This window comes from Streptomyces sulfonofaciens, from assembly GCF_014656295.1.
GTDB lineage: Bacteria > Actinomycetota > Actinomycetes > Streptomycetales > Streptomycetaceae > Streptomyces > Streptomyces sulfonofaciens.
Window position 1 is genome coordinate 57,672 of sequence record NZ_BNCD01000009.1, and the last position, 57,671, is coordinate 115,342.

At 73.6% G+C, this 57,671-nt stretch carries 39 protein-coding genes, 1 tRNA gene and 1 pseudogene (2 of these 41 cut by a window edge); 13 read left to right on the forward strand and 28 right to left on the reverse strand.

The window, feature by feature from the left end:
• Both IE313_RS16395 and IE313_RS16400 read right to left on the reverse strand, forming a co-directional pair.
• A protein-coding gene (locus IE313_RS16395; RefSeq protein WP_189932787.1) for an ATP-binding protein crosses the window boundary here: on the reverse strand, positions 1 to 200 show its 5' end (the start). It extends 442 nt beyond the left edge of the window; only the first 200 of its 642 coding nucleotides appear in the window; it begins with the start codon at positions 198 to 200; the stop codon falls past the left edge of the window.
• 238 nt (positions 201 to 438) lie between these two features.
• Positions 439 to 807, reverse strand: coding sequence for an STAS domain-containing protein (locus IE313_RS16400; RefSeq protein WP_189932789.1), 369 nt, complete (start codon positions 805 to 807; stop codon positions 439 to 441).
• A gap of 236 nt (positions 808 to 1,043) precedes the next feature.
• On the opposite strand from IE313_RS16400, the gene IE313_RS16405 reads away from it, so the two are divergent.
• Entirely contained in the window at positions 1,044 to 1,973 is a 930-nt protein-coding gene (locus IE313_RS16405) for an RNA polymerase sigma factor SigF (RefSeq protein ID WP_189932791.1), read from the forward strand.
• Positions 1,974 to 2,091: 118 nt separating this feature from the next.
• Here the strand turns inward: IE313_RS16405 and hutI are convergent, their stop codons facing one another.
• The 4 genes from hutI to hutU all read right to left on the reverse strand — a co-directional run bounded on the left by hutI (position 2,092) and on the right by hutU (position 8,052).
• Positions 2,092 to 3,405 carry an imidazolonepropionase gene (gene hutI, locus IE313_RS16410; protein WP_189932793.1) on the reverse strand — a complete coding sequence of 438 codons (1,314 nt, stop codon included), beginning with the start codon at positions 3,403 to 3,405 and terminating at the stop codon, positions 2,092 to 2,094.
• 62 nt (positions 3,406 to 3,467) lie between these two features.
• The gene (locus tag IE313_RS16415) at positions 3,468 to 4,811 is read right to left on the reverse strand and encodes a formimidoylglutamate deiminase (RefSeq protein WP_189933109.1); all 1,344 of its coding nucleotides are present in this window, start codon (positions 4,809 to 4,811) and stop codon (positions 3,468 to 3,470) included.
• A 62-nt stretch (positions 4,812 to 4,873) separates the two neighbouring features.
• Positions 4,874 to 6,175, reverse strand: a complete 1,302-nt coding sequence (locus tag IE313_RS16420) for an allantoate amidohydrolase (protein ID WP_189933111.1) — start codon at positions 6,173 to 6,175, stop codon at positions 4,874 to 4,876.
• Between the two features lie 218 nt (positions 6,176 to 6,393).
• A complete protein-coding gene (gene hutU / locus IE313_RS16425) occupies positions 6,394 to 8,052 on the reverse strand; it encodes a urocanate hydratase (protein ID WP_189932795.1) in 1,659 nt (552 codons plus the stop codon).
• Positions 8,053 to 8,648: 596 nt separating this feature from the next.
• Here hutU and IE313_RS16430 point away from each other — a divergent pair.
• Together IE313_RS16430 and IE313_RS16435 are read left to right on the forward strand one after the other, a co-directional pair.
• On the forward strand, positions 8,649 to 10,079 hold the full coding sequence (locus IE313_RS16430) for a type III PLP-dependent enzyme domain-containing protein (RefSeq protein ID WP_189933113.1): 1,431 nt from the start codon (positions 8,649 to 8,651) through the stop codon (positions 10,077 to 10,079).
• A gap of 140 nt (positions 10,080 to 10,219) precedes the next feature.
• Positions 10,220 to 11,581, forward strand: a complete 1,362-nt coding sequence (locus IE313_RS16435) for an APC family permease (RefSeq protein WP_189932797.1) — start codon at positions 10,220 to 10,222, stop codon at positions 11,579 to 11,581.
• A 63-nt stretch (positions 11,582 to 11,644) separates the two neighbouring features.
• Here the strand turns inward: IE313_RS16435 and IE313_RS16440 are convergent, their stop codons facing one another.
• Positions 11,645 to 12,214, reverse strand: a complete 570-nt coding sequence (locus tag IE313_RS16440; RefSeq protein WP_189932799.1) for a hypothetical protein — start codon at positions 12,212 to 12,214, stop codon at positions 11,645 to 11,647.
• Between the two features lie 393 nt (positions 12,215 to 12,607).
• Complete coding sequence (locus tag IE313_RS16445; RefSeq protein ID WP_189933115.1) at positions 12,608 to 13,441, reverse strand: MurR/RpiR family transcriptional regulator; 834 nt, start codon at positions 13,439 to 13,441, stop codon at positions 12,608 to 12,610.
• Positions 13,442 to 13,669: 228 nt separating this feature from the next.
• Between IE313_RS16445 and IE313_RS16450 the strand changes: the two genes are divergently transcribed.
• Positions 13,670 to 14,086 (forward strand): hypothetical protein, encoded by a 417-nt coding sequence (locus tag IE313_RS16450; protein ID WP_189932801.1) that lies wholly within the window; start codon positions 13,670 to 13,672, stop codon positions 14,084 to 14,086.
• Between the two features lie 660 nt (positions 14,087 to 14,746).
• On the opposite strand, the gene IE313_RS16455 is transcribed toward IE313_RS16450, so the two are convergent.
• Positions 14,747 to 16,141, reverse strand: a complete 1,395-nt coding sequence (locus tag IE313_RS16455; protein WP_189932803.1) for a cystathionine beta-synthase — start codon at positions 16,139 to 16,141, stop codon at positions 14,747 to 14,749.
• A gap of 170 nt (positions 16,142 to 16,311) precedes the next feature.
• Between IE313_RS16455 and IE313_RS16460 the strand changes: the two genes are divergently transcribed.
• From IE313_RS16460 to IE313_RS16470, 3 genes are all read left to right on the forward strand, one after another.
• A complete protein-coding gene (locus IE313_RS16460) occupies positions 16,312 to 17,367 on the forward strand; it encodes an SGNH/GDSL hydrolase family protein (RefSeq protein ID WP_189932805.1) in 1,056 nt (351 codons plus the stop codon).
• Positions 17,368 to 17,723: 356 nt separating this feature from the next.
• Positions 17,724 to 18,944, forward strand: a complete 1,221-nt coding sequence (locus IE313_RS16465) for an acetyl-CoA C-acetyltransferase (protein ID WP_189932807.1) — start codon at positions 17,724 to 17,726, stop codon at positions 18,942 to 18,944.
• A 290-nt stretch (positions 18,945 to 19,234) separates the two neighbouring features.
• Positions 19,235 to 20,059 carry a hypothetical protein gene (locus IE313_RS16470; protein ID WP_189933117.1) on the forward strand — a complete coding sequence of 275 codons (825 nt, stop codon included), beginning with the start codon at positions 19,235 to 19,237 and terminating at the stop codon, positions 20,057 to 20,059.
• Positions 20,060 to 20,091: 32 nt separating this feature from the next.
• Here the strand turns inward: IE313_RS16470 and IE313_RS16475 are convergent, their stop codons facing one another.
• Positions 20,092 to 20,403 carry a hypothetical protein gene (locus IE313_RS16475; RefSeq protein ID WP_189932809.1) on the reverse strand — a complete coding sequence of 104 codons (312 nt, stop codon included), beginning with the start codon at positions 20,401 to 20,403 and terminating at the stop codon, positions 20,092 to 20,094.
• Between the two features lie 101 nt (positions 20,404 to 20,504).
• Between IE313_RS16475 and IE313_RS16480 the strand changes: the two genes are divergently transcribed.
• Positions 20,505 to 20,735, forward strand: a complete 231-nt coding sequence (locus tag IE313_RS16480; RefSeq protein WP_189932811.1) for a DUF4287 domain-containing protein — start codon at positions 20,505 to 20,507, stop codon at positions 20,733 to 20,735.
• Positions 20,736 to 20,959: 224 nt separating this feature from the next.
• Here the strand turns inward: IE313_RS16480 and IE313_RS16485 are convergent, their stop codons facing one another.
• Positions 20,960 to 21,865, reverse strand: coding sequence for a Bax inhibitor-1/YccA family protein (locus tag IE313_RS16485; RefSeq protein ID WP_189932813.1), 906 nt, complete (start codon positions 21,863 to 21,865; stop codon positions 20,960 to 20,962).
• A 418-nt stretch (positions 21,866 to 22,283) separates the two neighbouring features.
• Positions 22,284 to 23,486: a 4-hydroxybenzoate 3-monooxygenase gene (locus tag IE313_RS16490; RefSeq protein WP_189932815.1), complete on the reverse strand. Its 1,203-nt coding sequence runs from the start codon at positions 23,484 to 23,486 to the stop codon at positions 22,284 to 22,286.
• Positions 23,487 to 23,862: 376 nt separating this feature from the next.
• On the opposite strand from IE313_RS16490, the gene IE313_RS16495 reads away from it, so the two are divergent.
• Together IE313_RS16495 and IE313_RS16500 are read left to right on the forward strand one after the other, a co-directional pair.
• Positions 23,863 to 25,734: an IclR family transcriptional regulator domain-containing protein gene (locus IE313_RS16495; RefSeq protein ID WP_373317003.1), complete on the forward strand. Its 1,872-nt coding sequence runs from the start codon at positions 23,863 to 23,865 to the stop codon at positions 25,732 to 25,734.
• 573 nt (positions 25,735 to 26,307) lie between these two features.
• Positions 26,308 to 26,505: a hypothetical protein gene (locus IE313_RS16500; RefSeq protein WP_189932817.1), complete on the forward strand. Its 198-nt coding sequence runs from the start codon at positions 26,308 to 26,310 to the stop codon at positions 26,503 to 26,505.
• 297 nt (positions 26,506 to 26,802) lie between these two features.
• Here the strand turns inward: IE313_RS16500 and IE313_RS16505 are convergent.
• A tRNA-Leu gene (locus IE313_RS16505) sits at positions 26,803 to 26,888 on the reverse strand.
• Positions 26,889 to 27,314: 426 nt separating this feature from the next.
• Here IE313_RS16505 and IE313_RS16510 point away from each other — a divergent pair.
• Positions 27,315 to 28,121 carry an ABC transporter ATP-binding protein gene (locus IE313_RS16510; protein WP_189932819.1) on the forward strand — a complete coding sequence of 269 codons (807 nt, stop codon included), beginning with the start codon at positions 27,315 to 27,317 and terminating at the stop codon, positions 28,119 to 28,121.
• A 23-nt stretch (positions 28,122 to 28,144) separates the two neighbouring features.
• Positions 28,145 to 30,673, forward strand: coding sequence for an ABC transporter permease (locus IE313_RS16515; RefSeq protein WP_189932821.1), 2,529 nt, complete (start codon positions 28,145 to 28,147; stop codon positions 30,671 to 30,673).
• A gap of 217 nt (positions 30,674 to 30,890) precedes the next feature.
• Here IE313_RS16515 and IE313_RS16520 read toward each other — a convergent pair whose 3' ends face one another.
• From IE313_RS16520 to IE313_RS16555, 8 genes and pseudogenes are all read right to left on the reverse strand, one after another.
• A complete protein-coding gene (locus IE313_RS16520) occupies positions 30,891 to 32,237 on the reverse strand; it encodes a class I SAM-dependent methyltransferase (protein WP_189932822.1) in 1,347 nt (448 codons plus the stop codon).
• Between the two features lie 290 nt (positions 32,238 to 32,527).
• Entirely contained in the window at positions 32,528 to 33,934 is a 1,407-nt protein-coding gene (locus tag IE313_RS16525; RefSeq protein ID WP_189932824.1) for an NAD(P)/FAD-dependent oxidoreductase, read from the reverse strand.
• 1,065 nt (positions 33,935 to 34,999) lie between these two features.
• Positions 35,000 to 35,953 (reverse strand): Ppx/GppA phosphatase family protein, encoded by a 954-nt coding sequence (locus tag IE313_RS16530; RefSeq protein ID WP_189932826.1) that lies wholly within the window; start codon positions 35,951 to 35,953, stop codon positions 35,000 to 35,002.
• A 76-nt stretch (positions 35,954 to 36,029) separates the two neighbouring features.
• Positions 36,030 to 36,551, reverse strand: coding sequence for a DUF501 domain-containing protein (locus IE313_RS16535; RefSeq protein WP_189932828.1), 522 nt, complete (start codon positions 36,549 to 36,551; stop codon positions 36,030 to 36,032).
• 497 nt (positions 36,552 to 37,048) lie between these two features.
• Positions 37,049 to 37,540 (reverse strand): annotated as a pseudogene (locus IE313_RS16540) (FtsB family cell division protein); the annotation flags it as partial.
• Positions 37,541 to 37,715: 175 nt separating this feature from the next.
• Positions 37,716 to 39,005, reverse strand: coding sequence for a phosphopyruvate hydratase (gene eno, locus IE313_RS16545; protein WP_189932832.1), 1,290 nt, complete (start codon positions 39,003 to 39,005; stop codon positions 37,716 to 37,718).
• A gap of 482 nt (positions 39,006 to 39,487) precedes the next feature.
• On the reverse strand, positions 39,488 to 40,213 hold the full coding sequence (locus tag IE313_RS16550; RefSeq protein WP_189932833.1) for a LysM peptidoglycan-binding domain-containing protein: 726 nt from the start codon (positions 40,211 to 40,213) through the stop codon (positions 39,488 to 39,490).
• A 456-nt stretch (positions 40,214 to 40,669) separates the two neighbouring features.
• Entirely contained in the window at positions 40,670 to 41,587 is a 918-nt protein-coding gene (locus IE313_RS16555; protein ID WP_308439179.1) for a transglycosylase family protein, read from the reverse strand.
• Positions 41,588 to 42,020: 433 nt separating this feature from the next.
• Here IE313_RS16555 and IE313_RS16560 point away from each other — a divergent pair, with 433 nt between their 5' ends.
• Complete coding sequence (locus IE313_RS16560; RefSeq protein ID WP_189932837.1) at positions 42,021 to 43,286, forward strand: cytochrome P450 family protein; 1,266 nt, start codon at positions 42,021 to 42,023, stop codon at positions 43,284 to 43,286.
• A gap of 146 nt (positions 43,287 to 43,432) precedes the next feature.
• On the opposite strand, the gene IE313_RS16565 is transcribed toward IE313_RS16560, so the two are convergent.
• The 7 genes from IE313_RS16565 to IE313_RS16595 form a co-directional block, all read right to left on the reverse strand.
• Positions 43,433 to 44,599, reverse strand: coding sequence for a nucleoside triphosphate pyrophosphohydrolase (locus IE313_RS16565; protein ID WP_229924713.1), 1,167 nt, complete (start codon positions 44,597 to 44,599; stop codon positions 43,433 to 43,435).
• A 157-nt stretch (positions 44,600 to 44,756) separates the two neighbouring features.
• The gene (locus IE313_RS16570) at positions 44,757 to 45,416 is read right to left on the reverse strand and encodes a SurA N-terminal domain-containing protein (protein ID WP_189932839.1); all 660 of its coding nucleotides are present in this window, start codon (positions 45,414 to 45,416) and stop codon (positions 44,757 to 44,759) included.
• Between the two features lie 317 nt (positions 45,417 to 45,733).
• On the reverse strand, positions 45,734 to 49,357 hold the full coding sequence (gene mfd / locus IE313_RS16575; RefSeq protein ID WP_189932841.1) for a transcription-repair coupling factor: 3,624 nt from the start codon (positions 49,355 to 49,357) through the stop codon (positions 45,734 to 45,736).
• 363 nt (positions 49,358 to 49,720) lie between these two features.
• Positions 49,721 to 52,291: an ABC transporter permease gene (locus tag IE313_RS16580; RefSeq protein WP_189932842.1), complete on the reverse strand. Its 2,571-nt coding sequence runs from the start codon at positions 52,289 to 52,291 to the stop codon at positions 49,721 to 49,723.
• Positions 52,288 to 53,106, reverse strand: coding sequence for an ABC transporter ATP-binding protein (locus IE313_RS16585; protein ID WP_189932844.1), 819 nt, complete (start codon positions 53,104 to 53,106; stop codon positions 52,288 to 52,290). The genes IE313_RS16580 and IE313_RS16585 overlap by 4 nt, the downstream gene beginning before the upstream one ends.
• 539 nt (positions 53,107 to 53,645) lie before the next feature.
• On the reverse strand, positions 53,646 to 54,545 hold the full coding sequence (locus IE313_RS16590) for a coiled-coil domain-containing protein (protein WP_189932846.1): 900 nt from the start codon (positions 54,543 to 54,545) through the stop codon (positions 53,646 to 53,648).
• A 563-nt stretch (positions 54,546 to 55,108) separates the two neighbouring features.
• Positions 55,109 to 57,671: the 3' portion of an SUKH-4 family immunity protein gene (locus tag IE313_RS16595; RefSeq protein ID WP_189932848.1), read on the reverse strand. Its footprint extends 407 nt past the window's final position; 2,563 of the gene's 2,970 nt are visible here — the last part of the coding sequence; the start codon falls outside the window, past its right edge — the gene reads right to left on this strand; the stop codon is at positions 55,109 to 55,111.

Below are 57,671 nucleotides of genomic sequence, written 5' to 3' on the forward strand. Positions count from 1 at the left end.
GGCTCGTCACCGGAGTCCTCGGCGCCACCGCCGCCCCGGGAAGGGCTGCCCGGCCCGCCTGCGGCGGCACCGGGGCCGGGATCGGTGGGTGCGGCGGCGCCGGGCGCGGCAAGGGCCGCCTTGCCGGGCGGATCCTCGGCGCCCTCGGCGCCCGGCTCCGGGCCCCGGTCGCCCGGCGAGCACGGCCGGGTGGTGCTCATCAGCGCTTCACCTCACCGATTCACCAGTTCTACGATTCACAATGTCAGGAACGGGCCTTGCCATCCCCCAGCGCCACACCGGCAGTCGGGGCGCGCCTCCCCGCTTGTCGGCCGACGACGGATTCCACGGTGTCTTCTGCCCTGCCGAACCGTGAGAACACCCACGAATCCGACGTGGAAACTGTGACGCTGGTAACGCAGCGGTCACGCAGAAAGTGCTGAGGCGTAACGTCGGAGGTCAGTCCGCCAGGGCGGCTTCGAGCGTTGCGTGCACGGTGAAGACGGCATCCGCTCCCGTGATCTCGAACACCCGGGCCACCACAGGCCGCATTCCCGCCAGATGGACCCCACCCCCTTGCGCCTCGGCCTTCAGCCGGGCGCCCAGGAGGACGTTCAGCCCCGTGGAGTCACAGAACTCCAGGCGCGAGCAGTCGACCACCAGCCGTGTGAGGCCCTCGTCGATACAGCTTTCGAGCGGGTCCCGCAGCAAATCGGCGGTGGCGTGGTCCAGCTCGCCCACCGGGGTCACCACGGCAGTGGAACCCTCCCCCCGCACCTCTACGTGAAGCCGGCCCTTCTGCGTGCTGCCGACCGTCCCGCGGTCCATGCCGTCTCTCTCCCGACCGTCGTCGCCGTTGCTTGACGCTCTCGAACACTACGCCCTGGGACCCACCCTTTGGTACCCGAACAACCCCCCAGAAAAGGACATTTGCCACGAAACTGCACTTGCGGCGGGAGTGCGAAACCGGGTAGGCCTAGAGGGAAAGCAATCGACACGGCCGGCTTGGAGGCGCCGCACACCGCAGTGCACGTAGTGGCTTCGGCAGCCATATGCCGAGAACGATGGAGGACATCATGTCACCCCGGCTCGACGGATCGCACACTGACCAGGCGACGTCGACTCTGCCTTCCGACCCCATGGAGCACGCGCTCGCGGACCACGCCGCTGGAGCCGACTTCCCGGAGGGCCTGTCCGATCTTCCGGAGATCCCCCCGTACGAGTCGGTGGGACCGGTCGACGCACGAGCCTTGTCCAAGACCCTCTTCGAGCGCCTGGAGTCGCTGGAGGAAGGCACCTGCGAATACTCCTACGTCCGCAACACGCTGGTGGAGCTCAACCTCGCCCTGGTGAAGTTCGCCGCCACCCGGTTCCGCTCCCGCAGCGAGCCGATGGAGGACATCATCCAGGTCGGCACCATCGGGCTGATCAAGGCCATCGACCGCTTCGAGCTGAGCCGCGGCGTCGAGTTCCCCACCTTCGCGATGCCCACCATCGTCGGCGAGATCAAGCGGTTCTTCCGTGACACCTCGTGGTCGGTGCGGGTGCCGCGCCGCCTGCAGGAGCTCAGACTCGACCTCGCCAAGGCCGGCGACGAACTCGCCCAGCAGCTCGACCGCTCCCCCACGGTGGCCGAGCTCGCCGAACGCCTCGGCCTCACCAACGACGAGGTCGTGGAGGGCATGGCGGCCAGCAACGCCTACACGGCCAGCTCCCTCGACGCCCAGCCGGAGGACGACGACTCCGAGGGCGCGCTCGCGGACCGCATCGGGTACGAGGACCACGGCCTCGAAGGCATCGAGTACGTCGAGTCGCTGAAGCCGCTGATCGCGGAGCTGCCGCAGCGCGACCGCAAGATCCTCTCCCTGCGTTTCGTGGCCAACATGACCCAGTCCGAGATCGGCGAGGAGCTGGGCATCTCCCAGATGCACGTCTCCCGCCTGCTCTCGCGCACCCTGGTGCGGCTGCGCAGGGGACTGACGGTCGAGGAGTGACACCGGCCCCCTGCCGGAACCCGGCGGGGACGAGAGGCCGTGTGCCCGCCCCGGCAGGGGCGTGGTGCCAAGGCGCAGCGCGCCACCGGCCCGCGCCCCTGCCGGGGCGGGCGTACGCCTAGTACATCCGCGTACCCGCCTGCCACACCGCGGACACCAGCGGCACCCCGGGCCGGTAGGCCAGGTGCACATGGCTGGGCGCGTCCAGCAGCACCAGGTCGGCGCGGGCGCCCGGTGTGATCCGGCCGATGTCGGTGCGGCGCAGGGCCGCGGCGCCGCCCGCCGTGGCGGACCAGACCGCCTCGTCGGGCGTCATCCCCATGTCCCGTACGGCAAGGGCGATGCAGAACGGCACCGAGGACGTGAACGACGAGCCCGGATTGCAGTCCGTGGACAGCGCGACGGTGGCGCCCGCGTCCAGCAGCCGCCGGGCGTTCGGCCACGCGCCCCGGGTGGAGAACTCCGCGCCGGGCAGCAGCGTGGCCACCGTGTCGCCGGACGCCAGCGCCGCCACGTCCTCCTCGCTCAGGTGGGTGCAGTGGTCCGCGCTGGCCGCGCCGAGCTCCACGGCCAGGCGGACGCCCGGCCCCGCGGTGAGCTGGTTGGCGTGCACCCGGGGCACCAGGCCCCTGGCGCGGCCCGCGGTGAGCACGGCGCGTGCCTGGTCGGCGTCGAAGGCCCCGCGCTCGCAGAAGACGTCGATCCAGCGGGCGTGCGGGGCGCAGGCGTCGAGCATCTCGCCGGTCACCAGCGAGACGTAGCCGTCCGGGTCGCCGGCGTACTCGGGCGGCACGATGTGCGCGCCGAGGAACGTCACCTCCTCGGTGTGCCGTGCGGCGATGCGCAGGGCGCGCTCCTCGTCGTGCGCGGTCAGGCCGTAGCCCGACTTGGTCTCGAAGGTGGTGGTCCCCTGGCGCAGGGCCTCCCGCAGATGCCGGACGAGGGTCGCCTCCAGCGCCCCGTCCCCGGCGGCGCGGGTGGCCGCCACGGTGGTGCGGATGCCTCCCGCGGTGTACGGGCGGCCCGACATCCGGGCGTTGAACTCCTCGGTGCGGTCGCCCGCGAAGACGAGGTGGGAGTGGGAGTCCACGAAACCGGGCAGGGCGGCCCTGCCCTGCGCGTCGACACGGTGGTCGGCGGCGGGCGCGGCGGCGCTCTCACCGACCCAGGCGATGCGGCCGCCGTCGATGACGACGGCCGCGTCCCTGATCAGGCCGAGGCGTGAGCCGTCGCCCAGGGCCGGGTCGTTGGTGACGAGGGCGGCGATGCCGGTGACGGCGGTGCTGCCCGCGGTGGCGCCGGTACCCTCCGCCGCGGCGGCCGTGCCGCCGAGCGGCAGGCCGGGGGCCGGGGCGGTCGGGGCACGGGTGCCCGCGGGGTCCGGCGCGGCGGCGGGGCCGGGGGCTGCGGGGGTGTTCTGCGGGCTGGTCATGGGGTCCTTTCCGTACGCTTGCGTGCCCTCCGGGCGGGACGGGGTGCGGCCGGCCGGGCCGCTCAGGCGCTCAGCGCGGCGATGGCATCGGTCAGGGCCGCGGGAACGTCCGGCACCAGCGTGTGCGCCCCGTCGCGTACGACGTGGCGGCCCGCCACCACCGTGTGCCGGATGTCGGCGCCGGTGCCCGCGAAGACGGCGATCTCCGCGCCCATCCTGGCCGGCGCGCCCGCGGTGCGCACCGAGTCCAGGGCCACCGTCGCGAAGTCCGCGCAGGCGCCCGGTTCGATGGTGCCCGCGTCCGGCCAGCCCAGTGCCGCGTGGCCGTCCGCGGTGGCGGCCCGCAGCAGCGCCGCGGCTGTCCAGTGGCCGCGCCGCCGGGTGCGCAGCCGCTCGTCCAGCTCCATCGCGCGTGCCTCTTCGAGCAGGTCGATGACGGCATGGCTGTCCGTGCCCAGCGAGAGCGTGCTGCCCGCGCGCTGCAGTTCGGCCGCGGGCCCGATGCCGTCCGCGAGGTCCCGCTCCGTGGTGGGGCACATACAGGTGCCGGTGCGGGAGGCGCCGATCAGCCGGATGTCGTCCTCGGTGAGGTGGGTGTGGTGCACGCCGGTCGTACGGGGCCCGAGCACGCCGTGGTCGGCCAGCAGCCGTGCGGGGGTGCAGCCGTGTGCGGCGCGGCAGTCGTCGTTCTCCCTGGTCTGCTCCGAGACGTGCACGTGCAGCACGGCACCGCGGGCGCGCGCCCAGTCGGCGACGGTGCCCAACTGGTCGGCGGGCACCGCGCGCACGGAGTGCACGGCCGCGCCGATCCGTGCGTGCGGGCGGTCCTCCAGCGCCGAGGCACGCTCGGCCCATGCCTCGGCCGTGCCGTCGCAGAAGCGCAACTGGTGCACGTCGGGCGGGGCGCCGAAGCCGGCGGAGAGGTAGGCCGCGTCCAGCAGCGTGATCCGGATCCCGGCCTCCGCCGCCGCGGCGATCAGGGCCTCGCCCATGGCGTTGGGCTCCGCGTAGGGCCGGCCGCCCGGCGCGTGGTGCAGGTAGTGGAACTCGCCCACGGCGGTGATCCCGGCGAGCGCCATCTCCGCGTAGACGGCCCTGGCGAGGCGGTGGTAGGTGTCCGGGGTGAGCCGGTCGGCGACCGAGTACATGAGCTCGCGCCAGGTCCAGAAGGTGCCGGTGCCCACCTGCACGGTGCCGCGCAGGGCCCGGTGGAAGGCGTGGCTGTGGGCGTTGGCGAGGCCGGGGACGGTCAGGCCGCGCAGTGGTTCCGCACCCGCCGGCGGGGCCGCCACCCCGGTGCGCACCGCGGTGATCCGGCCGTCGCGGACGTCGACCGCGACGGCCGGTTCGACGTGCGTTGCCAGCCAGGCGTACTCCAGCCAGTACGTGGTCGTGTCCGTGGTCACCTGTGGTCCCTCGTCGGTGCGGCGTGCCGCGTCGTGGTCCTGCCCCGTGCCGTCCCCCGCCGTCACCCGGCCGGGGCTCCGGCGTGCCGGTCCCGCCCGTCCTGTGCGAGCCCGCGCAGGACGCCGGCCAGGGCCCGCACCCCGGCGAGGCAGTCCTCCTCCCTGGCGTGCTCGGCCGGGGAGTGCGAGACGCCGGTGGGGTTGCGTACGAACAGCATGGCGGTGGGGACGGCCCCGGAGAGGATTCCGGCGTCGTGTCCCGCGCCGGTGGGCAGCACGGGCACGGCCCGGCCCCCGCCGTCCGCGCCCGCCCACCGCGGCGCCCCGGCCGCGGCACCGGGGTCCGTGCCGCCGCCGGCCGTGCCGCCCGACAGGATGCGCCCGATCTCGTCGCGCAGCGCATGGCCGAACTCGACGAGTCCGGTGGCCGATTCGCGGACCACGTCCAGCGTGGTGCCGTGTCGCCGCGCGTACTCGCGCGCGGCCTGCTCGACGGCCGCGACGACACCGTCCAGGGTCGCCTGGTCGGGTGCGCGGGAATCCAGCCAGCCGTGCACCGCGGAGGGGATGGCGTTGACGCCGTTCGGCTCCACGGCCACCTTGCCGAAGGTGGCCAGCGCCCCGGCCAGCTCCGCCTCGCGGCGGGCGGCGAGCACGGTCTCCGCGTACGTCAGCATCGGGTCGCGGCGGTCGGCCAGCCGGGTGGTGCCCGCGTGGTTGGCCTCGCCGCGGAAGTCGAAGCGCCAGCGGCCGTGCGGCCAGATGGCGGAGGCGATGCCCACCGGGTCGCCGGTCAGGTCCAGGGCGCGGCCCTGTTCCACGTGCAGTTCGACGAACGCGTCGATGCGGGCCAGCCGGTCCGGGTCCGGGCCGATGACCTCCGGGTCGTGGCCGGCCGTCGTCATCGCCTCCGGGAGGCCGACGCCGTCCGCGTCCCTGAGCCCGTACGCCTGCTCGCGGGTGAGGCGGCCCGCGGTGAGGCGGGAGCCGACGCAGGCCACGCCGAAGCGGGCGCCCTCCTCGTCACCGAAGTTGACGATGCCCAGCGGGCGGGTGAGGGGTGCGCCCGAGGAGCGCAGGGCGTCCAGGGCCGCGAACGCGGAGACGACGCCGAGCGGGCCGTCGAAGGGGCCGCCGTCCGGGACGGAGTCCAGGTGGGAACCGGTCACCACGGCGCCGCCTGCTGCGGGGTCGCCGAGCCAGGCCCACTGGTTGCCGTTCCGGTCCTCCTCGTAGGCGAGTCCCCGCGCTCCGGCCTGCGCCCGGAACCAGGCCCGGCAGTCACCGTCCGCCGCGGTCCAGGCGTACCTGCGGTACCCGCCGCTCGCCGCGGCCCGGCCGACGGGGGCGAGGTCCCGCCACATCTCGCGGAACGCGGGGTCGTCGCCGCCGCTCCACGCGGGCTCGGGCCGTGCTCCGGTGCCCGGGCCGTCCGCCCTCCCGTGCCCCCGCGGCGCGGCGCCGCCTCCCGCCGGGGAGTCCGGGGCCGCGGCGGGGGTGCCGGGGGCGGGGGTGCCGGGGGCGGGGGTGCCGGAAGACCGGGGCCCGGGAGCCGGTCGGCCGCCCGGCGGTGGGACGGCGGTCACCGCTCCTCCCGCATCGGCACCCGCACCCCGCGCGCTTCGGCCACCGCCTCCGCCGTCTCGTAGCCCGCGTCGACGTGGCGGATGACACCGGTCCCGGGGTCGTTGGTCAGCACCCGGCGGATCTTCTCGCCGGCGAGGGCGGTGCCGTCCGCGACGGTCACCTGGCCCGCGTGCAGCGAACGGCCCATGCCGACCCCGCCGCCGTGGTGGACGGAGACCCAGGACGCGCCCGAGGCCACGTTCACCATGGCGTTGAGCAGCGGCCAGTCGGCGATCGCGTCGGAGCCGTCGCGCATGCCCTCGGTCTCGCGGTACGGGGACGCCACCGAGCCGGTGTCCAGGTGGTCGCGGCCGATGGCGAGCGGCGCCGACAGCTCACCGCTGGCCACCATGTCGTTGAACCGCTCGCCCGCGCGGTCCCGCTCGCCGTACCCGAGCCAGCAGATCCGGGCCGGCAGCCCCTGGAAGTGGACGCGCTCACCGGCCAGCCTGATCCAGCGGGCCAGCGACTCGTTCTCCGGGAAGAGGTCGAGGATGGCGCGGTCGGTGGCCGCGATGTCCTTCGGGTCGCCGGACAGCGCCGCCCACCGGAAGGGGCCCTTGCCCTCGCAGAACAGCGGCCGGATGTACGCGGGCACGAACCCGGGGAAGTCGAAGGCGCGCTCGTAGCCGGCGAGCTTGGCCTCACCGCGGATGGAGTTGCCGTAGTCGAAGACCTCCGCACCCGCGTCCTTGAAGCCGACCATGGCCTCCACGTGCCGGGCCATCGACTCGCGGGCGCGCTGGGTGAAGTCGGCGGGCTTCTCGGCCGCGTAGCCGGCCATGTCCTCGAAGGCCATGCCGAGCGGCAGGTACGCGAGCGGGTCGTGGGCGCTGGTCTGGTCGGTCACGATGTCGATGGGCGCGCCCTCGGCGAGTAGCCGCGGCAGCAGCTCGGCGGCGTTGCCCAGCAGGCCGATGGAGAGCGGCCGGCGCGCGTCGCGCGCCTCGACGGCGAGCCGCAGCGCCTCGGCCGGCGAGTCGGCGCGCACGTCCAGGTAGCGGTGCTCGATGCGGCGCTCGATGGCACGCGGGTCGCAGTCGATGCAGATGGCGACGCCGTCGTTCATGGTGACGGCGAGCGGCTGGGCGCCGCCCATGCCGCCGAGTCCGGCGGTGAGCGTGATCGTCCCGGCGAGCGAGCCGCCGAACCGCTTCGCGGCGACCGCGGCGAAGGTCTCGTAGGTGCCCTGGAGGATGCCCTGTGTGCCGATGTAGATCCAGGACCCGGCAGTCATCTGCCCGTACATCGTCAGCCCCAGCGCCTCCAGGCGGCGGAACTCCTCCCAGGTGGCCCAGTCGCCGACCAGGTTGGAGTTGGCGATGAGCACGCGCGGCGCCCATTCATGGGTGGTGAGCACACCGACGGGGCGTCCCGACTGCACCAGCATCGTCTCGTCGCCCTTGAGCGTCTCAAGGGTGCGCACCATGGCGTCGAAGGAGCGCCAGTCGCGGGCGGCCTTGCCGGTGCCTCCGTAGACGACCAGCCGCTCGGGGTGCTCGGCGACCTCGGGGTCGAGGTTGTTCTGGAGCATGCGCAGGGCGGCTTCCTGCGGCCAGCCCAGGGCGGTCAGCCCGGTGCCGCGCGGGGCTCGTACGGGACGGGGTCCTGCCATGGTGTGCCTCCTCGCGGACCGTTGGGGTCGTTATTCACATCCTGATCCTCTGAATAGAACTAGTCAACAAGTCGCTGTGCGCCAGGCGCGGCACGGACCCCGCCGCCGTCGGCCGACCGGCCCCCGGACGCGGCCCGCCGTCCGTAGTGGTTGGCTGGAACACAGCGGGGGACCCAGAGCGTTGGCTCCACCGCAGCGCACGGCGTGGACCGACCGCGGCACACGGCGCGGCCCCCGGCCGCGGCGGACGGCGCGGACCAGTGGACGGGCGGTGGCCGCGTGCCCTCGACGGGGCGCACGCGAAGCACCGCGGAACGGACGGACCGGGGCCTATGGACGACATACACGAGGACGAGCAGACGGCCCCGCGCCCGGCGGTCGCCGGGCATCCGGCACCGCGGCCGGGCACCGGGACCTCGGGCGGCGGCGATCCGGATCACGCGGCGCCGGGCGGCTTCGCCACCGGTCCCGGACGGCACTCGGGTCCCGGGCGGCACTCCGGCTCCGAGCCGCTCCCCGGCTCGGGCGCGCGCCGCGCCGCCCCTGTGGTGCGGCGCACACCCGTGGGAGCCGGTTGCGCGCCGGGGGACCCCGCGATGCGCCGTGACGCCGCCGTCCGGGCGGCCGTGGCGCAGGGCCTGGTGGGACCGGAAACCCCGATCGTGGCGCTGCTCGACGTCGCCGGGATCCGCGAGTCCGCGGCCCTGCTGCGGGAGGCGTTCGCCGCGGTGGCCGCACCCGGCACACCCGTGCTGCACGCCTTCGCGGTGAAGGCCGCACCGCTGGTCCCCGTGCTGCGGCTGCTGCGCGACGCGGGCCTCGGCGCGGAGGTGGCGAGCGCCGGTGAGCTGGCCCTGTCCCGCGCCGCCGGCATCCCGGCCGCGGACACCGTGCTCGACTCCCCCGCCAAGACGCCCGGAGAGCTGCGCCAGGCCCTGGCGCTGGGCATCGCCGTCAACGCGGACAACGCCCAGGAGCTGGCCCGGCTCGACGCCCTGGTGGCCGCTTCCGGGCCCGGGGACGGCACGGCGGGCGCCACGGCCCGCGGCGCCGGTGCCCCGCTCGGCATCCGGGTGAACCCGCAGATCGGCGGCGGCACCATCGAGGCGCTCTCGACGGCCACGGCCACCTCCAAGTTCGGAGTCGCCCTGCGCGACGAGGGCGCCCGCGCGTGGGTGGTCCGCGCCTACCTGGAGAGGCCCTGGCTGACCCGGCTGCACACCCACTCGGGCTCCCAGGGCGTCCCCCTCGAACTGATCGCCCAGGGCCTTGCGGCCACCTACGAGCTGGCGGAGGAGATCAACGCCAGGGCCGGGCGGCAGCAGATCGACAGCATCGACATCGGCGGCGGCCTGCCGGTGAACTTCTCCTCCGACGAGCAGACCCCGACCTACACGGAGTACGCCCGGCTGCTCGCCGACCGGGTGCCGGGGCTCTTCGACGGACGGTACGGCCTCGTGACCGAGTTCGGCCGGTCGCTGCTCGCCAAGCACGGCACCGTGCTGGCCCGGGTGGAGTACACCAAGACCTCCGGGGGCCGCCCGATCGCCGTCACCCACGCGGGCGTGCAGATCGCCGCCCGCACCGTCTACGCACCGGAGTCCTGGCCGCTGAGGATCGCCGGGTACGACGCCGGGGGCCGGCCGAGGACGGGCGACGAGGTGGTCCAGGACGTCGCGGGGCCCGCGTGCTTCGCGGGTGACCTGCTCGCCCGGGACCGGGCCATGCCGCTGCTCCGCCCCGGCGACTACGCCGCCGTACTGGACACCGGCGCCTACTACTTCGCGCACCACTACGCGTACAACTCGCTGCCGCGTCCTGCGGTGTTCGGCTTCGCGGTGGACGAGGCGTACGGGGCGCAGGGGACGGACGGGGCCGACGGGCCCGATGGGGCAGCCATTGCCGATGGGGCCGACGGGGCCGGGGCCGACGTGCGGTTCGCCGTGGTGCGCCCCGCCCAGACCACCGAGGAGATCGTGGCCGAGTCGGGCGGCGCGCACGCCGCGTCACTCGTCCGCGGCCTCTGAGGCCACCCGAAGGCGGGTACGCGGGCGGCAGCAGGCATTCCGCCCCCGGGGAGAGGGCATCCACACCTTCACACCTGGTCGGCGTCCCGGTCGGCCGTGCACGGCCGACCGGGAGCCGTCGAGAGGTCCGGGAGGCTGCCTTGTCCACCGCGCGAACGTCCACCGGAACGGCGAACGCCGAGGAAGGTGCGCTCAAGCGTGCCATCGGCCCCAGGCTGCTGATCCTCTTCGTGGTCGGCGACATCCTCGGCACCGGCATCTACGCGACCACGGGCAAGGTCGCCGGGAAGGTCGGCGGCGCCCTGTGGGTGCCGTTCGCGATCGGCTTCGTCGTCGCCGTCCTCACGGCGGCCTCGTACGTGGAGCTGGTCGGCAAGTACCCGAAGGCGGCGGGTGCGGCGCTCTACACGCAGAAGGCGTTCGGGCTGCCGTTCGTCACCTTCATCGTCGCCTTCATGGTGATGTGCTCCGGCCTGTCGTCGGCGAGCGCGGCCGCCCGCGCCTTCGGCGGCGACTACCTGGGCGAGCTGACCGGCGGCGCCGTGCCGCCCACCCTGGTCGCGATCCTCTTCGTCCTGCTGCTCGCCGCGCTCAACCTGCGCGGCGTCGCGGAGTCCGTCAAGGCGAACGTGGTGCTGACACTGGTCGAGCTGACGGGTCTGCTGATCGTCCTCGCGATCGGCGCCTACGCGGTGTTCACCGGTGCCGGCGAGCCCTCGCGGCTGACCGACTTCGAGGCGAACGGCACGGGGTACGCGCTGTTCAGCGGTGTGCTCGGGGCCACGGCCCTCGGCTTCTTCGCCTTCGTCGGCTTCGAGGACTCCGTCAACATGGCCGAGGAGACGCAGGATCCTGTGCGCACCTTTCCGCGTGCCGTCTTCATCGGGGTCGCCGTCACCGGCACCATCTACGTGCTGGTCGCCCTGGTCTCCTCGCTGCTGGTCGACCACCGCACCCTGGAGGGTTCGAGCGGCCCGCTGCTGGAGGTGGTGAAGGCGGGCGGCATCGACTTCCCGCACAAGCTCTTCGCGGTGATCGCGCTGTTCGCGGTCAGCAACAGCGCGCTGATCAACATCATGATGGCCTCGCGGCTCTGCTACGGCATGGCGAACGAGCGGATCCTGCCCCGCGCCATGGGGCGCGTCCTGCCCCGCCGCCGCACCCCCGTCGTCGGCATCGTCTTCGTCTCGCTGCTCGCCGTCGGGCTGGTCTGCACCGGTGAGATCGAGGGGCTCGGCGACACGACGGCGTTCCTGCTGCTGTGCGTCTTCGCGGTGGTCAACGTCTGCGTACTGGTACTGCGCCGCGACCGCGTCGCACACGAGCACTTCCGGGCGCCGACGGCACTGCCGGTGCTCGGCGCCGTCACCGCGCTCGTCCTCGCCAGTCCGCTCGCGGACCGCCCCCTCGACGTGTACGTCCGCGCGGGGGTCCTGGTGGTCGTCGGCGTCGTGCTCTGGGGGGTCAACAGGCTGGTGCTGCGGGCGCGCGCGGAAGGTTGAGGGCGCGTCGGGCGGGGCGGCGCACGGTGCGCGGTGCGCGGTGCGCGGCGCCCGGGGGGAGCCTCAGCGGCGGCGGGCGCCGCCGGGTGCCGCGTCCCCCGCGGCGAGGCCGGTCGCGCGGTACGCCTTGACGCGGCGGCCGGCGGGGCGGCCGGTGCGTTCGGTGAGCCAGTCGACCCGGACCCACAGCAGATCCGCCTCGCGGCGCTCGCGGCGGCCCAGCCACAGGGCCTTCAGCCACAGCCCGGCACCGCACCCGGCGAGCAGCATGCCGCCGGCCGCGGGCACCGCGAAGGCGGAGGCGACCGCCGCGGCGAAGCCGCCCACCAGCCACCAGCGGTGGCCGCGCCGCCAGTTGCGCGCCGTCACCCGCCGGTCCTGGAGCACGTCGTTCCTGCCCGCGCGGACGGCACCGCGGGCCAGTGCCGCGTACCGCTTCCTGCGGACACCGCCCACGCAGGCCGCCGCCACCAGGAAGAGCGCCGCCCCGGCGAGCACACCGATGCGCCGCCCCGTCAGGCCCGGTATCAGCAGCCCGATTCCGGCTGCCACCACACCGAGCCACCACAGGGGCGCCGCCCCGGCCCGCACCACCACCGCCACCCGGGCCAGTCCCTGCCCTCCGCGCGCCACGTCCCGCCTCCTCGGCCGACCTCGGGCCACCACGGCCCCTCACACCGGTACGCCTCCGCCCGGCCGGGGCCGGGAGGAGTGATCGGCCGGGGAGGTTAGCGGGTGTTTCTGAGGACGGCATGAGAGACGATCGGAACGGGTGCGCGGCACCCCTCGGACGCACGGGGTGCGGGGGTTACCCGGACGCAGGGGGTGCACCGGGCGTGCGAGACACGCGGGGCGCATGCCTGTCACGCCGGCGCATGCCTGCCACGCCGGCGCATGCTGGTCACGCCGGCCCGCACGCATCGACCGGTGGTCGGCAGACGACGGCGCCGCCGGCGGACGGCGCCGGGGGCCGGACGGCGGACGGCGGACAGTGCCGGGGAGGCCGGGCGACGGACAGCGGACGGCCTACTCGACGAACAGGCCCCGCGCCGCGGCGCTCGCGTCGAAGTCCTCCAGACGCGCCTGTGCGTCCGGCAGCGCATCGCACATGGCCTCCAGCAGCACCCGGCCGAGCAGCATCGGCGCGCACGCCGTGTCGAAGGCGAGGCCGGTGCCGACGGCGGCGGGCAGCAGGACGTCGGACGCCTTCGCCACCGGTGCGAAGGCGCTGTCCGCGACGGTGACCACGGTGAGCCCGGCCCCACGCGCGCGGCCGAGCGCGTCGAGGGTCTCGCGCGGGTGGCGCGGCAGCGCGAAACAGAGCAGCGCGCTCGCGCCGGCGCGCGCCGCCATGTCGATCCGGTCGGCGAGCATCGTGCCGCCCTCCGTCAGCAGCCGCACGTCCGGGTGCACTTTGGCGGCGAAGTACGCGAAGCCGCGCGCCTGGGCCGCGGCCGCGCGCAGGCCCAGCACGGGCAGCGGGTGCGAGCCGGCCAGCAGCCGCCCGGCCCGCACCACCGGCCCCGGCTCCGCGAGCGCCTGGGCGAGCTGACGGAGGTTGCCGATCTCCGCCTCCACGGCCTGCTGGTAGGTGTTGTACGAGTCCAGGTCCGCGGGCGCCGGGGCGGGCGCGACCTCGCGCAGGTGCCTGCGGAGCGCCGGGTACCCGTCGAAGCCGAGCGCCACGGCGAAGCGGGTCACCGACGGCTGGCTGACCCCGGCCAGCTCCGCCAGCTCGACGCTGGACAGGAACGGCACCTCCGCCGCGCGCCGCACCATGCAGTGCGCGATGCGCCGCTGGGTGGGCGTGAGCCGGTGCCCTTCGAAGAGCGCCTGCAGTCGCCCCGCGCTGTCGCCCATCACGTCCTCTTGGATCTCCTTGCCCCGGGGCCCGCCGCGCCCCCGGGGTCCCGGGTCGCCCCGCGGCCACTGCGCCGGGCCCGCTCCCGGCCGGTATTCAGTCACGGGTAACTCTGCATGGAGTTATGCACCACGGCAAGGCGGGCGGGGCGGGGTGTGGGACACCGCAGTGCAAGAGGGGGGTTAGCCCCACTGCCGGTGCGCCGCCGGCTCCGTACCGTAAGGGTCATGGACGCGCATGACGCCGATCTCAAGAAGGAACTCGACGCGACCCTGCGGGCCCGCAGGGATCTGGGCGAGGAGTACGAGTCCGCGCTGGTCGATTCGTTCCTGGAAAAGGTCGAGCAGCGCCTGGACACCGCCGTCGACCGCCGTGTGCGGCGCCAGATGGCCGAGCAGCAGATGGTGGTGGCCCGGGGGGCCTCGGCGCCGCGGAGCGGGGACTCCTGGGGCGAGCGGTTCGGCTTCGGCGTGATCTCCCTGGTCCTGGCCATCCCGCTCTCCGCGATAGCCGTCGTCAATGCCGGTCTGGCGGGCCTCTTCGTGTGCTGGGCGGGCATCGTGGGCGTCAGCGCCTTCCAGACGCTGCGCGGCCTGCCCCGGCTCGGCCGCGATACGCGCACGTCCTCGGACTGGGAGGGCTAGCCGCCACCCCGCCGCGCCCCTGGCGGACGCTCGGAGAGCCGAGGAACTGGGGAACTGGGGAGCCGAGGAGCCGGGAAGGTATGGCGCGGGGACCGCCGCACCCCCTTGTGAAGGGGGGCGGGACGACGGCGGTCCCCGCGGGGACGCGGGCCGGGTCAGGGCCGGGCTTGCGCGTCCTAGGCGCCCAGGGAGGTCCGGGAGCCGCTCCGGAGGTCCATGGCGCCGTACGGTGCCGGCCCGGCCCCGGTCTCCCCGCCCACCTGGTGGGGAGTGCCGTGCCCTGCCGACGGCGACCAATCTGCCGGAGCCGTGTTACGCGGGTGCTGCGCGGACATGACGCGCTCGTACCACTTCGGCGAAGTCGCCCGTGCCGCTCTGCCACACCCCGCCCACCGCCCGGCACCGAGCGGCCCACCGCAGGTCAGGCGGGTGACCACGGCTTCCCGCGGCCAGGCCGGGTGCCGGGGCCGCCCGGGCCCGCGGCGCGGTGCCCCGGCACCTGCGCGGGCACCCCGGAGCATCCGCCCGGCGCCCGCCACGTGCGGACAGGGCAGGTGCACCCCACCGGTTCGCACCCCGGGTCCCGCTCCCCGGGCCGATGGCGGTACACGGGCCTTCGGGGCTGCTCGCAGGGTTGACCGCGAGCAGCCCCGGGCGCCCTCAGCGCCTGGCGCCGGCTCCCTGCGCCAGGAAGCTCAGCAGGTCCTGCCGGCTCACCACCCCGGTCGGCCGGCCCTCGACCAGCACGATGGCCGCGTCCGCGGCGCCGAGCACCGACATCAGGTCGGCCACCGGCTCGCCGGAGCCGACCTGCGGCAGCGGCGGCGACATGTGCTTGTCGAGCGGGTCGTCGAGGACGGCGCGCTGGGCGAACAGCGCGTCGAGCAGCTCGCGCTCCACCACGGAGCCGACCACCTCGGCCGCCATCACGTCGGGATGGCCCGCGCCCGGCTTGACGATGGGCATCTGCGAGACGCCGTACTCCCGCAGCACGTCGATGGCCTGTCCCACCGTCTCGTCCGGGTGCATATGGACCAGCGACGGGAGCGCGCCCTCCTTGTGGGCCAGGACGTCGCCGACCCGCGGCTGTTCCCCGCCCTCCTCCAGGAAGCCGTAGTCGTTCATCCACTCGTCGTTGAAGATCTTGCTCAGATAGCCGCGGCCGCTGTCCGGCAGCAGGACGACCACCACGTCGTCGGGCCCGAGGCCCTGCGCGACCTTCAGCGCGGCGACCACCGCCATCCCGCAGGAACCGCCGACCAGCAGCCCCTCCTCCCTGGCGAGGCGGCGCGTCATCTGGAAGGAGTCCTTGTCGGAGACCGCGACGACCTCGTCGGCGATGGTGCGGTCGTACGCCTCGGGCCAGAAGTCCTCACCGACGCCCTCCACCAGGTACGGCCGCCCGGAGCCTCCCGAGTACACCGAGCCCTCCGGGTCGGCGCCGATCACCCGCACCCGGCCCTCGCTGACCTCCTTGAGGTAGCGCCCGGTGCCGGAGATGGTGCCGCCGGTGCCGACACCTGCCACGAAGTGGGTGATCCTGCCCTCGGTCTGCTGCCACAGCTCCGGGCCGGTCGAGTGATAGTGCGACAGCGGGTTGTGCGGGTTGCTGTACTGGTTCGGCTTCCAGGCACCGGGCGTCTCGCGCACCAGGCGGTCGGAGACGTTGTAGTACGAGTCCGGGTGCTCGGGATCGACCGCGGTGGGGCAGACCACGACCTCGGCGCCGTACGCCCGCAGGACGTTGATCTTGTCCAGCGAGACCTTGTCCGGGCAGACGAAGACGCACCTGTAGCCCTTCTGCTGGGCCACGATCGCCAGGCCGACGCCGGTGTTGCCGCTGGTCGGCTCGACGATGGTGCCGCCGGGCCGCAGCGCACCGCTCTGCTCGGCGGCCTCGATCATCCGCAGCGCGATGCGGTCCTTGACGCTGCCGCCGGGGTTGAAGTACTCCACCTTGGCCAGCACCGTGGCCTGTGTCGAGGTGGTCACGTGGTTGAGCCTCACCAGCGGGGTGTTGCCGACGAGGCTGATCATCGAGTCGTGGAAGTGCACCGAGGTCTCCGGGCTCCATGAAGGACGGGCAGGCGGAATCGGTCGGGATCGACCGTCGTGCGGTCAGCCTACGGCCCCGCGCACAGAGGGTTCACTTTTCCGCACGATTGGCTCACCGTCCGTACGGGGCAAGGAGTTGATGTACGGCTCCAAGGAGGTGGCTGCGCGGAATGTCCAGAGCACGAGTGGCACGGCGGATCGCCGCGGGGGCGGCGTACGGCGGGGGCGGCATCGGATTGGTCGGCGTGGCGGCGGTCGGCGTGCTGCTCGCCGAGGTGCAACTGGCGAAGCGGCAGGTGGGCATCGCGCCGGGCAGCGGCAGCATGCCGCCGCCCCGTGCCGACGGCCTGTACGGAAAGGGCTACGCGGGCCCGGGGGCCGCCATCGATCCGCTGCGGTTCGCCATGCTCGGTGACTCCACGGCCGCGGGCCAGGGCGTGCACCGCGGGCGCCAGACGCCCGGCGCACTGCTCGCGTCAGGGCTCGCGGCGGTCGCCGAGCGCCCCGTGGACCTGCGGAACGCCGCACTCTCCGGTGCCCGGTCCGACGACCTGGAGCGGCAGGTGACGCAGATCCTGTCCGACCCGGCCTGGGTGCCCGACGTGTGCGTGGTGATGATCGGCGCCAACGACGTCACGCACCGGATGCCGCCGACCCGCTCGGTGCGCTGCCTGTCCGCGGCGGTGCGCAGACTGCGTACGGCGGGCGCCGAGGTGGTCGTCGGCACCTGCCCCGACCTGGGCACCATCGAACCGGTGTACCAGCCGCTGAGCTGGCTGGCGCGACGGGCCTCACGGCAGTTGGCGGCGGCGCAGACGATCGGGGTGGTGGAGCAGGGCGGACGGGCGGTGTCGCTGGGCGACCTGCTGGGTCCGGAGTTCGCCGCGAACCCGCGGGAGCTGTTCGGCCCCGACAACTACCACCCGTCCGCCGAGGGCTACGCCACCGCCTCCATGGCGGTGCTGCCGACGCTCTGCGCCGCGCTCGGGCTCTGGCCCGAGGAGGAGCGGCCCGACACGGCCCGCGACGAGGGGTACCTGCCGGTGGCACGCGCCGCCGCGGAGGCCGCGGCCGAGGGCGGCACGGAGGTCACGGCCGCCGCCACCACGGGCGGCCGGGGACCGTGGGCCCTGCTCAAGCGCCGCAGGCGCCGCCGGATCCCGGCCGGGGAGTCCGCGCGGCCGCAGACGGCGGACGCGCCTGCGGAGGGTGTCCCGCGCCCCTGAGAGGGCCGCGGGGAAGCGTCCACCGGCAGCGACGGGACACCGACGGGGCGCGGGCCGCCGGCACCCCGGGCGCCCGGCCTTCCGAACTCCCGGGGTGCCGGGCTCCCCGGCTCCCGGGCGAGCACGCCGGCGTCCCGGGCGCGCACCGGCCGCACCAGCCGGCGCGCCCGTACCCCTGTCCTGCTGCGGGTGGCGCACGCTTGCCGGGAAAGGAGCGCCCCGAAACCCCCGAATGCGCTGAGCGACCGCTTAGGATGGTGCGGTGGGAGTCACACGCACCGGCGCGTGACCCGGAGCCTACGCGCGGGTAACTTCCTGGCAGGTCGTGCCCGCACCCCGCCGCCCCAGGAGCCGTGATGCCCGAAGCAGTGATCGTTTCCGCCGCCCGTTCCCCCATCGGACGCGCCTTCAAGGGGTCGCTCAAGGAGTTGCGCCCCGACGACCTGACCGCCACGATCATCCAGGCCGCGCTGGCCAAGGTGCCCGAGCTCGACCCCACCGAGATCGACGACCTGATGCTCGGCTGCGGCCTCCCGGGCGGCGAGCAGGGCAACAACCTCGCCAGGATCGTCGCCGTGCAGATGGGCATGGACCACCTGCCCGGCTGCACCATCACCCGGTACTGCTCCTCGTCCCTGCAGACCTCCCGGATGGCCCTGCACGCCATCAGGGCGGGCGAGGGCGACGTCTTCGTCTCCGCGGGCGTGGAGATGGTCTCGCGCTTCAGCAAGGGCAACTCGGACAGCCACCCCGACACGCACAACCCGCTCTTCGCCGACGCCGAGGCCCGCACCGCCGCCGTCGCCGCATCCGAGGGGGCCTCCTGGCACGACCCCCGCGAGGACGACCTGCTGCCCGACCCCTACATCGCGATGGGCCAGACCGCCGAGAACCTGGCACGGCTGAAGGGGATCAGCCGCGAGGAGATGGACGAGTTCGGGGTCCGTTCGCAGAACCTCGCGGAGCAGGCCATCGCCAAGGGGTTCTGGGAGCGCGAGATCACTCCCGTGACGCTTCCCGACGGCACGGTCGTCGGCAAGGACGACGGCCCGCGCCCCGGGGTCACGATGGAGGGCGTGGCGGGTCTGAAGCCGGTCTTCCGCCCTGACGGCCTGGTCACCGCGGGCAACTGCTGCCCGCTCAACGACGGCGCCGCCGCCCTCGTCATCATGAGCGACACCCGGGCCCGGGAGCTGGGCCTGACGCCGCTGGCCAGGATCGTCTCCACCGGCGTCTCCGCGCTCTCCCCCGAGATCATGGGCTACGGGCCCGTGGAGGCGTCCAGGCAGGCGCTGAAGCGCGCGGGGCTGAGCATCGGCGACATCGACCTCGTCGAGATGAACGAGGCCTTCGCCGCCCAGGTCATCCCGTCCTACCGCGCCCTCGGCATCGACCTCGACCGCCTGAACGTCAACGGCGGCGCGATCGCCGTCGGGCACCCCTTCGGCATGACCGGCGCGAGGATCACCGCGACGCTCGTCAACAGCCTGCAGTTCCACGACAAGCAGTTCGGCCTGGAAACCATGTGCGTGGGCGGCGGCCAGGGCATGGCCATGATCATCGAACGCCTCGACTGAGCAGGCGGCACCGGCCGCCGGCATCAGGACGGCGCCGGGGGGCGTGCATCACCGCCACCCCGGCGCACGATGTACTCCGGGTCCTATCTGTGACCCAATCGCCCCCAGGATGTGACCTATGTCCTAGGGGTGCCGCATTGACGCAGGTCAAAGCAGTAGCGCCACAAAACCTCCAGCCCCTAGCGTTGTCCTTTATGTGAAGTAATGCACTGACAGTGCGGCGGTCTGGCGGTCAGGCTGAGGTAGAAGTCGGGGACCGCACCGAACCCGGGAGTATGCGAGTGAGCACCATGCCTCTAGTTCTGCTGCTCACCGCGGCCGCCGTCACGGCCGTGGGCGCCGCCGCCGTGCACGCCGTGCACGGCCTGCGCAGGCAGATCGCCGCCCTGCACGCCGAGCTCGGCGAGCGCCGCAGCACCGGCGCGCGCCCGATGGTGCCGGCGGCCCGCACCCCGGTGGACGCCGACGAGATACGCATGGCCGTCGCCGAGGCGCTGGCGGACGAGCGGGAGCGGGAGATGGCCGAGGCCCGCGCCTTCTGGGCGGCGCAGGAGGCGCGCGACGCCTCCTCGGACGTGCCCCCGCTGCTCGGGCTGCCCGGGTTCCCCGGGCAGCTTGACGACCAGGGTCCGGGCCGCAGGACCGACCTCGCGGGCCTCCTCGGCCTGGAGCCGCCGGAGCCCCCGGCCGGCGCCGAGGACCATCCCGGCGACTCTCCCGAGCTGGCGGCGGCGCGCCGCCGCCACCCCTCGCACCCCGACTTCGTGCCCGGCAAGCCGCCCAGGTCCGCCCAGGCGCCGTATCCGCCGGGCGGCGGCGACCACGAACGCGTCCTCGCATGTCTGGAGGGGCTCGCCGAGGCCCGTACGGCGCTCGCGGACGTCCGGCCCGGGCCGCTCGGCACCCTCGACGTGTACGTCTTCGAGGACGGCACCACCCTGTGCATGACACCGGGCCACCGCGAGACCACCGAGCGTCTCGCCGACGCGCTGATCCGCGGTGACGTGCCGGTCCTGCTGGGCGGCTCCGGCATCTCGGGCGCCTACGCGCTCACCTTCACCTGCGGCGGCGAGACGGTGTACATCCTCGCGGACCGCGTGATCACGTCGCACTGACCGCCCCGGCCGGCAGGGGCCGACAGCACGGCTCAGACCGAGGCACGTTTGCGGGCCTCCTCCACGAGCGCGATCGCACGGGTCAGGTCGGCCGGATCTGTCAACACCAGGGCGAGATCCCGCCCCGCCACGGTGATCTGGTCGGCGGCCGCGAACATACCCGCGTCCGGCATCTCGCGCGGCGCGCCGTCCGGGTCCTCCAGACGCTGCGTCCATCGGGCGAATTCCCTGGCCAGGGCCAGGGCCTCGGCCGCCGCGCCACGCTGGAGCCGACTCTGGGGAGCGGCCCGGAGCCGGTCGGCGAAGTGATCCACTGCGGCCGTCAGGGGGGAGGTATCGAGCACCCCGCGACCTTATGCGTCCGACCAGGACTGTTGCCAACACGCAAACGCTCAGGCACGGTGGCGTGAAGGACGGACCACATCGAAAGCCGCCGGAGGCGCCGATGTCTCAAGTCTTCTCCCAGGAGACCCACCGCAACCTGCTCGCCCGTATCCCCCAGTGCACCGGTCGCGATATCTCCGACTGGCTGCGCACTGTCGACGAAGGTCCTTCACTCAGCCGCTTCGAGGAGAAGGTGAGCTGGCTGCGGGGGGAGCACAACCTCGCCTACGGCCACGCCAAGGCCATCGTGCACGAGTACGACCTGCGCCGCGCCGCGCGCAAGCTGCTCTGAGCCGGCCGGCCCGGTGGTGCGGGCCCACCACCGGGCACTGCCTCGTCGGGCCCCTGTGCGGGAAGGGCCCGCGAACGGCGTTCGCGGGCCCCGTCTCGCATGTCCGGGTCGTCAGCCTCGTCAGCGTCCAGGGCCTCGGAAGTCCTGGTCGTTCGCGTTACGGCCGTCGGCGTCCCCGGCAGCCCGGTCCTCGTCGGGTGCCCGGGACCGGATCGCCGTGTCGATCAGTTGTCGCTCTGCAGGATGGCGATCAGACGCAGGAACTCCAGGTAGATCCAGACCAGGGTCAGCGTCAGACCGAACGCTCCCAGCCACGCCTCGCGGCGCGGCGCGCCGTACGCGATGCCCGTCTCGATCTGCTTGAAGTCCAGGGCCAGGAAGCAGGCGCCGATCAGCACGCCCAGGATGCCGAAGACGATTCCGAGGCCGCCGCTGCGGAAGCCGAGGCCGTCGCCGCCGCCGAAGACCATGAACAGCATGTTCACCGCCATCAGGCCGACGAAGCCGAGCGCGGCGGCCATCACGAAGCCGTAGAACCTGCGGTTCACCCGGATCCAGCCGGCCTTGTACGCCACCAGGACGGCCACGAAGACGGCCATGGTGCCGATCACCGCCTGCATGGCGGCGCCGCTGGCGATGCGGTTGTCGACGATGCTGGAGAGCACGCCGAGGAAGACGCCCTCCAGGGCGGCGTAGGTGAGGATCAGCGCGGGCGTGGGCGTCCGCTTGAAGGACTGGATCAGGCCCAGCACCATCGCCACCAGGCCGGAGACGACCGCGACGCCGTAGGAGCGGTTGATGTTCGCGTCGTCGACCGGCAGCAGCGCCCAGGCGAGCGATGCCGCGACGATGAGCACGCCGAGCGTGGCGCCGGTGCGCACGACGACGTCGTCCATCGTCATGCGGTCGGTGGCGGCCGGGGCCTGCGGCGGGGCTCCGTGCTGGAGGCCCTGCTGGGCGTACGGGTTCTGTGCGTAGGGGTTGGTGGGGGCGCCTGCGTACGCGCCCGCGTACGGGTTGCCCTGCGTGCCGACTGCGGGTCCCCCGGCCTGCGGCGCCGCGTGGAAACCCGCGTAGCCGTTGTCGCGGCTGAACCCCCGTCGCGAGAAGACCGGGTTACTGCTCCTCATGTCACTCCTCCATAACCACCGTGCGTGGTCTTGGGCTCAAGAGTAATGGGTGGGCAAAGAATTGACTCTCCTGCTAGGGGACGATCCTTGCGCCTCCCTGACGCCGAACACGGTACGCCCGATGACGATTCCCCGCCCCGCCGTACCCAATGCCTGTGGACAACCTGTCACACAACGGTAATTGGCCTGTGGACTACCGGATCGGGCGCGGGCCGGCCGTGGTAATGGGATCGGGCGTGTCGAACACATCGAACAGCCGCGCTCGAAAGCGTCGAACGGCCATGGGGGACGGGCCTGGCCGGACGGAGTCACGAAGGGGCCGAGGGACGACGGGGCAGGACGACACGGCGGAGGGACGACGGGGCGGAAGGGCGGGCAGTCCTGCGGGTGTGCCTGCGGGTGGCTCGGACCGGCCGGCTCAGTCGAAGGAGAAGCCCGTGTAGCACTCGGCCAGGTCCTGTTCCGCGGCGCGCGAGGTGGCGATGCGGTCGAGGCGGGCCCGCTGTATGCGGTCGTCGAAGGGCGTCGCGTCGGGCGACCGGTGCAGCATCGTCGTCATCGCGTAGGAGAAGCGCTCGGCCTGCCAGACGCGCCGCAGGCAGGTCCCCGAGTAGGCGTCCAGGAGCGCCGGGTCGCCGGTCTCCCGGAAGTGCACGAACGCGCGCGCGAACGTGACGACGTCCCCGACGGCGAGGTTGAGGCCCTTGGCCCCGGTGGGCGGCACGATGTGGGCGGCGTCCCCGGCGAGGAAGAGCCGGCCGTACCGCATCGGTTCGTGGACGTAGCTGCGCATCGGTGTGACCGACTTGGCGGTGACGGGGCCCCGGTTCAGCACCCAGTCGTCGTCCGGGGCGGTCTCCAGGCGGCGTTCCAGCTCGTCCCAGACGGCCCCGTCGCTCCAGGCGGCGGCGTCCGTGCCCGCCGGCACCTGGAGGTAGAGCCGGGAGACCGCCGGGGAGCGCATGCTCAGCAGCGCGAAGCCGCGCTCGCTGCGGGCATAGACCAGCTCGTCGTGCGACGGCGGCACGTCGGCCAGGATGCCGAGCCAGCCGAAGGGGTAGGTGCGCTCGAAGACCCGGGAGACGGCGGCGGGCACCGCCGCGCGCGAGACGCCCCAGAAGCCGTCGCACCCCACGACGTACTGGCATTCGAGGACGGACTCGCGCCCCGCCTCCCCGTCCCGGCCACCCCGTCGGGTGAAGCGCACCCGGGGGCGGTCCGTGTCCGCGCCCTCGACCGCGAGCGCCTCCGTCTCGAAGAGCAGCGGCCCGCCCTCCCGGAGCTGGAGCGCCACCAGGTCCTTGACGACCTCGGTCTGGGCGTAGACCGTCACCGACCTGCCGCCGGTGAGGCCCGGGAAGTCGATCCGGTGGCGGCGCCGGTCGTAGCGCAGCTCGATGCCGTCGTGCCGCAGCCCCTCGCGGTCCATCCGCTCGCCCGCGCCCGCGGAGCGCAGCACGTCGACCGTGCCTTGTTCGAGGATCCCGGCCCGCTGCCGCTGCTCCACGTAGGCGCGGTCGCGGGACTCCAGGACGACGCTGTCGATCCCGGCGTTGTGCAAAAGACGGGCGAGGAGGAGGCCGGCGGGACCGGCTCCGATGATGCCGACGGTGGTGCGCATGGGTGTCCTGTCGGGTCGGAGTGGGCGGCTTGCCCACGAGCTGTTCGCATGGTGAACTTTCGTTCACAAGAAGTCCCAAGGAGTCTCTGTCCGGGCCCCGCGGGTGTCAACGCCCTGTACCGCCGTACAAGGAACCCGTCCGCGGACCACCGCTCCCGTCACCCGCGACCCGCACACGCCCTCGGCACACGGGCCCCGCGCGGACGGCAGCGGGCACGGCAGCGGGCGCACGGCTGCGGCAGCGGGCCCCACCGCACGGGGTGCCGGCCCGCGGACCCGCGGCCCGGACGCGGCTGCCGTGGGCCGCTTCCGCACGCGACCCGCGGCGGAGGAGTACCGGCGAGCACCGGCGGGAGCCGTGCGGAGAGGGGTGCGTGTGGACGGGCGGGCCGAAGCGTCCGGGGGTCTCCCGGTGGGCCGCGGGCGGACGGCGGCGGGACGCGGCGGCCCGCTCGCAGCGCCCGGGAGCGCCGCGCGGGACGCGTGGGGCGGCGAGTCCGGCCCCGACCGCGTACGGCCGCTGGAGCGCGGCCTGGCGGTGCTGAGGGCGCTGTCCGGGGCCGGGGCGCCGATGCGGGCGGGCGACCTGGTGCGTGCCACGGGGCTGGCCCGCTCCACCGTGGACCGGGTGGTGGCCACCCTGCTCCGGCTCGGGCTGCTGCGCCAGCACGGCCAGGAGCTGTCCACCACCCCGCGCCTGATGGCGCTCGGCAACGCCTACCTCGCCGCGAGCGGCCTCACCGGCGAGGCGGTCGCCCGCACCGGGCGGCTCGCGGACGAGCTCGACGAGTCGGTCTCCCTGGCGGTGCCGGACGGCGACGGGGTCAGGTTCGTCGCCCAGGCCGTCCGGCGGCGCACCATGTCCGTGGCGTTCCGCATCGGCGACCTGCTGCCCGCGGAGCGCTGTGCGCCCGGTTCGCTGTTCGCCGCGGAGTGGGACACGGCGGGGTGGGCCGCCTGGCGGGCCGGCCGTGCCGCCGATCCCGAGGGCACCGCCTTCCCCGCGGTGCCGCCCCTCGCCGTCCACGAGGCCCGGTTCGCGGCGCGCGCCGCACGGGCGGCCGACGCCGGCTGGGCCCTGGACGAAGAGCTGATCGAGCCGGGCCTGATCGCCGTCTCCGTGCCCGTGCCCGACGGGCACGGCCGCACCCGCTGCGCCCTGAGCGTCGTCAGCCACACCAGCAGGCACACCGCGGCCGACCTCGCGGACCTCGTCCTTCCGCGGCTCCGGGCGGAGGCCGCACGCCTCGCGGAAGCCTTCGCGGCACCCGAGCCCGCACCCCCGGCCGCCGGTACGCACCGGGCCCCGCGCACCCTCCGGCCCGCCGTCGCGCCCCCGGCCACCGTCGCGCCCCCGGCCTCACACGCCCCCGCGCCCGGCGACGGGCCGGCGCCCGGATGCGCCCCCGCGCCCGCCCCGCCCTCCCCCGCCGCCCTGGCCCGCGCCGCCAAGGAGGAGCTGGGGCCCGGGTTCCTCCAGTCGCTGGCCCGGGGCCTCGCGGTCCTGGAGGCGCTGGAGGGCGCGCGGGGCCCCGGCCTGCCGCTGGCCGCGCTCGCCGCCGCGACGGGCCTGCCCCGGGCCACCGCACGCCGCTGCCTGCACACACTGGCGCGCGAGGGGTACGCGGCCTGCGACGGCCGTCTGCACCGCCCGCTGCCGCGCGTCCTGGAGCTGGGCTACGCCCGCCTGTCCCGGCTGTCCTTCGCGGAGCTCGCGCAGCCGCACCTGCGGGACCTGGCGGAACGGGTGGGCGAGCCCGCCTCGGTGGCCGTGCTCGACGGCCCGGACGTCCTCCATGTGGCGAGCGCCCCGGGTGTGCGCATCATGAGCCCGCACATCACGCCCGGGACGCGCTTCCCCGCGTATCCGACGGCCACCGGGCGGGTGCTGCTCGCCGGGCTGCCCGAAGCCGAACGCCTACGCGTACTGGCCGCCGTCCCGCCCGGACCGCTCACCCGCCGGACGGTCACCGCGCCGCGGCGGCTGGCGCAGCTCGTGGCGCAGGTGGCGCGGGAGGGGCACGCGAGCGTCGACGAGGAGCTGGAGGAGGGGCTGCGCGCGGTGGCCGTGCCGATCAGGGACGCGGCCGGCCGGGTCGTGGCCGCGCTGAACGTCTCCCGGCACACGGGCGGCACCCCCCTGGCGGCGGCCCGCGACGCGCTGCTGCCCGCGTTGCGCACGGCTGCCGCGGCGATCGAGACCGACCTGCACACGGCGGAACGCTTCAACCCGGTGCCGGTGCGCTAGCCCCGTGCAGCGCGGCCCCACCGCGGCCCTGGGTATGCGTGCGCCCCACCGCGGCCCTGGGTATGCGTGCGCCCCACCGCAGCCTGGGCGTGCGCGGGCCCCACCCACAGCCCTGTGCGTGCGCGGGCCCGCACAGAAGTGCTCGGTCCCGTCCGCCCCCGGGGCGCCCGTGCCCCGGCCGTGCCGCGCGCTCGTGCCGTGCCCGTGCGAGAGCCCGGTCCCGCCGTTCCCCACGCGCGCGGGGTCCGGCGCTCCCGCCCGTGTGGGCACCCGGCTTTCCGGGTGCGGCGATCGTCGCGTGCGGACGCGCTCCCCGCTCGCGGAGCGCCCGTCCCACCCCGTCCCACCGCGTGCCGAGGCGCGTTCCAAGGCGCATTCCGAGGTGCGTTCCGATCCGCCGTGAGGGGCCGGAGAGGCCCGAGTGACCCGATACACACGAGAGCGCCCAGCGGCCTGCCGAAGCGCCGCCGACCTGCGACGAACCCCGTAGGGGACTGGCGCGAAGGGTGCCGGGCACCCTACGGTCGGAAGGCCTTCACTCCGCCTTCACTCGCCTACCCGTAAGCTTCACACATGGCCACGACTTCTGATGCCCGTCCCGTGCGGTCCGCCGCCGCGGTGAACGAGGAGATCCGTGCGCTGTGGCTGCGCGCCGGAGGGCGCCTCTCCGCGGAACAGCGGCGTACCTACGAGCAACTGGTCACGGAGTGGTCCGCGGCCGTGCGCGCCAGCGCCCTGGAGACCAGCGACGAGAGCGCCGGAGCGGCCTGACCGGTCACCGCTTCGGCCCGGCGCCCGTCCCTGCGCGCCCGTCCACCGCGTCGAACCCGCTGTTCACTTCGAACCGTGCCGACCCCAGGTCCATTCCCGTCCCGGGGTGTCCGCCACCCCGGGGGTCAGCCCGGCCGACCCCTCGTCAGGGACACCGGCGACCCGGTCGGGGGCGCCGCCCGGAGGCACACATCGACGACGGCTGCGGCGGTGCTTCCGTAGTACTCCCGTACCGCTCCCGCCGGACGCCCGGCCAGGGTCGCCGTCCGCTTCTGCGCCGGCTCAAAAGCCCAAAGGTGGTGCCCGGAACCGGACTTGAACCGGTACGCCCGCGAGGGGCAGCGAGGTTTAAGCTCGCCGTGTCTGCATTCCACCATCCGGGCAGGCCGTGCGCTCCGTCGAGAGTCCGAGCCTATCGGGAGGCCTCCCCCGAACTACGGTGCGGTGGACCGATGTTGTCTTATTTTATTGAGCCCTGAGGGGTCGTCAGACCACGTGGGCGGCTGTTCCCACTCGCCAACAGCCCTTATGCAGGGCCGCACGGCACGGTACGGAATGACGGAATTTCACCGTACCCTCGGACGATTTCACGGATACCGCCACGGTTACGCGCCGCATAACGGGCATCATCCCGCGGTCAGCACGGGCCTGGCCCCTCTGAAGGCCGTTTGTCATCCCCAGGTATGACGGGCGGTGGCGCCGTCCGACCACAGACGGCCCCGGAAACCGGAACAGCGACTGACTACACCGCTCCGCTCGGGCGAAACGATGGGAGAGCCCAGAACCCGTACTGACAGGAGCACTCCTCCGTGACGACCACTCCCATCGCCGGCCGGGCCACCGTCGTGGCCGCGCGTGCCACTGAACTGACCAAGGTCTACGGTCAGGGCGAGACCCAGGTGGTCGCCCTGGACCACGTCTCCGTCGACTTCCGGGCCGCGGAGTTCACCGCGATCATGGGCCCGTCCGGATCGGGCAAGTCCACGCTGATGCACTGCGTCGCGGGCCTGGACGACTTCTCCTCCGGCTCGGTGCGGATCGGCGACACCGAGTTGGGCACGCTGAAGGACCGCCAGCTCACCCGGCTGCGCAGGGACAAGATCGGCTTCATCTTCCAGGCGTTCAACCTCCTGCCGACCCTCACGGCACAGGAGAACATCACGCTGCCGATGGACATCGCGGGCCGCAAGCCGGACAAGCAGTGGCTGGAGGAGGTGGTCGGCATGCTGGGACTCGGCGACCGCCTGGCGCACCGCCCCTCCCAGCTCTCCGGCGGCCAGCAGCAGCGCGTGGCGGTGGCCCGCGCCCTCGCGTCCCGGCCCGAGATCATCTTCGGCGACGAGCCGACCGGGAACCTGGACTCGCGGGCCGGCGCCGAGGTGCTGGGCTTCCTGCGCAACTCGGTGCGCCAGCTCGGCCAGACCGTCGTCATGGTCACCCACGACCCGGTGGCCGCGGCCTACGCCGACCGCGTCGTCTTCCTCGCCGACGGCCGCATCGTCGACGAACTGCACGGGCCGACCGCGGACGCGGTGCTCGACCGCATGCGGATGCTGCCCGGCGGCACCGGCGCACCCCACGGCCGCGGCCAGGCCGCCGCGCACCGGACCGTCTGACCCTCCCCCCACCAGGACCTGACATGTTCCGTACCGCCCTGCGCAACGTCCTCGCGCACAAGGCCAGGCTGCTGATGACCGTGCTCGCCGTGATGCTCGGCGTCGCGTTCGTCTCCGGCACGCTGGTCTTCACCAACACCATCTCCGACGCCTACCGGAAGAGCTCCGCCAAGGGGTTCGACCACGTGGACGTCGCCGTGACACCGGGCTCCGGCCGCCGGTCGGACTCGCCCGACGAGGACCCCGAGCTGACGGAGAAGCTGCGCGCGAGCGCCGAGAAGGCGCCCGGCGCGGCCTTTGCGACCGGCGTCGTCGAGGGCTTCACCGCGATCGCCGACAAGCACGGCAAGCTGCTCGGCGGCGGCTTCCGCTCGCAGGGCGGCAACTACTGGGGCAGCAAGGACCCCCGCTACCCGCTGCGGGACGGGCACCCGCCGAGGGGCGCGGACGAGGTCGCCATCGACGCCGGGACCGCCGGGCGAGCCGGCTACCACGTCGGCGACCGCATCCGGATGTCCGTGGACGGACCGGTGCGCAAGCCCGTCGTCGCGGGCATCTTCACCACCGACGACGGCAACGTGGCCGCCGGCGGCAGCCTTGCCCTGTTCGACACGGCGACCGCCCAGAAGCTCTTCCACAAGGAGGGCCGGTACGACGAGATCGACGTGGAGGCTGCCCCCGGCACCAGCCAGACCGAACTGCTCGACGCCCTCGGCCGCGCCCTGCCCGAGGGCACGGTGGACACCACGACGGGCCGGCAGCTCGCCGACGACCAGGCCCGCAGCATCGCGTCGTCCATGGACAGCATGAGGACGAGCCTGCTCGCCTTCGCCGGGATCGCCCTGTTCGTCGGCGTCTTCATCATCGCCAACACCTTCACCATGCTGGTCGCCCAGCGCACCAAGGAGCTGGCCCTGCTGCGCGCCGTGGGCGCCTCCCGGCGGCAGGTCACCAGGTCGGTGCTGCTGGAGGCGCTGGTGGTGGGCGCGGTCGCGGCCGTCACCGGACTGCTCGCGGGCATCGGCATCGGCGCGGGCATGCGGTCCCTGGTGGCGTCCCTGGACACCGCCACCGTGCCCAGCGGTCCGCTGGTGGTGTCGCCGGGCACCGTCGCGACCGCGCTCGCCGTCGGGATCGTCGTCACCGTTCTGGCGGCCTGGCTGCCGGGGCGCAGGGCCGCCAAGATCCCGCCGGTGGCCGCGATGAGCAGCGTGCACGCCCGGCCGACCACCCGGTCCCTGGTCCTGCGCAACACCATCGGCGCGCTGTTCTCCGCGGCGGGCACCCTCCTGGTGCTGGCCGGCACGCGTATGGCCGGTGACTCCGGCAAGCCCGTGGTGGGCCTGGGCGCCGCGGTCCTGGTGATCGGCGTCTTCGTGCTGACGCCGCTGCTGTCCAGGCCCCTGATCGCCGCCGCCGCGCCACTGCTGCGCGTCTTCGGGGTGGCGGGCAGGCTCGCCCGGCAGAACTCGGTGCGCAACCCGAGGCGCACCGCCGCGACCGCCTCCGCCCTGATGATCGGCCTGACCCTGATCACCGGCCTGACGGTGATCGCCGGCAGCGCCCAGCAGGCCATCGACAGGATGGCGGTCTCGGCGCTGCAGGCGGACTACGTCGTCTCCATGGCGAACTACAACGGCCTCTCGCCCGACGTGGCGCGCACCATCGCGGCCACCGGCGGAGTGACCGCGTCCAGCCCGATGAGCGACGCGCCCGCCCGTGTCGGGAGCAGCCGCCACTTCCTGACGGGTGTCGACGGGCACGACATCGGCAGGCTCACCGACCTGCCCGTGTCGGACGGCTCGTTCCGGGTGAGCGGCCCTGACGTCGTGGTCGACGACCAGACCGCCCACGACCAGGGCTGGCGGGCGGGCGACAGCCTCAAGGTGACGTACGAGGACGGCAAGGCGGGCCGACTCACCGTGGCGGGCGTCTACCACGGCAACGACATGATCCGCGGCATCCTCGTCGACGACGCCACGCTGCGCCCGCACCAGAGCGACCCCACCGACACGCAGGTCCTGGTCAAGACGGCGCACGGCCCCCAGGGCAGCGTCAAGGACGCGCTGGAGCGCGCGCTCGGGAACAACCCGGCGATCCTCGTCCAGGACAAGCAGGACATCTCCGCGGGGATCTCCAAGACGTTCACGCTGATGCTGAACATGCTCTACGGCCTGCTGGCGATGGCGGTCGTCGTCGCGGTGCTCGGTGTGGTCAACACCCTGGCCATGTCCGTCTTCGAACGCTCCCAGGAGATCGGCATGCTGCGCGCCATCGGGCTCGACCGGTCGGCCGTCAAGCGGATGGTGCGCCTGGAGTCGGTGGTCATCTCGCTGTTCGGCGGGGTGCTCGGCGTCGGCCTCGGCGTGTTCTTCGGCTGGGCGGCGGGGAAGCTGATCGGCTCCCGGATCGACACCTACGAGCTGGTCGTCCCGTGGGCCCGGATGGCGGTGTTCCTGGTGATGGCCGCGGTCGTCGGCGTTCTGGCCGCCATGTGGCCGGCCCGCAGGGCGGCACGGCTGAACATGCTGAACGCGATCCACGCCGAGTAGTCCGCCCGGCTCCCCCGCTCCCGCCTCCGGCCCCACACGGCGGCGGGACGCCCGCCCCGGAGCGGGCGGGCACGCCCTCCCAGGGAGCCCGTCCACCGACGTGCTCCCTGGGAGGGCCACTCGCCTCGCCCGGGCACCGGCAACCCCGGCACCCCGATGTCCCGGCGTCCCGGCGTCCCGGCGTCCCGGCGTCCCGGCGTCCCGGCGTCCCGGAACGCTAGTTCCAGGTGCGGGACCGCAGCGGCATCCCCGAGGTGCCCGGGGCGGGCGTCTTCACCGCGAGGAGCTGGTTGACGCCGATCCGGTTGCGCTCGAAGGACAGCGCGGAGGCGGCCATGTAGAGCCGCCAGACACGGGCCCGGCCCGGACTGGTGAGCCGGACGGCGCGCTGCCAGCCGGCCTCCAGGTTGGCCACCCAGTGGCGCAGCGTGAGCGCGTAGTGCTCGCGGATCGCCTCCAGGTCGCGCACCTCGAACCCGGCACGCTCCAGCAGCGACACGGTGGTGCCCACGGGCGCGAGCTCACCGTCCGGGAAGACGTACGCGTCGATGAACTCGTCCACCTGGTACGCGGACTCGTCGGCCACCGGGCGGCGTGCGATCTGGTGGTTCAGCAGCCGCCCGCCGGGCTTGAGCAGCGCGTACAGGTCCTGCGCGTACTCCAGGTAGCGTGCCTTGCCGACGTGCTCGGCCATGCCGATGGAGGAGATCGCGTCGTAGGGCCCGTCGACGACGTCGCGGTAGTCCTGGACGCGGATCTCCACCTTGTCGGTCAGGCCCTCGTCCGCGACCCTCTTGCGGGCGTAGGCGGCCTGCTCGGAGGAGAGCGTGATTCCGACGACCTGCGCCCCGTGCTCACGCGCGGCGTGGATGGCCATGGAGCCCCAGCCGCAGCCGACGTCCAGCAGCCGCTGGCCCGGCTTCAGGTCCAGCTTGCGGGCGATGAGTTCGAGCTTGTCGCGCTGGGCGTCCTCCAAGGTGCCGTCCGGGCGCTCCCAGTACGCGCACGAGTAGACCATCGACGGCCCGAGCACCAGCTCGTAGAAGTCGTTGCCGACGTCGTAGTGGTGGCTGATGGCCTCCTTGTCGCTGTTCTTGGTGTGCAGATGGCCGCGGCGGGTCCTGCGCATCTCCTCGCGGGGCGGCGGCGGGGGCGGCAGCGGGCCGGCCAGCGCCGCGAAGGACTGCACGGCGGAGCGCATACCGGGGTCGCGCAGTGCGTCGAGCGCGCGTTTGAGTGCCTTCACGCTCCGGGCGCCCGCGCCGCCCGCGCCCGGGGACGCGGTGTCCTCGGTGTCACGCTCCCAGAACAGGCCCGTCATCCGATCGAGTGCCTCGTAGAGGTCGCCTTCGACATCGAGGTCGCCGGCCACCCAGGCTCGGGCCAGGCCCAGCTCACCCGGTTTCCACAGCAGCCTGCGCAGTGCCCGGCGATGGCGTACGACGAGCACGGGACCGTCGGGCGGGCCCTCCTCGGAACCGTCCCAGGCCCGCAACCGCACTGGGAGCGGGGCTCCCAGCATCTGCTCCGCAAGCGTCTTCAGCCGCAGCGCGGCATCCGGCATGGCACACACCTCCGTGACGTCGATCCCCGGAACCGTCGACACAACGTAAACACGGGCGGCATGCTCCCGCAGTCCCGCTCGTTCGCCATGGAACGGCAAAGATAACTGTATGAGCCATGCATCGTGGTGAACAGGTGAACGCCGCAGGAGGCGACCGCGTGCACGCCGGGAGGGCGCGGGCGGGACCGTGGCCGCGGGCGGCGCACACGCCGAAGGGGCGCCCGCACCACGGATGGCGGGCGCCCCTTCGGAGCGTGCACGGCGCGGCCTGCGGCGGCCGCTCGGGAGGGTCAGGAAGCCTTGGCCTTCTCACCACCGGAGGCGGCGGTGACCTCGGCCTCCTTCGGGACGGCCGGGGCCGGGGCGGGCTTGGCCGCCTCGTAGAACTCCTCGCGGGGCGTCTCGATGGCGCCGAGCGAGACGACCTCGCGCTTGAGGAACATGCCGAGGGTCCAGTCGGCGAAGACGCGGATCTTCCGGTTCCAGGTCGGCATGGCCAGGCCGTGGTAGCCACGGTGCATGTACCAGGCCAGCCGGCCCCTGAGCCGGATCTTCGTCTTGCCGACGACGACCATGGCGACACCCTTGTGCAGGCCGAGCCCGGCCACCGCGCCCTTGTTGGCGTGGCTGTACTCCCGCTGCGGGAAGCCGCGCATCGCGGAGACCACGTTGTCGCCGAGGAGGCGGGCCTGACGCAGCGCGTGCTGGGCGTTCGGCGGGCACCAGGCGTTCTCGACACCGGCCTTGCGGGCGGCCATGTCCGGAACCTGGGCGTTGTCGCCGGCGGCCCAGATGTAGTCGGTGCCCTGCACCTGGAGGGTGGCCGCGGTGTCCACATGGCCGCGCGGGCCGAGCGGCAGGCCGTAACGGGCCAGCGCCGGGTTCGGCTTGACGCCGGCGGTCCACACGATGGTGTGGGAGTCGACCTCCAGGCCGTTGTTCAGCACCACGCGGCCGTCGACGCAGGAGTCCATGCCGGTCTTCAGGTAGACCTCGACACCACGGCTCTCCAGGTGCTCCTTGCCGTACTGGCCGAGCTTCGGGCCGACCTCCGGGAGGATCTTGTCGGCGACGTCGACGAGGATGAAGCGCATGTCCTCGCGGGAGACGTTGGTGTAGTACTTGGCTGCGTCGCGCGCCATGTCCTCGACCTCGCCGACGGTCTCCGCACCGGCGAAGCCGCCGCCGACGAAGACGAAGGTCAGGGCCTTGCGGCGGACCTCCTCGTCGGTGGTCGAGTCGGCCTTGTCGAGCTGTTCGAGGACGTGGTTGCGCAGGCCGATGGCCTCCTCGACGCCCTTCATGCCGATGCCCTGCTCGGCGAGGCCGGGGATCGGGAAGGTCCGGGAGACCGCGCCGAGCGCGATCACCAGGTAGTCGAAGGGCAGTTCGTACGCCTCACCGACCAGCGGAGCGACGGTGGCTACCTTGCGGTCCTGGTCGATCGTGGTGACTCGGCCGGTGAGGACCTCCGCCCTGGGCAGCACGCGTCGCAGCGGCACGACGACGTGCCGGGGCGAGATGCTGCCGGCCGCGGTTTCTGGGAGGAAGGGCTGGTACGTCATGTACGAGCGCGGGTCGACGACCGTGACGGTCGCCTCGCCGTAGCGCATCTTCTTCAGGATGCGACGAGCTGCGTACAGGCCTACGTACCCACCGCCTACTACGAGGATCCTGGGACGCTCCGTGGTGCTCATGCCATCGAGTATCCACCCGTCCGGAGGGGGGTCTCGTGCGCCCCTTCACAAGCTTTCCAATGAGGTGTGCTACCCTGCCCGGCCCCGGTGGCCGGGGCCGTCCGGAGTCCAATGGACGGCCGGGTGGACCGCCGGCGGCCGTATACCGCCACCCACTCCGCGCCACCCCTTGTGAGCTGCCCCTCAGGGTTCGGCTGTGGCCTGCGCCACGGCCCCTTTTCATCGGAGTGACACATTCCCGTCATCGGGCCGTGGACGATCACACCGAGGCGCCACCCCGTCCGTGCGCACAGGACACCGGGAAAGCGGCCCCTACCGGGCCCAATTCCTTGTGAAGAACTTCACGAAGTTTTCCCGCGAGGCCCGTTCCCGTGGCCCCGGCAGGCTCCGCCGGGGCCCCCGAAGGCCGTCCGGCAGGCTGTTCCGCGGGGCATCCGGCGGGCCGTCGACAGGCCCTCCGAGGCCCGTCCGCGGCCCTGACGGAGGGGCGCGCACAAGGCCCGGACGCGCCCCGGCACGGGCCCGTCCGCGCCGGCCACCGCGCCTTCCGAGCCACAGGCGCCACCCCGGCGAGGGCCGGGGCACGGGTACCACCCCGGCGAGGGCCTATGCGCACCGCGTGGTCGGGGCCTGTGTGCCGGTGGCCGGTGGCCGGTGCGAGCGGCCGCGCCGTCCGGGCGCCGGTCGCCTGACCCGCCTCTCCGGGCGGCTGCCCACCCTCGCTGGTCACGCCTCTCACCACGGCGGCGCAACGGCAACCGGAGGCCATCGGCCGGCCGGCGGCCATGCGCATCCTGGCCGCGGTGACCGCGCTCGGCGGCGGGCCCGTACCGCGAGGAGGCCGGCGCCCTCGCGGTACGGGTCGCCGGCGTCAAGGAGCTCACCGGCCCGTCGGGGATGGACCGGCCGCGGGCCGGAAGCCACCGGGTCGCCCACCGGGTCGGCGAGGGCGAACCCGTCGACCTCGCCGTCGAGGTGGGCGACCGGCGGGACGTCCACCGCCGTCCTTGAGCCCCGCCTTCGCGCCATCGCCGACGCCACCGGCGCACGGTCGGGATCCGCCCCTCAGTGCCGGTCAAGCGCCAGGGACCACCCGATGCCGTCCAGGATGTCGTGCTCGCTGACGAGCACCTCGTCGGCTCCCGAGCGTTCCATGACCGCGAGCAGGATGAGGGCGCCGGAGCCGATGACGTCCACCCGGCCGGGGTGCATCACGGGGATCTCGGCACGCTCGGCATGGGTGGCGGCGAGCAGGGAGCGGGTGATCTCGGCGACCTGGGCACGCGGCACGCGTGCGTGGTGGATGGCCGCCGGGTCGTACTCCTTCAGGCCGAGCGCGATGCCCGCGACGGTGGTGACCGAACCCGCGAGGCCGACGAGGGTGCGGGCCCCGGTGAGCGGCACGGTCCGGGCGGCGAGGTCGAGCGCGGCCTCCACATCGGCGCGTATGGCGTCGATCTGGGCCGGTGACGGCGGATCGCCGATCGCGCCGTCCCGCACGAGGTGCCGCTCCGTCATCCGTACGCAGCCGATGTCGACGCTGCGCGCCGCCCGCGCCCGGTCCCCGCCGACCACGAACTCCGTGGAGCCGCCGCCGATGTCGACCACCAGATAGGGCCCCGGCAGGTCCGGCCGCCCCACCAGGTCTCGGGTGGCGCCCGTGAAGGAGAGGTCGGCCTCCTCGTCGCCGGTGATGACCTCAGGACGCACGCCCAGGATGTCCTGCACCCCGCCGGTGAACACATCGCGGTTGGCGGCGTCGCGGGACGCGGACGTCGCCACGAACCGCACCCGCTCCACGCCGTGCCCCTCGATCAGTTCGGCGTACCGCCGGCACACGGCGAACGTCCGCTCCAGGGCCTCCGCCGCGAACCGCCCCGTCTTGTCGACGCCCTGGCCGAGCCGGACGATCTCCATCCTCCGTTCGAGGTCGACCAGTTCACCGGTCTCGGGGGCGACGTCGGCGATGAGCAGCCGCAGGCTGTTGGTACCGCAGTCGATGGCGGCGACACGGGTCATACGGACTCCTGTTGGATGCGGGGCGAACGGCCCGCCCCGGTGGGACGGAGGGGAGGCGGCGAAAGGCGTGCGGTGCTCATTCCGCCTTGACCTGGACGCACGGCCCGCGCCACCACCACTCCGGCAGCATCGCGAGCGCCTCGTCCCCGAGCGGGTTGACGCCGGGCCCCGCCGCCAGCGCGTGCGCGACCAGCACGTGCAGGCACTTCACCCGGTCCGGCATCCCGCCGGCGCTGGGAAAGCCCGTCAGCTCCTCGATCCCGTCCCGGCACCGCAGGTAGTCCTCGTGCGCGGCCCGGTACGCCGCGGCGAGTTCGGGGTCCGACGCCAGCCGGTCCGTCATCTCCTTCATGACGCCCTCGGCCTCCAGCGTGCCGATCGCGGACGCGGCCCGCGGGCAGGTGAGGTAGTACAGCGTCGGGAAGGGCGAGCCGTCGGGCAGCCGCGGCGAGGTCTCCACGACGTCGGGCAGCCCGCAGGGGCAGCGGTGCGCGATGGCCCGCAGGCCGCGCGGTGGGCGGCCGAGCTGCCGCGCACAGGCCGCGGTGTCCGCTTCGGTCGGCTCGGTGCGCTCGGTGGGCGGCGGGGGCGTCTGCATGGCCGGGATGGTGTCTCTCATCAGTCGGTCGGGCCCGGTCCGGCGGGCTGCCGGTCGGGCGGGTGGGGCCGCCGGGCGGCGGGTACGGCCGGGGCTCGGGCCCCGGGCCCTTTGGTCCTTTGGCCGGTGGGCGGCCGGGCCCCGGGCCGCCGTACGGGTCCGTGGCGGGCCTCATGGGTCCGTGGCGGGCCTCACGGGGTCGGGCAGGGCCGGCCGGGCCCCAGGGGCCCGGGGCCCCGCCGGTCACGGTGTGCGTACCGGTGGCGGTGTGCGCACCCGCGACGGCCCGCGCACCGGTAACGGCGGCCGTGCCGGCCGGCGGTGGTGCCACTCCCTGCGGGAGCACCGGTCCGGGCGGCCGTACCGGCTCAGCGGTTCCGCCCGGTGCCGTCACCCGTGTCGTCTCCGGCAGCGGCGGTTCCAGGGGCCTTCGCGGCCCCGCCGGCCTCCTCGGCCCGGCCGGACGCGCCTGCTCCGCCTGGCCTGCCTCCTGGCCCGTCCTGTCCGTCTGCTCTGTCCAGGGTCTCCCACATGTGCGCGTACCAGGGCAGCCCGGTGGGTGCCCGGGAGCCCTCGTCGGCGCGCGAACGCCTGACGGAGTCGGGCTGCACGGCGGTGTACCCGGTCTCACCGGGCCTGACGTAGTGCAGCCGCTTGCGGATCTGCTGCTCCGCGTACGCGTCGTCCTGCCAGCGCGCCTTCTGGTCGCGCAGCCGCTCGACGCGGGCCCGGTCCGCCGCCAACTGGCGGCGCATGTCGGCGATCTCGGCGCGCTGCGACACGTACTGCCGTATCGGGTACGCGAGCGCCACGATCAGCGTGCAGAGCACCAGGGCGAGCAGCGCCGCCCGGCCGGTGAGCCGGGAGCGGCGGGCCTGGCGCCTGCTCTGGGAGCGGTAGACACGGGCCGCGGTCTGCTCGCCGAGCAGCCGTAGCCTGGTCGCGGTGGAGAACCGGTCGCGGCCTGTGTCCCGGACCTTTCCGGGCATGTGTTCGCGCCTCCCCTGCATGTACCTGCGTCCCCGCACACGGTACGGGACCGGGCGCGGGGACGGAGGGATCCGCGAGTGTCAGCCGGCGTCCCCGCCCCGTGCGGAGGCACGCGGGGCGCCGTACCGGCGCAGCCGCCGGACGTCCTCCCGGCCGACGCGCTGCGCGCCGGGCCTACTGGTCCGCCGGACGAAACCGCGGGAAGGCGCTGCGGCCCGCGTACACCGCGGCGTCGTCCAGGATCTCCTCGATGCGCAGCAACTGGTTGTACTTGGCGACGCGCTCGGAGCGGGCCGGGGCACCGGTCTTGATCTGACCGCAGTTGGTGGCGACGGCGAGGTCGGCGATGGTGACGTCCTCGGTCTCGCCGGAACGGTGGGAGATCATGCACTTGAAGCCGTTGCGCTGGGCCAGCTCGACGGCGTCCAGGGTCTCGGTGAGCGAGCCGATCTGGTTCACCTTGACCAGCAGGGCGTTGGCGGAGCCCTCCTCGATGCCGCGGGACAGCCGCTCCGGGTTGGTGACGAACAGGTCGTCGCCGACCAACTGGACCTTCTCGCCGAGCTTCTCGGTGATGATCTTCCAGCCGTCCCAGTCGTCCTCGAACAGCGGGTCCTCGATGGAGACCAGCGGGTAGGCGTCGACCAGCTCCGCGTAGTACTCGGTCAGCTCGGCGGCGGTGCGGTCCTTGCCCTCGAAGGCGTAGACGCCGTCCTTGTAGAACTCGGACGCGGCGACGTCCAGGGCGAGCGCGATCTGCTGACCGGGGGTGTAGCCGGCCTCCCTGATGGCCTCCAGGATGAGGTCGAGGGCCTCGCGGTTGGAGCTGAGGTTCGGGGCGAAGCCGCCCTCGTCGCCGAGGCCGGTGGAAAGGCCGCGCTCCTTCAGCACCGCCTTCAGCTTGTGGTACACCTCGGCGCCCCAGCGCAGGGCCTCGGAGAAGGACTCCGCGCCGATCGGGGCGATCATGAACTCCTGGATGTCCACGTTGGAGTCGGCGTGCGAGCCGCCGTTCAGGATGTTCATCATGGGCACCGGCAGCAGGTGCGCGTTGGGGCCGCCCAGGTAGCGGAAGAGCGGGAGGTCGGACGCTTCGGAAGCGGCGTGCGCGACGGCGAGCGAGACACCGAGGATGGCGTTGGCGCCGAGGCTCGACTTGTCCGGGGTGGCGTCCAGGTCGAACATCGCCTGGTCGATGAGGCGCTGCTCGGTGGCGTCGTACCCGACCAGCTCCGGGCCGATCTGCTCGATCACGGCGAGTACGGCCTTCTCCACGCCCTTGCCGCCGTAGCGGTTGGCGTCCCCGTCGCGGAGCTCCAGGGCCTCGAAGGCACCCGTGGAGGCGCCGGAGGGGACGGCGGCACGGCCGGTGCTGCCGTCGTCGAGGCCGACCTCGACCTCGACCGTGGGGTTGCCTCGGGAGTCCAGGATTTCCCGGGCTACGACGACGTCGATGGACGGCACGAGCATCTCCTTCTGGGATGTGACGCTTGGCGAGTGCAGGTTTCGTTGGCCTTGCGGCATGAGCCTAACCGGCCCGGGGACCGTGGCCCGCGACCGCCCGTCCTCTGGGACGGATCGCGGCGGGCACGGCCTTGCCCGGGCGGGGGCCAGAGGCTATTACCAACCAGTAGCACCGGTTGCCCGCGCCGCGCGGCCGGACCCGTGGCCACCGCGGGTCCGGTGGCTCCTGCGGCCCCTGTGACCCCTGTGGTCCCTGCGGCCACTGCGGGCCCCGTGCGTGCCGCGGCCCCCGTCCGCCCCGTCGGCCCCGTGGACACCGTGGGCCCCCTCGGCGCCATGGTTCCCGTGGTGCCGAGGGTTCCCGCCGCACGGGCCTCCCCGTGGCGCGCAGAGCCCCGCCCCGGCGCGTCGGGGGTCGACGCGCCGGGGCGGGGCGGAAGGAGCCGCAGGTCCGCGCGGGATGGACCGGGGGCCGGCCGGGCTCAGTGCAGGTGCAGCCGCTGGCCGGGGTAGATCAGCGAGGCGTTGTCGATGATGTCGTCGTTCAGCCTGTACAGCTTGTGCCAGCCGCCCTTGACGTGGTGGTCCTGGGCGATGTCGCTGAGCGTGTCGCCCTTCTTGACCTTGTACTCGCCGTCACCCTTCTTGACCTTCTTGCCGGTGGGCGTCGTGACGGTCTGGTGGCCCGCCGGGCGCTGCTGGGACCGCGAGGCGTGCTGGGGCTGCTGGGCCGGCTTCTCGGAGGCGGTGTTCTGGGTCTGCGGGGCCGCGGTGGCGCCCTGCTGGCCCTGATCGGAGCCGGAGGCGGAGCCCCCGCTGTACGGCGTGCTGGACAGGCCCGTGCCGCAGACCGGCCAGGCGCCCTTGCCCTGCCCGGCGAGCACCTTCTCGGCGACGGCTATCTGCTGGTCCTTGCTGGCCATGTCGGCACGCGGCGCGTAGGCGGTGCCGCCGTATCCGGCCCAGGTGGAGTTGGTGAACTGCAGGCCGCCGTAGAAGCCGTTGCCGGTGTTGATGGACCAGTTGCCGCCCGACTCGCACTGGGCGACCTTGTCCCACTCGGAGGCGGTGGCGGCGGAGGCGGTGCCCGCGCTGACCAGCGGGACGGCCACGGCGGCGGCGCCGGCGACGCCGGCGATGGTGACGGCACGGGTGGTGCGGTTGAGCGCGGTCGGGCGGCGGTGCCGGCCCTTGCCGGAAAGCAGCATGGAGTGATCCCCTCACCGACGCCTGCGAGGTGAGCTGTCGGGTTCGGGCCGATGGGGTTCCCCCTGCTCCTGCGAGCACGGGGAGGTTTGCCCGGCCGTGCGGCGTGCGCACGACTTCACCCCTAGCCGGTCCCCGTCCCCGTGCCGCTGCTCGTCCTGGCCGACGCAGCCGCCCGGTCGTGGGTCCGGCACCTACCTTTGGGTCCCCCGCTCCTGCCTACGGCGCTTTGACGCGACGACTGTTCCCGTTCGGACGCCGGCAGGATTCGGCGTGGCGTCCGCCGGTGCCCGCTGTGGCGAGCGGACATGACGGTAAACAGCCGATGCGCCGGATTTCAAAGTGAACCGGGGGTGGTGAGACCCATCTCTCATTCGAGCAAAGCGGACAGAACACCCCGAACTTCCGTCGCTTTTCGTCCGATTCAGCGGTAAAGATCAAGAAGTTTCAGACAATCCTCAGGAAAGATCAAGGGTCTGGCCAGGGAGGATCAGATCCGGATCGGCCCCCACCGTCTTCTTGTTGGCTGCATACAGCGCCGGCCAGCCGCCGTCGAGGTCATGTGACTCGGCGATGTCCGAGAGATTGTCGCCCGGCCGCACGGTGTACACCCCCTCGTCACCGCCGCGCCCCTCTTCCCCCGCACCGCGCGAAGCATGCCGGCCGTCACCCCTGGAGTCGTCCGCGCGGGCGCGGGAGCCCTCGTGCGCATGGTCGCCGCGATGCCGCCCCGCACCGTCCCCGGCGGACGAGGAGCCGGGCGCGCCGCCTTCGCCGGCGGAGGATCCGCCCGCCCCCGCGGACGAGTCCGCCGACCCGGACGGTCCCGACCGCTGCGAGCCGTCACCCCCGCCCGTGGAACGCCCACCCGTCGAGCCGAACGAGTCGCCCGTACCGGATGATGGGGATGAACCGGGCACATGGGACGGCGCCTCGGAGGGGGGCGCCGAGGCGCCGGAGTCATGGGGCGCGCCGGACGCGCCGGACGGGTCGGTGGTGGCGCCCGCACCCGAGGAGGTGGGACCCCCGTCGGCACCCGACGCGCTCGGCGACGCCGAGGAGCCGCCCTTCGCGGTGAGTCCCACGACGTCCGCGCAGCCCGGCCACGCTCCCGGCCCCCGGTCGGCGAGCACCTTCTCGGCGACGGCGATCTGCTCCGACCTGCTGGCCTGGTCCGCACGCGGCGCGTAGTCCAGGCCGCCGTACAGCACCCACATGTTCGGCGAGAGCTGGAGGCCGCCGTAGTAGCCGTTGCCCGGGTCGGCGCTCCAGGAGCCGCCACTCTCGCAGTTGGCGAGCCGGTCCCAGGTACTGCCGTCGGCCGCCTGGGCGTTCGCCGCACCGAGCAGCGGGATGGCGATTGCGGAACCGGTCACTCCGGCCGCGACGACGATGGCGGGGGCTTGTCGGGGGCGACGGTGCCGGCCGTTCCCGGAGAGCATGCGAATGCCTTTCGCGTGGCGGATGTGGCGAACCTGCAAACGGAGCGAGAAGTACTGGTGTGACAGATGTGGCGTGTGTGACGACGGCTGCCGATCGAGGCTGAACGTAGCGGTCTCGAACGCCTGTCACAAGTCGATGCAGCGGAGATCACATCGATGTCACGGTTCTGACTAGCCGTCAGTTCGCTGTGTCCCGCCCGGTTGCCGCGGCGCGGGAGCGGGGCGGAACGCGGCCGGGAAACGGGCTCGCCGGAGGCGGGTGGGCGACGCCGGACACGGGGTGCGGCCTTGCCGGAAGCGGGCGCGCGGTGAGGGGTGCGGCCTCACCGGAAGCGGACGCGCGGCGGGCACCGGATACGGTCGGGGCGTGAGCGACGCACCCCAGCCCGAGGCGCCCCCGCAGCTCTTCAGCCAGGCATTCGCCGCGGACCCCTATCCCGCGTACGCATGGCTGCGCACGCACGCGCCGGTGCGGTGGACGCGGCTGCCGAGCGGGGTCGAGGCGTGGCTGGTGACGCGGTACGCGGACGCGAAGCAGGCGCTGGCGGACCCCCGGCTCAGCAAGAACCCGGCGCACCACGCCGAGCCCGCGGGCGCCGAGGGCCGTACCGGCATCCCCGGAGAGCGCAAGGCCGAGCTGATGACGCACCTGCTCAACATCGACCCACCGGACCACACCCGGCTGCGGCGGCTGGTGTCCAAGGCGTTCACGCCGCGCCGGGTCGCCGCCTTCACGCCCCGCGTCCAGGAGCTGGCGGACCGCCTCATCGACGGTTTCGCCGGGCGCGGCTCGGCGGATCTGATCCACGAGTTCGCCTTCCCGCTGCCCATCTACGCCATCTGCGACATGCTGGGCGTGCCGGCCGAGGACCAGGACGACTTCCGCGACTGGGCCGGCATGATGATCCGGCACGGCGGCGGGCCGCGCGGGGGCGTCGCCCGGTCGGTCAAGAAGATGCGCGGCTACCTCACCGAGCTGATCCACCGCAAGCGCTCCGACCTCGGCGACGACCTGATCTCCGGCCTGATCCGGGCCTCCGACCACGGCGAGCACCTCACCGAGAACGAGGCGGCGGCCATGTGCTTCGTACTGCTCTTCGCCGGTTTCGAGACCACCGTGAACCTGATCGGCAACGGCACCTACGCCCTCCTCACCCACCCCGAGCAGCGCCGTGCCCTGGCCGGGTCGCTGGCGCGCGGCGAACGGGCGCTGCTGGAGACCGGGGTCGAGGAACTGCTGCGCTTCGACGGCCCGGTGGAGTTGGCGACCTGGCGCTTCGCCACCCGTCCCGTGGAGCTCGGCGGGCAGCGGATCGCCGAGGGCGAGCCGGTGCTGGTGGTGCTCGCGGCCGCGGACCGCGACCCGGAGCGATTCGCCCGGCCGGATGCGCTCGACCTGTCCCGGCGCGACAACCAGCATCTCGGCTACGGCCACGGCATCCACTACTGCCTCGGCGCGCCGCTCGCCCGTCTGGAGGGCCAGACCGCACTGGCGACGCTGCTGCGCCGGCTGCCCGACCTGGGTCTCGCGGCCGACCCCGCGGACCTGCGGTGGCGGGGCGGCCTGATCATGCGCGGCCTGCGGGAACTGCCGGTCGCCTTCACACCGGCCGGGCCAGCGCACGCGTCCTGAGTGCGCGCCGCGCCCGTTTCCGCGCGCGCCTGCGCACCCGGGAGCCCGCCTGCCCGCCTGCCCGACCCAGGTGCCCCGCGGCCGGGTATGTCCCGCCGGCCCCGCGCGCCTCGCATGCCCCGCGCACCTCGCGTCCGCGGGGCGCGCTACCGGCCCCGTGCCCCCTCGGCGGCCCGAATCGCGTCGCGGTACGCGCGGGCCGCGGCCCGCAGCGCCGCCTCCGGGTCGATGCCCTCCCGCTCGGCGCGCACCGCCATGGCGAGCAGGTCGTACCCGATGCCGTCCCCGGCCGGAAGCGGCACGTCCAGCTCCGCCGTGCGCACCCGGGACGCGAGTTTCGCGGCCAGCGCCAGACCCGGCTGCCCGAGCGGCACGCCCTCCGTCACGGAGGTCCGCCGCTTCTCCTCCGCCTTGGTGCGCAGCCAGTGCTCCTTGACGTCCTCGGGCGTCTTCGCCGTGTCGTTCCCGAAGACGTGCGGATGCCGGTGGATCAGCTTGGCGACGATCCCGCCGGCGACGTCGTCGATGGAGAACGCCCCTGCGCCGCCGCCCCGCGGCTCCCCCAGGGCGCCCGGAGCGCCGGAACCGTCGGGGTCACAGGAACCATCGGCGCCATCGAGGTCGTCGGGGGCGTCGGCGCCATCGGGGGCGCCTGGGGCGTCCAGGGCGGCTTCCGTGGCCGCGTGTGCGCCCTGCTCGCCCTCCTCGGCGATCCGGGCGTGGAAGACCACCTGGAGCAGCACGTCGCCCAGTTCCTCGCGCAGCTCGTCGCGGTCGCCGTCCTCGATGGCCTCCACCAGCTCGTACGCCTCCTCTATGGCGTACTTCGCCAGGCCGCGGTGGGTCTGGCGGGAGGACCAGGGGCACTCCCTGCGGATCCGGTCCATCACCTGGACGAGATCGAGCAGCCGGGCACCGGGCAGGTCGTAGGAGGCGGGCAGCAGTTCCAGGTCGGGCATGCGGACACGCCCGGAGCCCGCCAGCGCGGCAAGGCCGTCGGTCAGCCGCGGATCGCCCTCGCCGGTGACGACGACGACCACGGTGGCACCGCCGGCGCAGGCGTCCACCAGTTCCTCGGCACCGGGCGAGGCGTGCTCGACCGTGACACCGGCCTCGCGCAGGTACGGAAGCTGCGGATGGCCGGCGTCGGCGCACAGCACCCGGTCGGCGCCGCGCAGCGCCTGCCAGGCGGGCCAGGACAGCAGCCCGGGCGCCACCCGGTGGCTGGTGGTGAGGAGGACGGCACGGCCCGGGCCAGGAGGGCCGTCCGGAGTCGGGAGGTCACCCGGGGTGGAACCCGGGACGCCGGTCACGGAAGTGTTCACGCCTCGAACGTAACCCAGCGAGCAGGACGCACGCGGTGCCTCCGCCCCTACGATGCCCCGCCCGCGCGGTACCCACGCTCATGCGGTGACCCGCTCGCGAACGTCCCGCTCCGAACGGCCCGGCGCCCCGGAGGGTGCGAGACCCCTACGCCTGCTGCTGTGCGCCCGCGGTGACCTCGCGCAGCCACGGCACCTTGGCGTCCACACGGCTGCTCTTCTTCACGTCCCAGGTGCCGTAGCGCGGGTTCATGTCGATGTTCATCGACTCGGACGTCCGGGAGAGGTGCTGCCACAACGCGGCCTGGCCGTCCGGGGTGCTCATGTTGATGCCGAGCTTCCTCGCGAGCTTCTGGGCCTCCAGCTCGGTGCGCAGGCTCTCGTCGAGGTGTGCGGGGGCGACGGCGTACTGCTGCAACCAGCCCGTCTCCAGGGCCTTCGAGCCGCCCGCCTGGTGCTCCAGGCCGTCCCGCATGGTCTGCACCTTTTTGCGGCCCACCGCGGCCCCGGCGTCGGTCGCCGCCTTGTGCAGCACCCTGTCGAGCACCATGGTCTGCAGGGTGTCCCTGGTGAGGCCGCCGGTCCTGCCGACGATCTGCTGGTACTGCGTGTCGTCCTTCACGGCCGACCTGAGGGCGTCCCGGACCTCGTTCACCCGGCCCTCCAACTGGGAGACGGTGATCCGCTGCCCGCCGACCACGGCCGCGGCGCCGGGGTGCGCCTCGTCGCCGCAGCCGGTCAGGAGGGGCGCCGCGGCGAGCAGCGCGGCGGAGGAGACGAGGAGCGCGGTGCGACGGCGGCGGTGCAAAGGAACCTCCCGAGGAGATTGTGCAACGGAGCACAAGCTTGCGGTGATCGATGGTATGCAGTCCCGTGGGTCGGGGCCACCGATTCGACGGACTGAATCGACCAACGATTCGGGGAGAGTCGGGGCACTCCCGCCGTAACCCCCCGCACCGCGCAGGGCCCGGCACAGCGGACGACCGCGCGGAGCCGCACGCCGGGCGCCGCCCACGGGCCCGGGGCGCCGCCCACGGATGCCCATCCGGTGGCGGCGGCCCCGGCGGGCCGGGGCCTCGGCCGCGGATGCCCGGCTCGGCAGCCGCGGATGCCCGGGGCGGGCGGCTAGGAACCGAGGATGGTGGTGAGGAACTCTCCCGTCCAGGCGAGCAGATCGCGTCCCGTCAGTGCCTGGCCGCCCACCTTCGCGGTCTTCGGGCGGGGCACCAGGAGCTGGCGGGTGGCGGGCTTGACGACGGTGCCGGGGTAGAGCCGCTTCAGGCGCAGCTCCTGTGACTCACGCAGCTCAAGCCGGGAGGGGCGCGCGTCGGCACTCTTCGAGGGGCGGTGGTCGGAGGAGTCGGGTGAGGGGAGGGAGAACCGGATCGCGCTGCCCTGGAGCACGATCTCGCCGACCCCGCAGGCCCGTGCCAGCATGCGCAGACCCGCGACCAGAAGGAGGTTCTCCACGGGCTCCGGCAGTTTGCCGTAGCGGTCGGTGAGCTCCTCGCGGACCGCCTTGACGTCCTCCTCCGAGTTGGCGGAGGCGATGGCGCGGTACGCCTGGAGGCGCAGCCGCTCTCCGGGGGCGTAGTCGTGCGGGACGTGCGCGTCGACCGGGAGCTCGATCTTGACCTCCAGCGGCGGCTCCTCGGGGGCGGCCCCGCCCTCGACGGAGGCGCGGTAGTCCGCCACCGCCTCGCCGACCATGCGGACGTACAAGTCGAAGCCGACGCCCGCGATGTGGCCGGACTGCTCGCCGCCGAGCAGGTTGCCCGCGCCGCGGATCTCCAGGTCCTTCATCGCCACGTACATGCCCGCGCCCATCTCCGTGTGCTGGGCGATGGTGGCGAGGCGTTCGTGGGCGGTCTCCGTGAGGGGCTTCTCCGGCGGGTAGAGGAAGTAGGCGTAGCCCCGCTCGCGGCCCCGGCCCACACGGCCGCGGAGCTGGTGGAGCTGGCTCAGGCCGAAGTTGTCGCCGCGCTCGACGATGAGGGTGTTGGCGTTGGAGATGTCGATGCCGGACTCGACGATGGTCGTGGACACCAGGACGTCGAACTTCTTCTCCCAGAAGTCGACCACCACCTGCTCCAGCGCCTGCTCGGACATCTGGCCGTGCGCGGTGGCGATCCGGGCCTCGGGCACGATCTCCCGCAGCCGGGCGGCGGCGCGGTCGATGGACTCGACCCTGTTGTGGATGTAGAAGACCTGGCCCTCGCGGAGCAGTTCACGGCGGATCGCGGCGCCGATCTGCTTCTCCTCGTACGGCCCCACGAAGGTCAGCACCGGGTGCCGCTCCTCCGGCGGGGTGGTGATCGTGGACATCTCGCGGATGCCGGTGACCGCCATCTCCAGGGTGCGGGGGATGGGAGTGGCGGACATCGTCAGGACGTCCACGTTGGCGCGGAGCTTCTTCAACTGCTCCTTGTGCTCGACGCCGAACCGCTGCTCCTCGTCGACGATGACCAGGCCGAGGTCCTTGAACCGGGTCTCCGACGCGAAGAGCCGGTGGGTGCCGATGACGATGTCCACCGCGCCGTCCCGCAGGCCCTCGAGCACGGCCTTGGCCTCGGTGTCCGTCTGGAAGCGGGACAGCGCCCGCACCGTCACCGGGAACTGCGCGTACCGCTCGGAGAAGGTGCCGAAGTGCTGCTGCACCAGGAGGGTGGTGGGCACCAGAACGGCGACCTGCTTGCCGTCCTGGACCGCCTTGAAGGCGGCCCGCACCGCGATCTCCGTCTTGCCGTATCCGACGTCGCCGCAGATCAGGCGGTCCATCGGGACCGTCTTCTCCATGTCCTCCTTGACCTCGGCGATGGTGGTCAACTGGTCGGGCGTCTCCGCGTACGGGAAGGCGTCCTCCAGCTCGCGCTGCCAGGGGGTGTCGGGCGCGAAGGCGTATCCGGGCGCGGCCATCCGGGCCGAGTAGAGCCTGATCAGGTCCGCGGCGATCTCCTTGACCGCCTTCTTGGCGCGGGCCTTCGTCTTCGTCCAGTCGGCGCCGCCGAGGCGGTGCAGGGTGGGGGCCTCGCCGCCGACGTACTTGGTGATCTGCTCCAGTTGGTCGGTGGGGATGTAGAGCCGGTCGCCGGGCTGGCCGCGCTTGGCGGGGGCGTACTCGACGACCAGGTACTCGCGGGTGGCGCCCTGCACGGTGCGCTGCGCCATCTCGATGTACCGGCCCACGCCGTGCTGTTCGTGGACGATGTAGTCGCCGGACTCCAGGGTGAGCGGGTCGATGCTCTTGCGGCGCCGGGCGGGCATCCGGGCGCCGTCCCGCCCGGCGGCCTTCTGGCCGGACAGGTCGGTCTCGGTGAGCACGGCGAGGCGCTGCGCGGGGTCGACGAAGCCGTAGTCGATCGAGCCGCAGGAGACGTGCACCACGGACGGGGTGAGCGTGCCGAGGTCCGTGTCGAGGCGGGCCGGGACGCCCTCGCCGCCGAGCACCTCCGCGGTGCGCGACGCGGGGCCGTGGCCCTCGGTGACGAAGACCGTGCGCCAGCCGTCGGCGAGCCACTGCTTGGTGTCGGCGAGGGCACGGGCCGTGTCACCGCGGTAGGTCTCCGGGGCGTGCATGCCGAGCTTGAGGGTGTCCGAAAGCGCGCCGCTGTCGCCGGTGTACTCCTCGGCGAGTTCCTCGTCGCCCGCGAAGGGCGAGACGGACCACCACATCATGCCCAGTTCCCTGGCCCGCTCGCGGACGTCCGCGATGGACCACAGGGAGGCCGCGCCGACGTCGATCGGGGCCTTGCCGCCTCCGGCGCTCGCGGCCCAGGATGCCTGTAGGAACTCCTGGCTGGTCGCCACCAGGTCGGCGGCCCTGGTGCGCACCCGCTCCGGGTCGCAGACCACGGCCATGCTGCCCGCGGGCAGCACGTCCAGCATCAGCTCCATGTCGTCGACCAGGACCGGTGCGAGGGATTCCATGCCCTCCACCGCGATCCCCTCGGCGATCTTGCCCAGCAGCTCGCCCAGCTCCGGATGGCGCTCGGCCAGCTCCGCGGCCCGGGCCCGCACCTCGTCAGTGAGCAGCAGCTCCCGGCAGGGCGCCGCCCACAGGCCGTGCTCCGCCACTTCCAGCGAGCGCTGGTCGGCGACCTTGAAGTAGCGGATCTCCTCGACGTCGTCGCCCCAGAACTCGACACGGAGCGGGTGTTCCTCGGTGGGCGGGAACACATCGAGGATGCCGCCGCGCACAGCGAACTCGCCGCGCTTCTCGACCAGCTCCACCCGTGCGTACGCGGCCGCCGCGAGGGCGTCGACGGTGTCCTCCAGGTCGGCCCGCATTCCGGTGCGCAGCGCCACCGGCTCCAGATCGCCGAGCCCCTTGACCTGCGGCTGGAGCACCGAGCGCACGGGCGCGACGATCACCGACACCCGGCCCGTCTCCGGGTCGTCCGCACTGGGGTGGGCGAGGCGGCGCAGCACGGCGAGGCGGCGGCCCACCGTGTCGGAACGGGGTGAGAGGCGCTCGTGCGGCAGCGTCTCCCACGACGGGTACTCCACGACGCCGTCCGCCGGCAGCAGGCTGCGCAGGGCCGCGGCCAGGTCCTCGGCCTCGCGTCCGGTCGCGGTCACGGCCAGCACGGTACGCCCGGTCTCGCGGGCGAGCGCAGCCACCGCGAAGGGGCGGGCGGCAGGCGGGCCCACCAGGTCGATGTGCATACGGTTACCGTCGGTGGCCGCGGTGACCGCTTCCGCTAGGGCGGCGTCCTTGACGACGGCGTCGAGCAGGCCGTGCAGGCTCATGAACAGGTTTTCCGTCCGGGTGGGCAGCGCGAGGACCGGCCCTTGCGCCATACCGGGCGGGCCGGAGTGTCCAGCCTACGACCCCGGGCAGGGGCCATGGAGCCTCGGAGACATGCCTGTGGACAACCTCGCCTGTGAACAAGGCCGGAATGAAGCGCGGGCCCGTGCCCAGGCCCGGGACGAACGGTCCGCGCTCCGTACCCCGGCCGGCTCCGCCTCCCGCTCCTCCCGACTCCCGCCCGGGCCCCGCCCCCGCCTTTTGCCTGCCCTCCCTCGGGCAGGACAGGAACGGAAAAGGCCCGGCTTCCGGACGCACCCCCCGCGTCCGGAAGCCAGACCTCCCCCGTCCCCCCGCCAGATGGTCTATTCCGTGGCGATCGCCCCGAGGACGTTCATCCGGCCGGCCCGGAAGGCCGGGATGAGGGCCGCGAAGAGGCCCACGAAGGCCGACCCGATGAAGACGGTGATGATCGTCGGCCAGGGGATCTCCAGAGTGTGCAGGCCCTGAAGGACCAGCAGCTTCTGGGCCGTGGCTCCCCAGCCCATGCCGAGGCCGAGGCCGAGCAGGGCGCCGAAGAGGGCGATCACCACCGACTCCAGACGGATCATGCGCCGCAGTTGGCGGCGGGAGAGGCCGATGGCGCGCATGAGGCCGATCTCCCGGGTGCGCTCCACCACCGACAGCGCCAGCGTGTTCACCACACCGAGCACCGCGACGATGATCGCCAGGGCCAGCAGGGCGTAGACCAGGTTCAGTAGCTGGCCTATCTGGTCCTTCAGCTCCTGCTTGAAGTCGGTCTGGTTCTGCACCTTGTACTGGGGGTAGGGCGCCAGGGCCCGCTTGAGAGCGGCGTATGCCTGCTTCTCCTGGCCGTCCTTCGCCGCGGCGAACATGATCATGTCCTGGGGCATCCTGTCGGCCGGCAGGTACTGCCGGACGGTCGAGATGTTCAGGTACCTGGCGCCCTGGTCGACGCTGGTGTCGTCGGAGGTGATCGCGGCGACCTTCAGCCTGGCCGTGCTGCCGCCGACGAAGGCGACGGTGATCCGGTCGCCGACCTTGATGTGGTTGCGGGTGGCGTAGTCCGCGTCGACGGACATGGCGTCCTTGCCGTAGGCCGCGCCGAGGTCGCCCTCGGTGGTCTTGCGGCGCAGGTCCTGCGCGTACGTCGGGTCGGCTGCCACCAGTGTCTGGTTCTCCGAGGCGCCGTTGGGCGCGGTGATCCTGGTGGGGACGTCCAGGTAGTGCGTGACGTGCGCGAGGCCCGGGGCGGACTCCACGGCCTTCGCGGCCTGCGCAACGATCGTCTGGCCCGTGCTGGACTGGACGATGAAGTCCGCCCCCACGGACTTGTCCAGTTCCTCGGTGGCCGAGGCGACCATGGACGAGCCGACCACCGAGAGGCAGGCGACCAGCGCCAGGCCGATCATCAGGGCCGCGCCGGTGGCGCCGGTGCGCCGCGGGTTGCGCAGCGCATTGCGCTCGGCCATCCGGCCCACCGGCCCGAACAGCCGCAGCACCACGGCGCTGATCACCCGGACCACGGCACCCGCGAGCAGCGGGCCGATGACGACGAAGCCGATCAGGGAGAGCACCACGCCGAGGCCGAGCCACGCGGAGCCCTGCGCCGCCTTGTCCTCCCCGGCCGCCATGTAGAGGGCGGCACCGCCCGCGCCGCTGAGGACGGCGCCCAGGACGCCGCGCACCACGCCCGCCCTGCCGTCCGAGGCGATCCCGGAGTCCCGCAGGGCCGCCATGGGCGAGACCCTGCCGGCGCGGCGGGCCGGGAGGTAGGCCGCGAGCACGGTGACGACGGTGCCGAGCAGCAGGCCGGCGGCGGGGGTGGTCCACCTGACCGTGAGGTCGTCCGTGGACAGCTCCATGCCGACGCTCGACATCACCTTCATCAGGCCCACGGCCAGGCCCACTCCACCGGCCACGCCGAGCACCGAGCCGAACACGCCCAGCAGTACGGCCTCCACCAGCACCGAGCGGTTGACCTGCCCCCGCGAGGAGCCGATGGCTCGCATCAGGCCCAGCTCACGGGTGCGCTGGGCGACCAGCATGGAGAAGGTGTTGAGGATCAGGAAGATCCCGACGAGGAAGGCGATCCCAGCGAAGCCGAGCATCGCGTACTTCATCACGTCGAGGAAGGAGCCGACGTCCTTGCGGTTCTGGTCCGCGGTCTCCTTCTGCGTCTGCACGCTGAAGGAGGAGCCGAGCGCCGAGCTGACGTCCTTCTTCAACCGGTCGTCGCCGACGCCGGCGTCGGCCACCAGGTCGAGGTGGGTGAAGCGGCCGGTGGCGCCGAGCAGCTCGCGCTGCGCGGTGGGCGTGTCGAAGTAGACGATCGCCGCACCCGGATTGGTCACCTTGAAGGTGGCGATGCCGGAGATCCTGGCCTTGAAATCACCGGTGGCGGTGACGGTGCGCAGGGTGTCGCCGAGCTTGAGGTGGTGCTTGTTCGCCGTGTCGGCGTCGACCATCACCTGCGACGGGCCCTTCGGGGCGTGGCCCGAGGTGATGTCCATGGAACGCAGGTCGTTGTGCGTCCAGTTGCCGGCGATGGTGGGGGCGCCGGTGTCGGAGCCCATGTTCGTGTTGTGCGCGTCGACGACGGTGACCTTCTCGCTGCTCACCCCGCCCTCGGCGGACTTCACGCCGTCCACCCCGCGGACCTTCGCCAGGACGGAGGCCGGCAGTGACACGGGCCGGCCGGTGTCCGACTGCGGGCGGTCCTTGTCGCTCCTGGGGCCGACCGTGACATCCGCGGAGGTCACCGCGAAGAGCTTGTCGAACGTGGTGTTCATGGTGTCGGTGAACACCAGGGTTCCGCAGACGAAGGCCACGGAGAGCAGGACGGCGACGGCGGAGAGCGCCATGCGACCCTTGTGCGCGAAGAAGTTGCGCATCGAGGTTCTGAGAACGGTCATGACCTGCGCCCCCGGGCCTCGGAGCGCGGCGTGCGGGGCTGGTCGCCGGAGAAGCGCAGCATGCGCTCCAGCACCTGGTCCGCGGTCGGGTCGTGGGTCTCGTCGACGATGCGGCCGTCGGCCAGGTACAGGACGCGGTCGGCGTAGGCGGCGGCGACCGGGTCGTGCGTGACCATCACGATGGTCTGGCCCAGTTCGTCGACCGACCTGCGCAGGAAGCCGAGGATCTCGGCGCCCGCGCGGGAGTCCAGGTTCCCGGTCGGCTCGTCGCCGAAGATGATCTCCGGCCGGGCGGCCAGGGCGCGGGCCACGGCGACGCGCTGCTGCTGGCCGCCGGAGAGCTGGCTCGGACGGTGCTTCAGCCGGCCGCCCAGGCCGACCGTCTCCACCACGCGCTCCAGCCACTGCCCTTCCGGCTTGCGGCCGGCTATGTCCATCGGGAGCGTGATGTTCTCCAGCGCACTGAGCGTGGGGAGGAGGTTGAACGCCTGGAATATGAAGCCGATCCGGTCCCGCCGCAGTTGGGTGAGCTTCTTGTCCTTCAGACCGGTGATCTCGGTGTCGTCCAGGAAGATCTGGCCGGACGTCACGGTGTCCAGGCCGGCGAGGCAGTGCATCAGCGTCGACTTGCCGGACCCGGAGGGACCCATGATCGCGGTGAATCGGCCGCGGGCGATGTCCACGTCGACGCCGTCCAGCGCGAGGACGCGGGTCTCGCCGGCGCCGTACGCCTTGACGACCTGCCGGGCACGGGCGGCTGCGACCGTACGCCCTCCAGCGCCCCCGTGCCTGGGAATGGTTACAGCCGTAGTCACGCTAAGTCTCCTATGTCGGTCAACCGATCGGACGACCGATCGGCGGGATGTCGAGCAGGTGAGGGATGGATGAGAGACGTGCTTCGCTCTGCGCTGTCAGTCTGCTGTGCCGACGTGCCCCGCCGCGATGAGGTACAGCGCAGTCTTTTCCTGGGGTAAACCCCACCCCCCGCACTGCGGTTTCACGCAGTGCAGCCGTGGTCGTCCGCCGGCACGTCCTCCGGTGCGTCCGGCACCCGCCTCGGCCCCCCGGCCTCCGCGGCCGCCGGTCCGCCCCGTTCGTCGTGTACAGCAAGGCTAGGCAGCGGCCCCCCGCGTCTCGTCCTCCAGCAGTACGAGCGTGCCCCGGTCCGTAGTACGGAGGATCCCCTAGGGGCGCTCCACCCCGTGGAGGAGCGGATCTCGGGGTCGTCTCCACCCTTGTGCCCACGCAGCCTCCACCCCGCACACCGCGGGAGGGGCGGGCGGACCGTCGCACGCTTCTCCCGCGCCCCGTCCCACCTGCGTGGACGAGCGGGTGGCCGGGCTCGGGCCCGTGCTCAGGACCCGTCCGCCGGCGGGTCCGTCCTCCCCGTCAGGGCCAGCAGGCTGTTGCGCACCCGGTCCATGTGCACCCGCACCTCGTCGCGCTGCGCGTCGTGCTCGCGCAGGGCTCGGTCCGTCTCACGCCCGATGCGCTCCACCCGCATCCGCGCCTCCGCGAGCAGTTCCGCACCGCACGCCTCGGCGCTCTCCTGCTCGCGCCGTGCCGTCTCCCCGGCCTGCGCCAGGGCCCGCTGCGCCTCCCTCAGCCGGGCCTCGGCCTGGGCCGTGAGCTCCGCCCCGTGCACCGTGAGCTCGGCCTCCCGCTCGGCGAACTGCCGCTCCGCGGCCTCCCCGCGCTCCTTGTGCTCGCCCTCCTGGTCGGCCAGCAGGGCCGCGGCACGCTGCCGCATCTCACGCAGCGCCATCAGAGCCGCGCGGCGCGCCTCCTTCGCCTCGGTACGCGCCGCGGTACGCAGTTCGTCGGCCGTCCCACGGTCGGCCAGCAGGCGCCTCCTGGCGTATTCGTCCGCCTCCGAGCGCAGCGCCTCGGCATAGGCCCGTGCCGCGTCACGCGTCTCGCGCGCCGCGCGCACCGCCGTCTCCCTGATGCGCCGGGCCTCCTCCTCGGCGCCCGCGCGTACCGCCGACGCCTCCTCCTGGGTGAGCGCGAGGAGCTGGCGGGCACGCACGCCCAGCGTCTCGTACGTCTGCGGGGCCAGCCGGGCCGCGGCCGAGTCGAGGCGTGCCAGCTCGGCCTCCATCTCCTTGGCCATCACGGTCAGCCGGGCCGCACGCTCCCACGCCTCGTCGCGCTCCCGCGACAGGCCCCGGACGCACACGTCGACCTGTCCGGGACGGTAGCCACGGCCTCGTACGGCGGCGAAGCCGTGCGGTGACGCGGATGCAGTGCTCACCTTGTTTCCCCTCTTCCGGCAGCGGAGCAACGGTCCACGCGCGGTACGGCAGCCCCGGACGCACGACGATGCGACGCCCACGGCTCCCGCGGCAGCACGCGCGTACCACGCGATGTGGCGCACATCTTGATGGATCAAGCGGAACAGCCCATAACGCGACACTCCGCCCATCTGCCCGCCAAGGATGCACCTATTGGCGCCGGAAGTCCGAATCCGCAGAGGGGGGCGTACTGGTGTGTTGGCCCGTGGAGGCCCCCGGGAGCGCCGCCGGGCCCGAGGAAAGCCGCGGTGGTACGCACGAATGGGCGAACGGGCGAACGGGCGAGGGGCAAGCGCGCACAGCAGAACGTCCCGTACGCGCACGCGTACGGGACGTTCGGGGGCCGACGGGCCACCGGGCTGCCGGGGGCCCGGGGCTGCCGGGGGCCCGGGCGCCGGCCACTCGGTCCGCGAGGCCGTGGGCCTGCTGGTCTGCGAGGCCGCCCGCCCGCCGGGGGCCGGGGCCGCCGGGCTGACTGACTGGCTGACTGACTGACTGACTGACTGGGTGACTGGCTGACTGGCTAGAGAAGCCCGTCCCACATCTGTTCGAGGAGGACGGACCACCAGCTCTCCGGGGACGCGAGCGCCGCCTGGTCGAGCGACGCCAACTGGGCCTGGAAGTCGACCGTCCACCGTCCGGCCTGCTCCTGGTCGAGCCCGGCGCGCAGCGGCCACATCCGGCCGAGCAGGGCCAGGCAGCGAACGAACTCGGGCAGGCCCGTGTTCACGAACTGCGGGGGAACGGGCGCACCGCCCGGGCCCGCCTCCACCGGTACGGCCACGATGTTCGCCGTGCCGTACTGGACGCTGACCGCCCGCCCGAAGTCGCTGCCCACCACCAGGTAGGAGCCCGCGTCGGGCGCGGGCTGCACGCCGCGCTCCTGGGCCAGCTCCTGGAGCGTGGGCACCGGGCGGCCCGGCTGGGCCTGCGCCCAGAAGAAGGGCCGCACGTCCAGGGGCAGCCCCGCCCACATCAGCGTCACCGCGACCGCCTCCGGCACGCCCTGGCGGGACACCGCAAGCTGGTCGAAGCGGAAGATGCCGGGACCGTACGCGGCCGCAAGTTCCTGGGCGACACCCTCCGGCGGCAGCGGCGGCGCGGGCGGCACCGGCGGCAGCGGCGCACGCACCGGCGCGAGCCGCGCCGGGCCGTCCGCCACCTGGTGCAGCTCGCCCTGGTGCGCGAGCAGTTGCTGCATGCCCTGCTGCCGCGACGCGTGGTCCCTGCCGTACGGGGCGATCGAGGTGATGCGCGCCTGCGGCCAGTTCTCCCGGATCATACGGGCGCAGTACGCGCCCGGCAGCTCGCAGGACTCCAGCTCGGTGTGGAGTTCGAGGACCTGCTGGGGAGGGACGTTCATCGCGTGCAGCTCGTGCAGGATCTGCCACTCCGGATGCGGCATGCCCGGCGCGGAACGGCGGATGAGCTGCTGTTCGGAGCCGTCCGCCGCGCGGTAGCGCAGCACCGCCTGGTAGCCGGGGCCGACCGTCGGCAGGCCGGCCGGCTGCTGCGGATACCCGTACGCCGCGGGCGGCGGCGGGGCGCCGGGCAGGGAGTGGCCGGGCGGAGGCGGCGGCATGCCGGGACCGCCGGGCGGCGGCGGAGTCGCACCCGGAGGAGGCGGAGTGCCACCCGGGGGCGGCGGAGCGGCACCCGGAGGAGGCGGCGGCGCGCCGGGGCCGCCGACGGCCGGACCCGCCAGCATCGTCGCCGCCTGGTGCACCCCGCCGCCCGGCGGCTGCGCACCGGGGCTCACGCCGCGCGGCGGGGTGCCGGGGGCGCCGGGCGGGGGCGGCGGAGTCGCGCCCGGAGGAGGCGGCGGGCCGGCCGGGGCGCCGGGCGCACCCGGGGCGGGCGGCCTGGGCAGGCCGAGGCCGCCCTGGCTCGGGTCGGCCAGCATCGTCGCCGCCTGGTGCACGCCCCCCGGTGGGGTCCCGGGGGTGCCGGGCAGGGGCGGTGTCGCGCCGGGCGGCGGAGGCGGACCGGCCGGAGCACCCGGGGCGGGCGGGCCGCCGGCGCCCGGCGCACCGGGACCGTCCGGACCCAGCGCCGACACCAGTTGCGTCGGGACGTAACCGCCCGCGGGGACACCGGGCACACCCGGGCCGGACGCGGGCGGCTCGGCCGCACCGCGGGCACCCGCAGGGCCGGGAGCGCCCGGTACACCAGGCTTACCCGGTACATCCGGTACGCCAGGCGCGCCCGGAGCACCGGGCGCACTCGCGGCGCCGTGCACGCCTGCCGCGCCCGCCGGAGGCGGGCCGGACGGCCCGGCGCCACCGCTCGGCCCGCCCGGCGGCGGACCGTCCGGCACAGCGCCGTACGGAGGCATGCCCTGCGGGCCACCCGGTGCGCCGGCGCCCTGCGGAGCCTCGGGAGCGCCGGAAGCCTGCGGCGGCGGAGCACCCGGCCCGCCAGGAGCACCCGGCCCCCCAGGACCGTCAGGGCCACCCGGCCCGCCAGGACCGGCGGGACCACCCGGCCCACCGGCACCGATGGAGTCCCCCGGTGCGCCGGGAACAGCAGAAACACCGGGCGCGCCCGCACCATCCGAAACGCCGGGACCACCCGGACCACCCGGCCCGCTGGACCCGCCAACCCCGCCAGGCCCACCCGACCCGCCAGGCGCACCTGCGTCCCCGGCTGCACCTGCACCCCCGGCTGCGCCCGCGCCCTGCGGGTACCCGTATGCCGGCGCCCCCGGCCCCGCCAGGGGGTCGAGCGCGGGCGACACCGCGGTCGGCGGCAACTGGCTGCCGCCCGACATCAGTGCCGTCTTCGCCTCAGGCGCCGCATGGGGCGGCGGCGCCTGGTCCTCGTCCAGGCCCGCGATCTGCGGCGCGAAGACGGTGGCGGGCAGCGGCACGGAGCGGTCCTCGCCGGCGTTGGTGTCGGTGCCGGCCCACGGAGTCGGCTCCGGCACGGCGTCCGGCGTCCGGCCGTCCTCCCTGGCCGGCGCGCCCTCTGCGAACCCGGCACCGGGAGCACCGAGAGCACCCGCAGCACCGGAACCCGTCGCTCCGCCGGCCTCACCGGCCGCCGGAGCCCCGTCCCCGGCAGCCGCGCCCCCGGCAGCAGCACCC

What these genes read in the sequence shown, in the direction of transcription:
- IE313_RS16525 (WP_189932824.1), bottom strand. Translation starts at nt 33,934, where the DNA reads ATGAGCACCACGGAGCGTCCCAGGATCCTCGTAGTAGGCGGTGGGTAC.
- IE313_RS16420 (WP_189933111.1), bottom strand. Translation starts at nt 6,175, where the DNA reads ATGTGGCGGGACCTCGCCCCCGTCGGCCGGGCCGCGGCGAGCGGCGGG.
- IE313_RS16550 (WP_189932833.1), bottom strand. Translation starts at nt 40,213, where the DNA reads ATGCTGCTTTCCGGCAAGGGCCGGCACCGCCGCCCGACCGCGCTCAAC.
- IE313_RS16535 (WP_189932828.1), bottom strand. Translation starts at nt 36,551, where the DNA reads ATGCAGACGCCCCCGCCGCCCACCGAGCGCACCGAGCCGACCGAAGCG.
- IE313_RS16515 (WP_189932821.1), top strand. Translation starts at nt 28,145, where the DNA reads ATGTTCCGTACCGCCCTGCGCAACGTCCTCGCGCACAAGGCCAGGCTG.
- IE313_RS16485 (WP_189932813.1), bottom strand. Translation starts at nt 21,865, where the DNA reads ATGAGGAGCAGTAACCCGGTCTTCTCGCGACGGGGGTTCAGCCGCGAC.
- IE313_RS16530 (WP_189932826.1), bottom strand. Translation starts at nt 35,953, where the DNA reads ATGACCCGTGTCGCCGCCATCGACTGCGGTACCAACAGCCTGCGGCTG.
- IE313_RS16460 (WP_189932805.1), top strand. Translation starts at nt 16,312, where the DNA reads ATGTCCAGAGCACGAGTGGCACGGCGGATCGCCGCGGGGGCGGCGTAC.
- IE313_RS16580 (WP_189932842.1), bottom strand. Translation starts at nt 52,291, where the DNA reads ATGACCGTTCTCAGAACCTCGATGCGCAACTTCTTCGCGCACAAGGGT.
- IE313_RS16400 (WP_189932789.1), bottom strand. Translation starts at nt 807, where the DNA reads ATGGACCGCGGGACGGTCGGCAGCACGCAGAAGGGCCGGCTTCACGTA.
- hutI (WP_189932793.1), bottom strand. Translation starts at nt 3,405, where the DNA reads ATGACCAGCCCGCAGAACACCCCCGCAGCCCCCGGCCCCGCCGCCGCG.
- IE313_RS16450 (WP_189932801.1), top strand. Translation starts at nt 13,670, where the DNA reads ATGGACGCGCATGACGCCGATCTCAAGAAGGAACTCGACGCGACCCTG.
- IE313_RS16520 (WP_189932822.1), bottom strand. Translation starts at nt 32,237, where the DNA reads ATGCCGGATGCCGCGCTGCGGCTGAAGACGCTTGCGGAGCAGATGCTG.
- IE313_RS16500 (WP_189932817.1), top strand. Translation starts at nt 26,308, where the DNA reads ATGGCCACGACTTCTGATGCCCGTCCCGTGCGGTCCGCCGCCGCGGTG.
- IE313_RS16430 (WP_189933113.1), top strand. Translation starts at nt 8,649, where the DNA reads ATGCGCCGTGACGCCGCCGTCCGGGCGGCCGTGGCGCAGGGCCTGGTG.
- mfd (WP_189932841.1), bottom strand. Translation starts at nt 49,357, where the DNA reads ATGAGCCTGCACGGCCTGCTCGACGCCGTCGTCAAGGACGCCGCCCTA.
- IE313_RS16490 (WP_189932815.1), bottom strand. Translation starts at nt 23,486, where the DNA reads ATGCGCACCACCGTCGGCATCATCGGAGCCGGTCCCGCCGGCCTCCTC.
- IE313_RS16445 (WP_189933115.1), bottom strand. Translation starts at nt 13,441, where the DNA reads ATGGGCGACAGCGCGGGGCGACTGCAGGCGCTCTTCGAAGGGCACCGG.
- IE313_RS16465 (WP_189932807.1), top strand. Translation starts at nt 17,724, where the DNA reads ATGCCCGAAGCAGTGATCGTTTCCGCCGCCCGTTCCCCCATCGGACGC.
- IE313_RS16405 (WP_189932791.1), top strand. Translation starts at nt 1,044, where the DNA reads ATGGAGGACATCATGTCACCCCGGCTCGACGGATCGCACACTGACCAG.
- hutU (WP_189932795.1), bottom strand. Translation starts at nt 8,052, where the DNA reads ATGGCAGGACCCCGTCCCGTACGAGCCCCGCGCGGCACCGGGCTGACC.
- IE313_RS16470 (WP_189933117.1), top strand. Translation starts at nt 19,235, where the DNA reads ATGCCTCTAGTTCTGCTGCTCACCGCGGCCGCCGTCACGGCCGTGGGC.
- IE313_RS16480 (WP_189932811.1), top strand. Translation starts at nt 20,505, where the DNA reads ATGTCTCAAGTCTTCTCCCAGGAGACCCACCGCAACCTGCTCGCCCGT.